A 44,672-nucleotide genomic window follows, 5' to 3' on the forward strand; every position below is an offset into this window, starting at 1 on the left:
CGATTGGCTTTGACACCTCCTCTCCTACTCGCGTCCGTGCCTGCACCCCTTCAGCAACACGCACCCCAAACGCAACATCCGCACCTATCCGTGCAACCTCTAAGCCACTCGACGGGGCTGAACCGGCCACTCGACGGGGCTGAACCGGCCACTCGACGTGCGCGATGGGGGGCGGGGTGCAGCTAGGGGCTAGCGGGGCGGCGCCGAGGGCCTGGAGGAAGAGGGCGAGGGTCAGGGCGGTGCGCTCGAGCTCGCCGGGGTCGACGCTTTCGTCACTCGCGTGGATGCGGCTGGCCGGCTCTTCGACTCCGAGCAGCAAGATTTCCGCGTCCGGGTGCAACTCCTGCAGGGCCACCGTGAGCGGGATCGACCCGCCCTGGCCGGCGGTCACCGCGTCCACGCCGAAGGCTGCGCGCATGGCCTCGCGCATCAGCCCGTAGGCCGTCCCATCCGTCCGCGCTTCGAAGCCACGCCCCAGCGTGAGCGGTGTGACCTCCACCAGGCCGTACGCCGTGCGCGCACGCAAGTGGTCCATCAGAAGTCGTTGTGCCACAGCAGGATCCATCGTTGCCGGCACGCGCAGGTTGACGATGGCCGCCGCCTCGCCTTGGACGGCCGCGGTGACCCGAGCCGTCGACGGTGCGTCGATCGCGAGCACTGTCGCAGCCGGACGGGCCCAAAGTAGGTCGCCGATCGCGCCAGCTCCTCGGGGGTAGCTGATCGCGCCCCCGCCGTGTGGGTCGCCGATCTCGCCGGCTTCAGGCGGGGCGCCAATCCCGTTGACCCCCAAGGGATCCACGCCGTCCAGGAGCGCGGCGTCCTTGCGGAAACGCTCCGGGTCGTACGCCGCACCACCCCAGGAGCCCGTCGCGTCGAGCCCGTCGATCGTCGTCTCGCCGGACGGGGAGCGGAGGCTCGCCAGGGTCGTCAGGAGCGCCTGAAGTGCGTCGGGCGCCGCCCCGCCGTACATCCCCGAATGCGCGGCGTGCGCCATCGTTCGCACGGTGATCCGCACCGAGCCCGTGCCGCGCAGAGAGGTTGTCAGCGTCGGCCGGCCGAGCTCGATATTGCCGGTGTCCGCCATCACGATGACGTCGGCCGCGACCAAATCGGGGTGCGCGCGGGCGAGCCGCTCCATGCCGCCGGCGGACTGCTCTTCGGACCCCTCGACCAGCACGGTGACGTCAACCGGCCACTCGCCCAACACTTCTCGGGCCGCTCGAAGCGCGGTCAGTATCGCCACGATATTGCCTTTGCAGTCCGCCGACCCCCGCCCAAACCAGCGGCCTTCGCGCTCGGTCAGGGTCCACGGATCGCTGGACCACGACGCCGGATCACCAACCGGGACCACGTCATGGTGAGCATACAGCAGCACGTGGGGGCGCACCACGTCTCCGGTGGCCTCGCGAGGCTCGATGCCACTGGGCGGACTGACTGCCTCGTCACGGCGAGGCCTGACCGCGGCCCGCCCGAGGACCGCGACGGAGCTGTCTGGTGTTTCGCGTTCCTCGACGTTCAGGCCCACCCTGACCGCGGCCCGCCCGAAGACCGCGACGGAGCTGTCTGGTGTTTCGCGTTCCTCGACGTTCAGGCCCACCTCGCGCAACAACTGAGCGACCAGCGTCACGGTGGCTGCACATTCCTCAGGCGGCTCGATGGCCGCGTCGAAGACCGAACGGCACGCGACAAGCGCGGCCAGATCGGCGCGGGCACGCGGCATACAGGCTCGGACTGCAGCCCGCAAGCGATCCGAGACCGACTCTCTCCCAATGTCTTCCGCCACGACGCTCTCACTCATAGACATACTTCTGCGGTCCGGGATAGAGCCAGGACAGGGCCGACTGCATCCGGTCGCGCCAGTTGTCCCAGTTGTGGCCGTCGCGATCCTCCTCGTAGCGCACTGTCATGCCGGCCTCGCGGAAGACCGAGACCATTGAGCGGTTCGGGGTGATCAGCGGCTCATAGATCCCGCAGGACATATACATCCGCCGCACCGGCGCCGTCGGCCGGGCGCGGTACTTGTTGACGAACTTCACCACGGGGTCGAAGGCCGGCCCACCGCCGTGATCCTGGCCGATGTCGGTGAAGACCAGCGACGCCGACTGAATCAGCAACGACCCGAAGATCCCTGGATAGCGCACGGCCGTCGACAGGGACGCGATCCCGCCAAAGCTCGACCCCATCAGACACCGCCCCGCTGGCGCGTCGAGCAGCGGAAGCCACTCGGTCAGCGTCGGAACAAGTTCTCGCGCAATGAATCGCGCGTGCGGCGCATAGTTGGGATATTCCCTTAGCCGGTCGTGGGGCGGCACAAAGGCCACGACCATGGGTGCCACGTCGAGATGATGGATGAGGTTGTCCAGCACCGTCTTCATCGCCGCGAACTGCAGATAGTCGCCACCGTCGTGCACCACCATCAGCGGGTAGCTGAGCACCGGGTTGAAACGCGCGGGCCGATAAACCCAGAAGTGCTGTTCCCGGCGCAACGCGCGGCTGCGCATGCGCTCCTCGGTCAGCTCACCGGGCCGCGAGTCGGGCTGATGCTGCGCCCACCACGGCACCTCATACCCCTCGCCCGCGCACACCGAACTCGACCCCATCGGCGAGTGCGCCAGCCGCGGATTCAGCGGGTCGTTGAAGCGCTCATAGTGATCGCCGCGACGCGTCTCCAACTGATACTCGACCCGGGACCCGGGCGGCAAATCGCTTGTGGCCGCCCACAGATCCGTCCCGGCGATCCGCTTCATCGGCAGCGGATCGGGCAGCCCGACCACGCGGTGCCGGACAAAGACCTCGTCGGCTTCCCCCCGGAACAGGAAGGTCGCATGCGCGCCCTCGATAATCGGCGAACCGTGCTTGCCCACAAAGGACGAGACGAGTTCCGGCCCCAGAGAAGGGTCTTCGCGCAAACGGTTGATCTGCAGCTTCCGCCTCACAGCGCATCACCCGTATGCACGATTCCATCCGTCCCGATGATGCGCGCGCTCGCGGGACGCACCCCGTCGCGCACATCGAGCAATGTCCCGTCGTCGAGCACTACGCATTCCGCGTCGTGGAAGCGCTGGGCGAGGATCGAGAGCCGGTTCGGGTCGTCCATCCGCAAGCGGCGACGCGCGTGCGGAAAGACGACGACCCCCTTGATCCGGCCCAGGCCGAAGTCGAACAACTCGGTCTCGCGCGCCGCCGTCGACCCGAAGTCGTGGAAAAGCACAATCCGGTCAGTCAGCGCCATGGCTCCCGCCGACCAGGCCACGACCGGCATCTCCGCGGGAATATCCACCTGGAAGAGCCGGATGGCACTCATCAGCGAGCGAATGTTTCCGCCTGGCAAAACCATTGCGGCACAACCGATTAACGCAGCCTGGATCTCACCGCGATGCCAGCCGATCACCCCAGTTGCCTCGGTGCGACCCTCCTCGGCCAGCGCGGCATACAGCAACCCCAGCTCCCGCAGATACCAATCGTCGGTGCGCCGGACGTTCTCGACCGCATCGAGCAGGCCGCGATACGCCGCCGAATGATGCACTCCGGCCGGATGGATCGGGACGAGTGCCGAGACGGCATAGACCTCCTCCTTCACGTGATCGAGGCGGGTGCGATAGAGGCCGGTCAGCTCGTCGTGGCGGACACGAAACCGCGATGCGGCCGCCGCGAAGGTCGCGTCCTTGAGCAGCACATCGCCGAGTCGGTGAAAGAGGCGCAGATTGCGGGCGCGGCCGTCGAGCGCCGCGTCCAACTCGGCAGTATCGTCCTCGCGTTCTTCCCACCCGGCGTTGATGACGGCGACCGGACCTTCGGTCTCTAAGGACCGCAGAGCCGTCGTGGCCTTGACCGTAAACCGTTGTGGCCCAAGGAGTATCGTGCGCACGTCAGCGGGTCGCGCCTCAGCCGGCGTAAACGTGGATGGTGCGGCCGACGTCGTCCAGCATCCCGCGCAAGACGTCGTAGTCGGGGTGGCGCAGGCGCACATAGGCGTTGGCCATATAGCCGGCCTCGACGCCCTGGGTCAGATGCCCGACGGGCGGGAAGTGGCCGTCGATGATCCAGTCGCCATAGCGGTCCTGGATCTCCTCGATCCCGCTGTAACCCTTGATGACCCCGTCGTGATCCGGCCGGAGCGCGATGATCCCCGCGGAGTAGTGACGGTTCATCGGCTGCTCCCGCACGCCATACGTCTGGATGTGCGCCCACTCGCGATAGACGTCGACATTGTTGGCTGCGGAGTAGAGATCCCAGCAACCCACTCCCGGCGGACGCGCGCCGATCTCACTGAAGCGCAAGCCTTTTGGCCCGTAGAACCACTCCATGTGCGTCGCTGACGTGCCGATGTCGAAGGCCTCGATCACCTGACGCCCGAGCTCGGCCACCTCGCCGTAGAAGGACGAGTCGGCCTGCCGGTTGGTCGTGATGAACTGCGGGCTGATCCACCGAGTGCGCATCGCCTCGAGCACATTGGGGAAGTAGTGCGTCGTCCAGTCGTGCACGATCGCGTTGTTGACACAGATGGTGTCGTAAAAACCTTCGTGCCCCTCGTTAAACTCCTCCACCGCGATCGACGTCGCTCCGTGCGCACCGAAAACGGTCATGGCGTGCGCGAGTTCGGTGTCGTTCGAGACCTTGATGGTGTCTTGGGCGCCGGCGCCGGCTCGTGGCTTGAGGATCAGCGGGTAACCGACCTTGGCGGCGAAGTCCCAGATCTCGTCCGCCGAGTCTGCCGCTGTCGACTGCGCCGTCGGGATGCCGACCTTGCGCAGTGCCTCCTTCATCGACGGCTTGTCGCGGCACAGCCACGTCGCGTGCACCGACGTGCCCGGTATGCCGGTGGCCTCGCGCACCTGCGCCGCCGCCATCGTGTGCGCCTCGACTGTGGCTTCGAGCTTGTCGACGTAGACCTGGGACTGGATGTAGCGCACGGCTTCCGTCATCTCGTGGACGTTGGTGACATTGCCGACCTTGTAATAGCCGGTCATCGCATCGCGCAGCTCGTCCCCGAGCGCCCAGTCGTCGGACTCGCCGATCCCGATGACATTCGCCCCGACCGACGCAAGCGCGTGCACAAAGCGCCGCTGGTTGTTGGGGAAGCTCGGCTCGACGAAGACGATATTCATACCCCCGGACCCTAGCGCCCGGCTCAGGGTGGCGTGGGCGGCCGGGGTCTGCCGAGAGCGTGCGCTGCATCATGCCGCATACTGCCCGCTCGGCCTTCGCCTCGCGCGCGCGGGACTCTGGGCGGGCACCGTTGGCCACTCGACGACCCTGAACCGGCCACTCGACGACCCTGAACCGGCCACTCGACGGGGGGCGGGGCGGGGGGATGTATCAGCGGGGGCCCCGACGTGCTCCTCACTGATAGCTCGCCCGATCGGGCGGAGGAGCGGCAAGGAGGACGCGCCATGGCGCTGCGCGGAACGCTCAGCGAGCCGGGTCAACTGGCTCGGGCCGTGCTCGTCCACCAACTACGCCGCAGCGCTGCTCGCTCGGTCCCCGCGGCCGGGCTGGCGCTGCCCGTATTGATGGTGGGTCATCCTCGCGCGGGAGACTGGTGGATCGCCGCCTTGCCCGCGGCATGGGCGTTCTTCCACGCCGGCATGACCCTCGACCACGTCCGTCGGCTGCCCGACCGGCTTCGGCCACTCGGTCAGGATGGCGCGGGTGGGGGGTGGGCGACATACGGGAAGGCAGCAGCGGCAGCGATCGGCGCCGGGATCCTGGCCGCGATGCTGCTTCCGTGGCTGGTCGAGCAGTGGGTCGGCTTCCCTCTGCCACGACGGCTTCCGCCGCAGCCCCGCGGCTGGCTGGTGCTGCTGGTCGCTTCGACCATTGCCGTCAGTGCCGGTGCGGTGACCTTGAGCCGGGCCATCCCAGTCGCGCTCGACGGGCGGCGAGCACCCTCAGGCCGCACGAGCGGACTGGTGCCAGCGGAACTGACGGCTCGGACGCACGCCGGCGTCGCGATTGCCTGTTCCGGCGGTGGCATCCGCTCCGCAGCCTTTTGTCTCGGCGGACTACAACGCCTGATGGACGCTGGGATCTATGCCAAGGCCGATCGCGTCTACGGGGTGTCCGGCGGTGGCTACACCGCGACCGCCATGCATCTCGCGCGGCGCAACTGCGTTGTCGCACAGGGTGAACCGGAGCTCTTTGCGTCCGACTCACCGGAGATGGACTGGTTGCGCCGCCGCTCCGCGTTCCTCGTCCCGAGCGCCGCGGCGTGGGGTCGCGCACTGCTCGCCATGGCCAACGGCATCGTGGCCAATGTCGGCATGCTCGTGATGACGATGTGGCTCGCCACGGTGTATGGCGTGTGGTTCCTCGACCGGATGCCGCACCAGGGCGTGGCCCGCCTCGATCGGGTGACTGCGCAGTTCACCGTCAGCACGCCGCTGCGCACGCTCATCGTCGGCCTGGCGTTGAGTGCTTTCGCCTGGTTCGTCATCGCTATCGTGCGTCTGAAGTACCGGCGTGATCGGGTGCCCACCTTGACACCGGCTTATGTACCCCTGGCCCTAGCCGCCGCCGTCGGCGCCGCGTTGATCGCGATCCCGCAGTTCGTCGTCCTCAGCCACAATGCCGCAGTGAGCAGTCAGCCCACTGCGCTGATCGCCAGCGGCATCCGGGCCGCCGGCTTGGTTGATGCGCCAGTGTGTCGAAGGGCGTTGCGCGAGAGCTTCGTTCGCGAAGCGCGAATCGCCTGGCGGCGCACCGCAAACGCAACGAGCGCTACCGACATCCCCTTCGACTTCGGCGCGTGCGGCACGAGCGGCACGGACAACGCGGCCCTGTGGCCGACAGTTGCCGCGCCCGGCGCCGGCCGCCACACCGGGCCCGATGTCGCGGTCACAATGAACGCTCAAGCGCTCCTGGACTATCGGTGCCCTGGCCCCGACGAGAATCCGCCGAAGGGCCCGCTGCCCGCCTTCTGCTCCGACTCCGGGGATCGAACGGGTGGGTGGGCGAACCGCTGGACCGGTCTGGCCGCAATAGTCACTGCGCTGCTGACCTTGGGGAAGTCGGTGCGCGGCAACGGCGATTCCGACACGAAGGCCGGCAGGCTTTCGACCCTGGTCACGCGTGTCGTCCTGCCGTGGGCCGCGCTCATCGGCGTCATGGCCCTCATCGGCATCATCGGAATGAACATGGGGCGCGCCTTGACGATGGACCCCGCCCGCCTCGATCGCCCCTGGACGTATGCCGTGCCACTCGCCTTCCTCGCGTGCGTCCGGGTCCTCAACGATGCGACGACCAGCTCGCTGCACCCCTTCTATCGCGAGCGCCTGGAGTCGACCTTTTTGGTCAAGCGCACCGGCCCGACCGCGCGCGTGGCTGATCCGGCCGGACCGGTCACCCGGCTCGGCGCGGCTCTCGTTGCCCCGCTGGACCCCCTGACGGAGGCCACAGCCGATATGCCCCGCGGGCCGCAGCGCCCTCGGCACGAGGCGGCACGCCCGCAGCTGAGCATTCTGTGCGCGGCAAACTTCAACGACCACGACTACATCCCGGAGGAGCGCGGCTGCACGACCTTCCGATTCGAGACCGCCTCGGATGCGGCCGCCGGGCGCGCCTATATCGGCATCACCGACAGCCGTCTCCCCTTGCGAGACAACGGGACTCGGGGCCTCGACGAGGCGAGCAGGCCGCTGGGGGTGAGCCCCACGGCATACGGGCTCGTCGCGGATCCGCTCGGTGCGGACACCACGCTGGCGGTCGCGATGGCCGCGAGCGGTGCGGCGTTCTCACCCATCGTCGGGCGCCAGCAGGCGATCGTCCGGCCCTACCGGATTCTGATGACGCTCGGAAATGCCCGCTTGGGAGTGTGGTTGCCGAACCCCTACTACGCACTCGCCGTCAGCGCGGACCGCGACCTCGCAGCGCCCAGCCCCGCGCCGGCCGCGGGATACACGCTGTGGAAGCGGCTCTATAACAAGCCCGGGCCCTATCGCGTCTTCAAAGAGGCCCTGGGCCAGCAATCGGTCACCGACTCACGCATCTATGTCAGCGACGGCGGCCACTTCGACAACACGGGCATCGTCGAGGCGCTGCGCGACCGGCCAGCGGTGCTCTTCGCGCTTGATGCGTCCGCAGATCCGGCGGGCTCACTCGATGCGCTCAGTGACGCCATCACCACGGCGAGAATGGATCTCGGGCTGCTGATCACCCCGGCCATCGGACAGACCCTCGACCGGCTGCGCCCGGGGGTGGGCGACGCACGGGCGAGCCGCGGATGGGTGGTGCTCAACGCGGCATACGAAAGTGCGCCGGAGGCGGTCGTGTGCCGCATCTATTTCGTCAAGAACGTCCTGTCCACGGTGACCGATGCCGAACTGGACGGCTATGCGCGACGCAACCCCGAGTTCCCGCTCACAAGCACGGTGAATCAGTACTACGGTGAGTACGACTTCGAGGCCTATCGCCAGCTCGGGCGGCTGAACACAAACGAACTTCTCGCCAACACGGCCGCCTCCTCAGCGGTCGCCACGCAGGGCTGACCGTTCGCCGATCTTGGGATGCGGTTTCGCCGGTCACGTGCTTGGCTTTGGCTATGACCAACGTCATCGAGACGCGGGGGCTGGTCAAGAGGTATGGGGACCTCACCGCCGTCGACCACGTCGATATCACTGTGCCGCAAGGGACTTTCTTCGGCCTGCTCGGCCCCAACGGGGCAGGCAAGACAACAACCCTCGAGATGATCGAGGGCATCCGCGAGCCAGACGAGGGCGAGGCGCGCATCTTCGGCGAGCCCGTATGGCCGCGCAACCGCGCCCTGCTTCCCCGCATCGGGGTGCAGCTTCAGGCGTCGGCCTTCTTCGAACGTCTGACGGTCGATGAGCAGCTGCGTTGCTTCGCCGAGCTCTATGGGATGCCGCGCTCCCGCATCGACACCATGATCGAGTTGGTCGGGCTCCAGGAGAAGCGCAAGGTGCGCACCGAGGACCTCTCCGGCGGGCAGAAGCAGCGCCTGTCGATCGCCTGCTCGCTCATTCACGACCCCGAGATCGTCTTCCTCGACGAGCCGACCGCGGCGCTCGACCCGCAGGCCCGGCGCAATCTGTGGGACGTCCTGCGCGCGATCAACGCCGAGGGGCGCACCGTCGTGCTGACGACGCACTATATGGACGAAGCCGAGATCCTCTGCGACCAGATCGCGATCATCGACCATGGCACGATCCTGACCACCGACACACCGCGCAATCTGATCACCGGGCTGGGCGCGGCATACCGGATCTTGCTCAGCGAGGGGGCGGTCGCGGAGGCGGACGCCCGGCAGCTGCCGGGCGTCGAGAGCACGACCATCGACAACGGAACTCTCGCCCTCACCACGCACGATCCATCGCCGGTGCTCACTGCGCTCGCGGAACGTGATGCGCTGCAAGGACTTCAGGTGACCAGCGCCACGCTGGAGGACGTCTTCCTCACCTTGACCGGACGGGAGTACCGCGCATGAATGGCTTCGTCGCGCTCGCCCGGGCCCAGTGGAAGGGCTTTTGGCGGGACAAGCAGAACTGGTTCTGGCTGATGGCCTTCCCGCTGATGTTCCTCGTGCTCTTCGGCTTCCTCTTCCGCGACGCGGGGGTGAGCAAGTCGACGCTGACCGAGATCGGCTCGGTGGCGGTGATCGATCAGTTGCCCGCCGAGGCAAGGAACCAGTTCGACAACCTTTTCGAGGTCACCAAGACCACTGACTCGGCGAAGGCGTTGGAAGAGGTGCGCAAGGGGGATGTCGACGCAGCCGTCGAGCAGCGCGGCAATGAGGTCATCCTCCACTACAGCCAGGCCGATCAGGTCAAGGCGGCCACCGTACGCGGCACCCTGGGCGCTTTCGTCGACGGGGCCAATGTCGCGGCCTCGGGCAAGCCACCAGCCTTCACCCTGAACGCGACCGCGGTCGAGGACGAATCGCTCAAGCCGATCCAGTTCATCGCGCCCGGGCTGCTGGGCTGGGCCGTGGCAATGGGCGCGGTCTTCAACGCGGCGATGCCCTTTGTCAACTGGCGAACCAACAAGCTGTTGCGACGCATCCGGCTCGCGCCCGTGCGGACCGAGGCGCTGGTGGCCTCCCGGCTGCTCGTCTCGATTGCGGTGGCCTTCGTCCAGATGGGGGTCTTCCTGGCGGTCGGTGTCGGGCTGTTCGACCTGAGGCTGACCGGGTCGTGGTGGATGGCCGTGCCGCTGCTGCTCTGCGCGACGCTGGCCTTCATGGCGATCGGCCTGATCGCCGGGGCGATCTCCAAGACGGCCGAGGCGGCGTCGGGCATCGCGAACGTCATCATCATGCCGATGGCCTTCCTGTCGGGGTCGTTCATCCCGCTCGACCAGGCGCCAGGGTGGCTGCAGACGGTCTCGAAGTTCCTGCCGCTCGGCCAGTTGAACCAGGGTCTGCTGGACACCATGGTCCGCGGCGACGGGCCGGGCGCGGCGTTGGTGCCGATGGCGGCCCTGCTGGGCTTTGCGCTGGTGTTCGGGCTGATCGCGGCGCGCTTGTTCCGCTGGGAGGACTGACGCTCGCCGCTGACCCGGGAGTGCCGACCGGTGCGGCGCGGGCACTGCACGCAGGGCGAGCGGCCGGCATACGGGCGCAAAGGCGGTCACGGGCCTGTCGAATTGCGGGAGCGTCGCGCGACATCATGGTGACGGCGCCCGCCGTCGACGACCCGAAGGAGCAAGTCATGAAGTATTTGGTGTTGCTGGTCGGTGACGGCGAGGAAGCGCCGTGGAGCAGCCTGAGCGCGGACGAGCAGGCGGCGCTGATGCAGAAGTTCGGCGAGTTCGGCGCGGCGTGCACGGCGCGGGAGGGCGTCGCGATCCTCGGCGGCGAAGCGCTCGGTGGACCCGAGGACGCGACGGTCATGCGCACGCGGGCCGGGTCGGTGACCCTCACCGAGGGCCCCTATGCCGAGGCGCTCGAGGGCCTGGGCGGCTTCTATCTCGTGGAGTCCCCCGATCTCGACACGCTCGTGGAGTTGCTGCAGGCGCTGCCGCGCTACGACATGCAGATCTCCCCGGTCCTGGACATGGCCTGACGGGCGCCGCCCGAGGACGTATGCCGTGTCCCCCGCCGAGCAGGACGCTCACCTCGTCCTCGCGGACGTCTACCGCGCGGACTGGGGGCGCCTTCTCGGCGGACTGATCCGGCGGCACGGTCGACCAGACCTGGCCGAGGACGCGCTGGCCGACGCCGTCGCCTCGGCGAGCGCGTCCTGGCCGGCCGACGGCGTGCCGGCGAACCCACCCGGTTGGCTGGCTCATGTCGCGTCGCGCCGGGTGCTGGATGCGCTGCGGCACGAGTCGACGGCGCGGGCGAAGGCGCCGCTACTCGCCGTGGCGGAGGCCGTGTTGGCTGACGACGACGGGTTCCCCCGGGCGGACCTGCTGCGCGGTGTCGCTGGGCAGCCGACCAGCCCGGCGGCCGGCCGGCTTCCCGGAGTCGATGTCGACGACCGGCTCCCCCTGCTCTTCATGGCGACCCACCCGGCCCTGGCGCCGGAAGTCCGTCCGGCGTTGGCCCTGCGCTTCGTGCTCGGTGTGCCGACAGCGGACATCGCCGCGCTTTTCCTCGTGCCGACGGCAACCATGGCGGCGCGGCTGACCCGGGCCAAGGGGCGTCTGCGGGCGATCGGAGTCGGCTTCACGATGCCCGATCCGCAGGTATGGCCCGAGCGGGTAGATGACGTGGCGCGCGCGATCTATCTGGCCTTCACCGCGGGCTATGCCCCGCGGGAGGGCGAGCAGGTCGTGCGGGTGGCCGTCGCCGGCGAGGCGGTGCGCTTGGCTGCGCTCGCCGCTCACCTGCTACCGGGGCAGCCGGTGCTGGACGCGCTGACTGCGCTGCTCGTGCTGCAGCACGCTCGCCGGGACGCCCGCGCCGGCCCCGATGGTGATTTGGTGCGGCTGGCCGACCAAGACAGATCGACGTGGCACGCAGGCGAGATCGCCGTAGGACTGGCGACATTGACCAGGCTCACCCCGGGCACCGGATATGCCGAAGAACTCCGACTCCAGGCGTTGGTCGCTGCCTTCCACGACACCGCGCCCACGAGCGGCGCGACGGACTGGGCGGCCATCGCGCGGACGTATGCCCGCCTGGAGGACCTGACCGGATCGCCGATCGTCCGGCTCAACCGGGCCGTCGCGGTGGCCGAAATCGCCGGCCCGATGGCCGGCCTAGCCGTCCTGCAAGCCGCCGCCGACCAACTGCCGGGCCACCATCGAATCGCCGTCGTGCGAGCCGAACTGCTTCGACGCGACGGTGACCGCGAGGGGGCACGAACGGCATACGGGCAGGCGGTCGCCACGTGCCCGGACGGGCCTGAGCGGCGCCACCTGCTTCGCCGACTCGCGAGTCTGTGAGCACCTGGCCGGAACAGAGGCAGACAGGTAGACAAGGCAAGGCCCTTGTTCGCCAGGGAAGGCTTCTTCCGCGAACAAGGGGTATGTGGCCCGGGCGGGAAGCCTGGGACTACTTCCCCATGCCCTCGGTCAGACCGCGCAGAAACTGGCGCTGACCGATCAGGAAGAGCACGATCATGGGCAGAGCGGCCATGGTCAGGCCGGCGAATTGCACCGGCCATTCGGTCAGCAGACGCGACTGCATGTCCATCAAGCCAACGGGGAGCGTCTTGCGGTCGCTGTCAGAGATGAACACCAGCGCGAAGGCAAATTCGTTCCACGCAAAGAGCGCCTGCAGCAACGCGGCCGAGACCAGGATCGGCCGGCATACCGGCAGCACCAGCCTCCAGAAGATTTGCGTCCGCGTGGCCCCGTCGACGTAGGCCGCCTCGTCCATCTCGCGCGGCATATCGATCAGATAGGCCCGGATCAAGAAGGTCGTGAACGGGATCCGGAAAGCGGTGTAGAGCACGAGCAGCGCCCACAGGCTGTCGTAGATGTGGAGCCGCTGCAGTAAACCGAAAAGCGGCACAAGCGCGACGGTCGGGGCGACCATCAGCCCGCCGAGCAGGATGCCTGTGATCGCGTTCGAGAACGGCACCTTCACCCGCACCAGCCCGTAGGCCGCCCACGCCGAGATCAGCGTCGTCGTCACAATCGAGCCCGCCGTCACCAACGTGCTGTTGACGAAGAAGCGCACGACACCCGCGTTCCAGGCGCGTTCGAAGTTGCCCCAGCGCATTTCTCCGGGCAGCGACCACGGGTTAGCGAAGAGCTCGGAGTTGTTCTTGAAGCTGGAGAAGACCATCCACAGCAGCGGATAGACCACAGCCAGCACGAGCGCCAGCAGCCCGATGCCGATGAGGACCTGCACGACGGTCCGCCCGATCCAGCCGTCGGCGCGGGTCGCCCGATTGGGCGCGACCGCCATGGGCGAAGTTGTCGAAGACGTCATCACATCTCCACCCGGCGCCGGCGGCCGATCATGATCTGCAGGATCGCGAAGCCGAAGGTCAGCACGAAGATCACCGTCGCAATCGCCGACGCATAGCCCATGTCGTCTGCCAGAAAAGCGTTGCGGTAGAGCCAGGTTCCCAGCACCTGACTGGAGTCGGACGGCCCGCCGGCCGTCATGACCATCACTTCGTTGAAGACGAGGAAAGCCCCCGCGACGGTCAGGATGATCAGCAGTGTGGTCATCTCCCGCACCATCGGGATGGTCACCGAGAAGAACTGCCGGACCGCGCCGGCACCATCCACACGGGCCGCCTCATACAACTCGCGGGGGATCCGCTGGATGGCGACGACGAAGAGCACGGCGGTGTAACCGATCGACTGCCACTGGCTCATTCCGATGATGCTCCAGATCGCGGTGCTCCGCTCGCCCAGCCAGGAGTGCTGCCACTGCTCCAGCCCAACCGCCCCGAGCAGGCGATTCAACAGCCCGAACTGCGGGTTGTAGATGAAGGAGAACAGGATGCCCGCGACGGTGATCGAGATCACCGCTGGGATGAAGTAGATGACCCGCAGGATGCCCCGCAGCCGCTGGTGGACGAACTCTTCCAACACCGCCGCCAGGCACAGAGAGCAACCGACCTGGAAGACCAGGGACACCACGGCATACGCGATGTTGTTGCGCAGCGAACGCCAGAAGATCGGGTCGCTCGCCGCAGTCGCATAGTTGTCGAACCCGACGAAGACCGGCTTGGGCGAGAAGGCATTCCAGCTGTAGAAGCTCAGCCGGACGTTCTCGACGATGGGGTAATAGACGAACACCCCCAGCAGCACCAACGCGGGCAGCAGCCAGATCAGCCCGCGGATGCGTGTCATGCGCGACGCCATTGTTCCCTCCCTCACGCCAGCCGGGCGCACGGTTCGATCCGGGAGCGGCAGGACGTATGCCGGCCGCCCCCGGATTTCCGGTCAGCTCACTGACTTCTTGGCCTTTGCCGCAGCGTCCTGCACGGACTTCATGACATCGGCCGGGCTCTGCGACCCGTCCAGGATCCCTTGCCCGCCGGAGAGGTAGGCGTTCGCGACGTCGGCATTGGTGACCGTGTCCAGCCAGATCGCGAAGCTGTTGGCAGAGCTGATGTCCTTCAGCGCGGCCTCGAGCTGGGGGAAGGAGTTCTCGGCGGTGGCCGTGCCCTGGACAGAACTGAGCCAGCCGATGCTCTTGGTCATCTCGGCGCCATTGGCCTTGCTGGTCATGAACTTCAGGAAGTCCACCGCAAGCGCAGCATTCTTGCTGCCAGAGTTGACCATGAAGCCGTCGGGCGCACCGGTCAAGGCGCCCTTGTCACCCGCTGCGGACGCGGTCGGCGGCAGCCGGAAAAAGTCCCAGTTGTCGGCGAGTTCGGCCGGAGCGCCGCCCTTGGCGGTCAGCACCGAGAACTCCACGGACTCCAGGAAGTGCATGGCAGCCTTGCCGGCGAGGAAGTTCGCCTGCGCGGTCTCGTGGGAGAGGCCGTTAGAGCCGGAATCGAAGCAGGCCTCGCTGATCTGCTTGAACTGATCCAGGGCCGCGGCGTAGCCGGCGTCGGTGAAGGCGCCGGTCGCCGGGTTGTAATCCGCGTCGCGAGTGGCCTGCGGGACGTCCATGGCGTTGAGTTGGGTGATGTAGTGGATCGCAGGCCACCCGTACTGGTTGCCGAAGGCGATCGGGGTGTAGCCCGCGCTCTTGAGCTTGCCGCACGCGGCGATCAGGTCTTCCAGGTTCGCCGGCTTCGCCACGCCCACCTTCGAGAAGATCGCGGTGTTATAGGCCATGTACTTCGCGTCGAGGTTGATCGGAACGCCGTAGGACTTCCCGTCGTACTCGAAGGCTTTCAGGGCGGCTGGCGAGAAGCTCTTGCCCCACTCGGTGTCCGGGCCCATGACCGAGGTCAAGTCGGCGGCCAGCCCGGCGCGCACGAACTTATTGGCGAAGTCACCAGCCCAGGAGAAGTAGATGTCGGGCAGTTGCTTCGAGGCGGACAGCACGCGGATCTTGTCCTTGTAGGGCTGATCCCCTACTTGCTGCAGGTCGACCTTCACGCCCGAGTTGGCGCTCTCGTAGTCGGCGGCGACCTTCTCGAAGTACGGGGCGTACTTCGGATCGGCGAACTTGGTGACGATGGTCAAGGTACCCGACTTCGTCGCGGCCGACGAGGTCAGGTTGGCGGACGCCGTGGTTTTCGCGGCCGTGCCCGGCGCGCCGCACGCGGCGAGGGCGCCGGCAGCGCTGACGGCGATGAGGGCGGTGATGCGGGATCGGGTCGACATGGTGTCCTCCGTCAGGAGCGGGGTGGGGTAGCGGCTCGCCTCGGCTGCTCGAGGTCCGGGGCGAGGGTCGTGATTGGAGCGCCGGGATGGCCGAATGCCCCATAGGTCGCGCATGCTGCGCTGGCGTATGCCGTTGCCGCGGTGAGCGCGTCCCCCGGCTGCTCCGCGCGGAGCAGTCCCGCGAGCAGCCGTGCGATGAAGGCGTCACCGGCGCCGAGGGTGTCGACGATCGGGCCGGTGCCTGCAGGGGCCCAGCTCGTCGACTCCTCGGTCAGCAGCCAGGCGCCGCTGGCGCCGCCGGTCACGGCAACCGTGCTCGGCCCGAGATCACGCACCCGTCGGCCAAAGGCGAGGGCGCCCGACTCAGCGCCCGAGGGCAGCGAGACGATCGCAATGTCGACATGTTGGGCGAGCCCCTCGACATACGGCCAGGGCTGCTCGGAGAAGTCGAAGGATAGGCGCCGAGCCGCCACCGCGAGCTGCGGGAGTTGCGACTCGACCCCCGAGCAATCGCCGGTGTGCACCAGGTCGAAACCGGCGGCATCGGTCAATTGCGCCTCGTCCAGGACGAAACGAGAGATTCCGGGATCGCCGTGCCCGAAGACGCGGTTGCCGTCGACGACGCGCACATCGGCATACGCCGTCATCCCGGGGACGATCTCGACCCGGGAGGCCTCGACGCCCTCCGCTGCGAGCGCGGACCGCACGAGTTCGCCTGCGGCGTCGGCGCCGGTGACGCCGAGATAGGCGGTCTCGATGCCGAGGCGACGCGCGTGTACGGCGACATTGAGGGCGTTGCCGCCCGGATACATCACCCCGTCGTCGACATAGCGGTCGACGACATTGTCGCCGAGGCACAGGAGCCGCGCGCTCATCTCAGTACGCCATTCGCCGGTAGTAGCGCCGCGTGGTGAGCGGGTGGTCGCGCAGCACCTCCAGGTGGGCGCTGACGCGCTCCAGCAGCGCGGCCACGACGACGGGTGTGAGCACGGCCGAGACCTCCCCGGGCAGCTCACCGAGGTCGGCATCCGCGGCGTCGATCACCAGCACGTGGTCGGTGACCGTGCGACTGAAGTCGATGACGCGATCGGTGAGCGGGCGCGTCTCGTCCCGTCCGGCGATCACGACCAGGGGCACGCCCGGCTCCATGAGTTCGAGGGTGCCGTGGAAGAAGTGCGCGGCATGGACGGGGCGCGTCCGGATCCACTGCATCTCCTCCAGGATGCACATGGCGTAGTAGTGCGCCGCCGGCCAGGCATAGCCGGCCGCGGTGACGACGTAATAGTCGCGGGCAGCGAGGAAGGCGGCCGCATCCGCGGCCTGATTCTCGTATGCCGTTTTGACCGCCACCAGACGCTCCGGCAGGTTAGCGAGGCGGTCGGCCAGGGAGGCCGCTGGCCCCCAGTCGTCACTCTGCGCGGCAAGACCCGCGATCCCCAGCAACGACTGAAGATAGAAGGACTCGCTCGAGCTGTCGTCGGCCGCCTCCTCGTTCACCAGCGTGAGGTCAGCCGCCGTGGCCAGTGGTGAGTCGGCGTGCGCAGTCAGGACCGCGATCCAGGCGCCCTGTGCCTTGGCCTGCTGCAGGACCGCGATGCTCTCCTTGGTCGTGCCGGACAGCGATGGGATGACGACTGCGCTGCCAGGCCCGAACGCTGCCTGGCCGACGACCTCCTCGGCGGGATGCCGAAGCTGGACGGGCAGGCTGAGGTGTCGATCGGCCAGCCGCAGGGCCGGCTCCATGAGGATGCCCGCACCGCCGGTGCCGAGAAAGACCACCTCCTCGAGACTGCCCGCCCGTTGCCTCTGAGCGAGCGCGTCCCCCAGCTCGCGGCCGCGGGCGATGGCCGCGGACTGGATGCGCAGATAGCGCTCCTGATCGAAGTTCAACAAGCCCTCGGCCCGCTCGGTGCTGGTCGTCATCGCCGCATTCGCCTCAGTACTCGACCTTGAACATGTAGTGGCGGTTCTCCAGCGAGTGGTTGCGTACGTGCTCGTAACGCTGGGCGAGGCGATTGGCGAGTGCGCCGACCACGAGCGGGGAGACGATCGGGCGGACGGCCGCGGGGACGCCGGGGAGTTCGAGGTCGGCAACGTCGATGGTCCGGGCGCGGCCGGCATAGGTGTCGAGGAAGGCCAGAGCACGCTCTCCCATCGGACGAGAGGCGTCCTCACCCAGCCACAGGATCACCGCCGAGTCGTTGTCGATCACCTCGAAGGCCCCCTGGAAGAACTCGCCGCTGTTGAAGCCTGCTGCGTGCTTCCACTGCATCTCCTGCAGGAAGCACATCGCCATGCCATACGCCCAGCCGTAGCTCGGACCGGAGCCGAGCACGTAGGTGACGTCATCGTCCTTGAAGTCATCGGCGATGGACGCGAGGGTGGGATCGGCCTCCTCGACGGCGTGCCGGACGGCGGCGGGGAGGGCGCTCAGGCCCTGGTCGATGTCGTCCCAGGGCAGGTCGTTGCCGGTTGCCTCCAGGACGGCAAGTGCGACGAGAAGTTCGAAGATGTCGCTCTTGCCAGAGAAGGCGATGCCCACGGCTTCGGCGAGCGGGCTGCCCGCCTTGGCGGCGGCGATGACGGTGGCCCCGGTGGCGGTCGCTGTCTTTGCGGCTTCCACGGTCTCCTTGGTGGTGCCCGTGTAGGAGGCGAGGACGACGAGCGATCCCTTGCCCATGAGCTTGGGCTGGCTGCAGTTGAGCTCGTCGCTCTGCAATTGAAAGGTCGGCACGGTGCCGTGCCGCTGGAGGAGGTAGTGGGCCGGGTAGCTGCAGATCAACGAGCCGCCCGCACCGACGAACCAGATATTCGTCAGAGCACTGGACACAACCTCGCGGATCACCGTGCGGATGTGGTCGCGCTCGGCGATGGCGCTTTCGAGCTTGGCCTCGGTGTCGGCGTCGATGGGCTTGAGGTCTAGCACCTGGGTCATATCGCTTGTCATTCCTTCGGCTTCTTGCTGGAGTCTTCGGCTGGTTTCGACGGCCTGGAGCAGATTGAGAACGTTCTCACTAGCGGATATGAGAACGTTCTCAAACTAGCGGTGAAGCTGTCAAGAGCTGTCGCGGAAAAGCTTCCTGACGCGCCCAGTCGCTGGCCGCGGAGCCGGTCTTTCGGCCGGCGGTCGAGGCGCAGCACGACGTCGTCCCGACCACTACGCTCGGCGGCAGTATCCGAAAGGTTAGGAGCGACCGGACATGAGCGGGGAGGGCCGCGTGCACGTCACGGTCGGTGATGTTGCGCGGGAGGCCGGCGTCTCCGTGGCGACAGCCGCTCGCGCGTTGGGTGACTACGGTTCTGTGAGCGCCAAGAGCCGGGCGCGGGTCGAGCAGGCCGCGGCCAGCCTTGGTTACAGCCCCAACATGGTGGCCCGCAGCATGATCACCGGATCGACCAAGACCATCGGCGTGATCGTCGCCGACATCGAGAACCAGTTCTTCCAGCGGGTTCTGCGCGGCATCACCCACATCACTTCGGAGCGGGGCTACGACCTCGTGCTGGCCAACACCGACGAGAGCCTCGACCGCGAACGGCGGGCGCTGCGTGTGATGACCTCGCGGCGCGTCGACGGGATCATCCTGTCGCCGACGGAGGTGGCCGACACGCAGGAGATCCGTGCGGTGGCCGAGTCGGGAGTGCCAATCGTGCTTATCGACCGCCGACTACGGGGTGTCAATGTCGACAGTGTCGGCATTCGCAACCGCGGTGCGACGTATGACGCGACAAACCGGTTGATCTCCCTGGGACACAAGCACATTGCCGTCATTACCGGTGGTACCGCAGAATCGGCGCCGGTCCTGAAGAACGCCACGGTGGCGACCTTACGACGCTTGTCTGCCACCACCCTGGGTACGCGGACGGCGGGTTACCGCGAGGCGCTAGAGGCGGCCGGGCTGGCATACCGGAGCGACTTCGTCGCCGCCAACGGCTTCCGACAGGAGGATGCGCGAGCCGCGACTGTCGCCTTCTTCGCGTTGCCTGATCCGCCGACGGCGATCATCGCCTTCGACAGCCTGCTTTCCCTTGGGGTGCTGCAGGGCCTGCGCGACGTGGGCGCCCGCTCCCCGGACGATGTCTCCCTGATCGGTTTCGATGATGCCCCCTGGGCAGAGGTCGTCGATCCACCCCTGACGGTGATCGGCCAGCCGACCCTCGAGATCGGCGTGCAGGCGGCGACGCTCCTCCTCGACCGTCTCGCCGGGCGCGGGCGGGCGCACGTCCACCACCGTCTCGAAACGACCCTGATCGAGCGCGGCTCCGTCGGACTGCCCCGCCTCAACGGCGTGCCGACAGGCCCTCGGGCCGGACTGTAGGCATGGCAAACCCCTTGTTAGCCAAGGAAGACTTCGGGTGCCGACAAGGGGTTTGGGGCAGCGGGCGGGAAAGCTGGACATAGGCGTGACGGATGGGACCGCACACCCGGGGGCGGTTACGCTGTAACACTGCATGTGAAGGAGGTGGCCGATGGGGCGGTTGCAGCGCATCGAGAACAAGCTGGAGCGCGCCATCAATGGTGCCTTCGCCAAGGCGTTCCGGGCCGAAGTCCAGCCCGTCGAGATCGCCAGCGCGGTCCGGCGCGCCATGGACGACGGGGCGACCGCGCTGGCCAAGGGCCGCACCTATGTCCCGACCAGCTACCGCGTCGAGTTGTCCGAGAGCGACTATGAGCGCCTGCACACCTACGAGGCCGACCTCGAGGAGGAGTTGCTCGCGGCCGCCGAAGAGCACGCCGAGAGCCAGCGCTACCTGACCAAGTCCGGCTTCGACGTCACCTTCAGCCGGGATGCCGAGCTCGAGACCGGTCTTTTCCGCGTCACCGCCGACGATTGCCGTATGCCGGCCCGCACCCCCTCCCGGGATCCCGAACGTAACGCGTCGCGGCCCGGCCACGCCGGCGAGCAGCGTTCGCGACGCGAGTCTCGGGCCACGGACGAGCCACGGCCCGCGGCCCCGGTCGCCGACGCCCCCCGCGGGCGTGGGTCGCGCGGCCAGGAGCCGGCCGCGGACGGCGCCGGCCGCGACAACCCGGCCAGTTACGACGACGACCCGCTGGACTTCCCCCCCACTCGCCCCACCCCGCCGGCCCGCCCGGCGACGCCGGCCCATCGCCCCCTGACCGCGGCCGACCGGCCCTGGCTCGACCTCGAGGGCGACCGCTATCCGCTGCTCGGGGCAATGACCGTGCTCGGCCGCGACACCGACTGCGCAATCGTCGTCGAGGACGTCAACGCCAGCCGGCGGCACAGCGAGATCCGGGTGACCGTCGACGGCCCGCGCCTGGTCGCGACCGTCAAAGACCTCGGCTCGACCAATGGCACCTGGGTCAACGGCGAACGGGTCACCTCCCAGCGGCTGACCAATGGCGATCGCCTCACGGTCGGCCGGACGAGTTTTGTCTATCGCTCCGGTCGGCGGTGACGAGGGCCACCCATGAGCGAGCTGACGCTGACCATCCTCAAGCTCGGGCTCCTGGTGCTGCTCTGGCTGTTCGTCTTCAGTCTGGCGACCGTGCTACGCGGTGACCTCTACGGCACCCGCGTCGTCAACCGGGTGACGACGCGCCGCTCGGGCGCGGCCGTCGCCGCGGGCTCTCCCGAGCCGGCACCGAGAGGCCGCCGCCGCAATGGCGCCCCCAACCTCGTCGTGACCTCCGGCCCGCTCGCCGGCACGCGAATCCCCATGGGCGAGAACGACATTCTTATCGGCCGCAACCCTGAGTGCCATCTCGTCCTCGACGACGACTTCGCCTCAGGCCGGCACGCTCGGATCTTCCCGGCCGAGGGTGGCTGGGGCGTCGAGGATCTCTCCTCGACCAATGGCACCTTCGTCAACAACCACCGCATCGACGAAGCCGTCGCCTTCGAGGCCGGCAGCCAGATCCGCATCGGCCGGACCATCATCGAGTTGCAGAAGTAGCCGTGCCGCTCGCCTTCGATTTCGCCGCGCGCTCCGACGTCGGGTTGGTGCGCTCGGACAACCAGGACTCCGGGTATGCCGGCCCCCACCTGCTCGTCGTCGCCGACGGTATGGGCGGCCACGCCGGCGGCGATATCGCCAGCTCGACGGCGATCGGCTATCTCGTCGAACTCGACGACGAGTCCCACGGCAGCGGCGAGGCCGGCGACGAGCTGGACCAGGCCATCGCCACCGCGAATATCGAGATCGGCCGGATCGCCAGCGAACGCTCCGAGCTCAAGGGGATGGGCACCACCGTCACCGCGTTGCTGCGCTCGCGCAACAAACTGGCGATCGCCCACATCGGCGACTCGCGGGCCTACGTCCTGCGCGACGGCAACCTCGGGCAGATGACGACCGACCACTCGTTCGTCCAGACCCTGATCGACCAGGGGCGGCTGACGCCGGAGGAAGCCGGCTCCCACCCGCAGCGCTCGCTCGTCACGCGCGTGCTGACCGGCGCCCCCGGCGACCGGCCCGACCTCGGGGCCCGCGAGGCGCACCTCGGCGAGCGCTATCTGCTCTGCTCCGACGGCCTGTCCGGCTTCGTCGGCACCGAGACGATCGCCGAGATCCTGGGCGAGCGCCGCACCCCCGCCGAGACCGCCGACCGGCTCGTCGAACTGGCGCTGCGGGCGGGCGCCCCCGACAATGTCACCGTCATCGTCGCCGATGTCGTGGACTACACGACCGGGCGTCCGCCCTCCGTCACCCCGCAGATCGTCGGAGCCGCGCGGCTGAGCCCGGCTGGCTCCAAGGCCCTCCGCGAGACCCCCGCCGCGAAGGCCGCTGCCCTGCGCCCCACGCTCGGCTTGGACGAAGAGACCGAGCAGGTCGAGCGCCTCGCCCTCGCCGAGGAGGGCGCGACCACGCGGCGCAAGCGGCTGATCCGCCTGTTCGGGGCGATCGCAGCGGCGCTGATCGTGCTCGCCGGGGGTCGTATGCGGCATACGGCTGGAGTCAGCGGCAGTACTATCTCGGCCCCAAGGACGGGGAGGTCGTCCTCTATCAGGGGCTCGCCTACGAACTCGGACCGATCTCCCTCTCCACCCCCCTGGAACAGACCGGCGTCGCTCTCGACGACCTGTCGGCCGACTACCGGGCGACGGTCGATGAGCAGACACGCTATGCCAGCCGCGCCGAAGTCGACCAGGCGATCGGCAATCTGCGCCGGGTCGCCGCCGCGTGCGCCGCGAGCAAGGCCCGCGGGCAGACGTGCGGACTGGACGTCGCGACGCCGACCGCATCGACATCGACCACCGGCACGCCCACGGGAACCTCGTCATCGTCGACGAGCGCGAGCACCTCGACACCCTCTCGATCCCCCGCCAAGACCACCACGAGCAGCTCATCGGCCCGGAGCACGCCATGAGCGTGATCACCTCGCTGCGCCCGCGCCGGGGCCGCAATGTCGAACTCTTCCTGTTGATCTTTGCCGTCGGCATCGTCGTCCTCTCCTATGTCGCCGTCGAGGTGGCCACCCACGACGCCATCCCGGCGAATCTCGCCACCCAGGGCGGCGGGCTGCTCGCCATCGCCCTCGCCGTCCACCTGGTTCTGCGCTTCACCGCGTCGTATGCCGATCCCCTCCTACTACCCATCGCCACCCTGCTCAACGGGCTGGGTCTGGTGATGATCCACCGCATCGACATCGCCCACGGCGACAGCCTGGGCGAGGGCAGCGCCCTCCGGCAGTTGACGTGGAGCGCTCTGGGCGTCGCCATCGCCATCGCGATGATCCTCTGGCTGCGCGATCACCGGACCCTGCGCCGCTATACCTTCCTCGCCGGCGTCGCCGGCGTGGTGTTGCTGCTCCTGCCGCTCGTTCCCGTCCTAGGCCACGAGGTCTACGGTGCGCGGATCTGGATCAAGCTGGGCCCCTTCACCTTTCAGCCCGGTGAGGTTGCCAAGATCGCGCTTGCCGTGTTCTTTGCCGGCTACCTCGTGCGCACCCGCGATGTGCTCTCGATCTCCGGGCGCCGGGTGCTCGGGCTGACCCTGCCGCGCGGACGCGACCTGGGGCCGATCGGTGCCATGTGGCTGCTGAGCCTGGCGGTGCTGTTTTTCCAGAAGGACCTCGGCTCGGCGCTGCTCTTCTTCGGCCTCTTCGTCGCCATGCTCTACGTCGCGACCGAGCGGATCGGGTGGATCGCCATCGGCCTGACGCTGGCCGCGGCCGGAGCGGTGCTCGCCTATCAACTCTTCGCCCACCTGCAGGTCCGCGTCCTGTTGTGGCTGCACCCGTTCAGCGCCCAGGCCGCGGAGGTCTCCGACCAACTGGCCCGAGGGCTGATGGGCATGGCGGCCGGCGGCATGCTCGGCACCGGCCTCGGACGCGGCCGGCCCGATATCACTTACTTCGCCGAGTCCGACTTCATCATCGCCAGCTTCGGCGAGGAACTGGGCATGGTCGGCCTCTTCGCCATCCTCTTCCTTTACATCCTGCTGGTCGAGCGCGGACTGCGGACCGCCATCGGCGTACGCGACGGCTTCGGCAAACTGCTGGCCGCCGGGCTCTCCTTCTCGGTCGCGCTGCAGTGCTTCGTCGTCGTCGGCGGCGTGACCCGGGTGATCCCGCTGACCGGGCTGACGATGCCCTTCCTGTCCGCGGGCGGTTCCAGCCTGCTGGCGAACTGGACCCTCGTCGCACTGCTGCTGCGCATCAGCGATCAGGCGCGTCAGCCGATCGCCGATGCCGTCGTCCAGGATCGGGTGGACGCCCGGTGAACGCCCCGATCCGGCGCCTGTCCACCCTCGTCGCGGTCCTCTTCGCGACCCTGCTCTTCGCCGTCACCTGGATCCAGTTCGTCTCGGCCCGCGCGATCAACGACCTGCCCGGCAACACCCGCTCGCTGCTCGCGTCCTACAACCGCGAGCGCGGGTCGATCCTCGTCGCCGGCGAGGCGATCGCCCGGTCGACGCCGGCCAAGGACGAGCTGAAGTGGAATCGGGTCTATCCGATGCCCACCCGCTATGCCCATGTGACCGGCTACTACTCCTTCGTCTACGGGCCGGGCGGCGGGGTCGAGGGCGCCGAGAACTCCCTTCTGTCCGGCACCAGCGACACCCTCTTCTACCGCCGGGTCTCGGACCTGCTCACCGGGCACGACCCGGTCGGCGCCAGCCTGGAACTGACGATCAACCCGGCCGCCCAGGCGGCCGCCGACAAGGCGCTGGGCAATCAGCGCGGCGCGGTCGTCGCCCTCGACCCGAGCACCGGCGCGATCCTCGCCATGGTCAGCCACCCGTCATACGACCCCAGCGAACTGTCCGCGCACTCCAGCTCCGCCGTCGAGAAGGCATGGACGCGGCTGCTCCGCGACGACGGCGACCCGCTGATCAACCGGGCGATCGCCGGTGACCTCTACCCGCCCGGCTCGACCTTCAAGCTCATCACGGCAGCCGCGGCGCTGGAGTCGGGGAAATACACCCAGGACAGCGTCCTACCGGGGCCTGCCGCACTGAAGTTGCCCGGGGTGACCACGCCGCTGCCCAATCACGACGGTCAGCCCTGCGGGCCCAATGACAAGACCACGATGCTGCACGCCTTGGTAATCTCGTGCAACACGGCGTTCGCCGACCTGGGCATGACCCTCGGCCCGGAGACCCTGCGCGACCAGGCGGCCAAGTTCGGCTTCGGCCAGCCTCTGAAGGTCCCCATGTCCGTCACGCCGAGCGTGGTGCCGGCCGGGATGAACGAGCCCAACACCGCCCAGGCGGCGATCGGGCAGTTCAGCGTCCGCGCCACCCCGCTGCAAATGGCCATGGTCGCCGCTGCCATCGGCAACGACGGGGTGGTGATGACGCCCTATCTCGTGCGCCGGGTGCTGACCTCCTCGCTCAAGACCATCGACGAGACCTCGCCGCAGACCCTCTCCGAGGCGATCTCGACGGCGACCGCCCGGCAGCTGACGACGATGATGAAAGCCGTCGTCGCCGAAGGCACCGGCCGCCCGGCGCAGATCGCCGGCGTCGAGGTCGCCGGCAAGACCGGCACCGCCGAACACGCCCCGGGGGCGGCACCGCACGCCTGGTTCACCGCCTTCGCCCCCGCCGACAAACCCAAGGTCGCCGTTGCCGTCGTCGTCGAGGACGGCGGCACGATGGGGAGCGAGGCCGCCGGCGGTCTGGTGGCCGGCCCGATCGCCAAGGCCGTCATCGAGGCGGTGCTCGGATCGTGACACCACTGTCCACCGTGATTGAGGAGAAGTCGTGAGTACGCCCGTTCCCAAGCTCCTGGGCGGTCGCTACGAAGTCGGCGACCTGATCGGTCGCGGCGGTATGGCCGAGGTGCACCGCGGCTACGACACCCGCCTCGGGCGGTCGGTCGCCATCAAGATCCTGCGCAGCGACCACGTCCGTGACCCGCACTTCCTCTCCCGGTTCCGCCGGGAGGCCCACTCCGTGGCCGGCCTCAACCACCGCTCGATCGTCGCGGTCTATGACTCCGGGGAGGATCAGCTCATCGAGTCCGGCGGGGCCAAGATCGCCGTCCCCTATATCGTCATGGAGTTCGTCGACGGCCACACGCTGCGCGAGATTCTCAACGCGCGAGGCGCGCTGGACCCCCACGAGGCGTCCCGGATCACCGAAGGCGTCCTCGATGCCCTCGCCTACAGCCACCACGCCGGGATGGTGCACCGCGACATCAAGCCGGCCAATGTCATGGTCGCCCAGGACGGGTCGGTCAAGGTCATGGACTTCGGCATCGCCCGGGCGGTCGCCGACACCCAGGCGACGATGACCCAGACGTCCTCGGTGATGGGCACCGCGCAGTACATCTCGCCCGAACAAGCCGAGGGCCAGCCGGTCGACGCGCGCTCCGACCTCTACTCCACCGGGTGCCTGCTCTTCGAACTGCTCACGGGTCGCACGCCCTTCGTCGGCGAGCCGGTGTCATTGACCTATCAGCACGTGACCAAGGCGCCGCCGCTGCCGTCGGAGTTGAACTCGGCCGTGCCCGAAGCGCTGGACGCGATCGTGGCGCTCGCCCTGACCAAGGACCGCGACCGGCGCTATCAGAACGCCGGGGACTTCCGCGACGACCTGCGCTCCTATCGCCTCGGCCGCGCGATCAGCCCGCCGGCCCGGGCAGCCCTGATCGCGGACCTGCCGACCCAAGCGGTGCCGCAGACGCCGGCAGCGGATGCGGTCATCGCCCCGGTGGCGCCGCCACCGCGCCCGCCGGAACCGGAGACCGCGAGCCTGCCCACGGCATACGACAAGAAGCGCGGGCGCGGTGGGGCGATCGCCCTCGTGCTCTCGCTCATCGCGGCGCTCGCCGTGCTCGGCATCGCCGGGAAGATGTATCTCGACTCGCGGCCGGTGATGATCGAAGTGCCCAATGTCGTGGGCGCTCCGGTCGAGACAGCGAAGGCGCGGATCCTCGCCGCCGACCTGCAGGTGACGGTCGAATATCAGCCGTCGCGCGACGTCGCCAAGGACCACGTGATCAAGCAGGACCCGAAGGAGTATTCGGAGCAACTGGCCCGGGCGCTGATCACGTTGACCGTCTCTGGTGGGCCGGCGGCGACGCGGGTGCCACCATTGGTGGGCATGGAGCAATCGGTGGCCGAGCAGGCGATCAAGGACGCCGGGCTGACCGTCGGCACGATCACCAAACTCGACTCCCCCGAGCAGCCGAAGAACCACGTCGTCAGCAGCACCCCCGAGCCGTATGCCGATGCCGCCGAGGGCGATTCGGTCTCCTTGGTCATCGCGACCGGGAAGGTCACGGTGCCAGACCTCAAGGGGAAGACCGAGGACGAGGCGCGGGCGATCTTGTCGGACCTGCGCCTGCCGGTGGTCACCGAGACGCGGGAGAGCAGCGAGCCCGAAGGCACCGTTCTGGAGCAGAGCCCCAAGGCGGGCAAGGTCAATGTCGGCACGGAGATCACCCTGGTGCTCGCCAAGGCCCGTCCGGTGACCCAGACGTTCACGATTACCCAGACCCCGTCGTCGAGCTCGACGACCACGACGACGACAGACCAGCCCTCGACGCCACCCACGAGCGAGAGTTCGACGCCGCCGCCGATCACGCAGACCTCCCCCGGCACCGCCCGCTCGACCACGACCACGACGACGGCCCCCACGTCCCCGGCCCACCTCCCCCGCCCATAGGTCGAAAGGCCGGTTCAGCCCCGTCGAGAGGCCGGTTCAGCCCCGTCGAGAGGCCGGTTCAGGGTCGTCGCGGTCACCACGCTCTAGGTCGGCGAGTCCGGTCCGGACGTGCCAGCGCCGTGAAGAGGTTCGCACGGGTCCGGCATACGGTTAGTTGGTCGCGACCATCCGGGCGATACCCGCACCGTCGCGCACCAGCGGGCTGAGGCCAGCGGACGCGGCGATGGCGTCACTCGCGCCGCACATCGCCAGCCAGTTCGCGAGCAGCCGGTGGCCGCCCTCGGTGAGCACGCTCTCTGGATGGAATTGCACCCCATGCAGCGGCAGATCTCGATGGCGCACAGCCATGATGATGCCCGAGGCCGTATGCCCGTTCGCCACCAGCTCGTCGGGCAGCGTCGGCGGGTCTATGGCCAGCGAGTGATAGCGCGTCGCGGTGAAAGGCGAGGCCAGCGAGTCGAGCACACCCGTGCCGTCGTGGATGACGCGCGAGGTCTTGCCGTGCAACAACTCCGGCGCCCGGCCGACCGTCGCACCGGTGACCACACCGAGGGCTTGGTGGCCCAGACATACGCCTAGCATCGGTTGAGCGCGCTCGCCGCAGGCTTCGATCATCGCCATGGAGACGCCGGCGTCTTCGGGGGTACCGGGTCCGGGCGAGATGAGCACTCCGTCGAAATCGGCTCCGTCGGCGGGCGCGATCTCGTCATTGCGCACGACCTCGGTATCCGCGCCGAGTTGCTGTAGATAGCCGACGATCGTGAAGACGAAACTGTCGTAGTTGTCGACGACGAGGATCCGGGTCACCAGCTCAGCCTAAGGCTGCACGAGACTCAGGCGGGGCCGAATCGGCCCCTCGACGGGGCTGAACCGGCCTCTCGACGCGGAGCGGGGGGGTCAGCGGACGGCGCGGGCGTAGGTGTTGTCCAGGGTCGCGGCATACCCCGGGAAGGTCTTCTCGCCGGTGCGCTCGACGGCATAACCGAGGCCGAGGGCGGCGACATACTCCTGATATCGCTGGATCTGCGGGTCGCCGGCAAGCGCCGCTTCGAGCGCATCCGGATCGCCGATCGCGCTGATCACGAAGGGCGGAGAGTAGACCCGGCCGCGCAGGATCAGGGTGTTGCCGACGCACCGCACCGCACTGGTGGCGATCACCCGCTGATCCATGATCGTCATCGCCTCGGCGCCGCCGCGCCACAGGGCATTGACGACGGCCTGGACGTCTTGCTGGTGGACGACGATGTCGTTGACATTGGCCCAGTCGGGCAACTCCTCGCTGGTCAGCGCCGAGTCGTTGAGGGCCACGGTGACTGTCGGGCCGTGGACCGGGACCGTGCCCACGTCCTCGCCGAGCCGCTCGACCGTGGCGGTCAGCCCGGTGAGCTCCGCATTGGCCGGCGCGGCCGCCGCAGCCGCCGCGTCCACTTGCGCCTGCAGTCCTTCGATCTGGGCGATGCGCCGGGCATTAGCTAGTTGCCGCTCCCGGATCAGCTCGGGCAGCCCGGTCGCGTCGCCGCGCAGATCGGTGCCCCGGGCGGCCACACTGCTGACGGTGAGCATGACCCCGGCGAGCACCCCGACAAGCGGCACGAGCACCGACCAGCGGGTCGGGCGCCGCGTCAGCACGAGCGCGCGATTGCGGCGAGCAGGGCTGATCGGGGTCGGCATGATGCCTCAACGATAAGTGCGCGGCTAGCCCGGCGGGCGCCGCGACCAGCTCGGTGGCCCGGGATAGGTCGATTACCCTAGGCGCCAAAGCCGTTCATAGGGAGTTGATCTTCGTGCCAGAGTCCAAGGGCCGCGACAAGGCGTCGTACACCCCGCCCCCGGAGGCGCGCACCACCAAGGTCGCCCCGTCATCGCCGCCCTGGTTCGCCCCCGTGATGCTGACACTGATGGTCGTCGGCCTGCTCTGGGTCGTCGTCTTCTATGTCACGCAACAGAAGTACCCGGTCCCGTCGATTGGCCGCTGGAATCTCGCGGCCGGATTCGGGCTGATGATGGCGGGCTTCATGATGACCACGCGCTGGAAATAGTCCCCCGTTATCCCCAGGGTTATCCACGATTGGGGGTTGTCCACCGGGTTCTCCACACCTGGGGACGAACTACACGACTGTGATTCGGCAGATGTGCTAGGCCTCGGCTTACCCGATGAGATAGCGGGCAGCACCGGCGAGGGCGACGGCGGCGGTGACGCCGGCCGCACCGGCATACGTCAGGGTCGCCTTGCCCTGGCTGCGCGCGAACACCCAGGCAAGGAGCATGCCCGTCACGAAGCCGCCCACGTGGGCCTGCCAGGCAATATTGGGATAGAGGATCGGCAAAAGGGCGTTGATCGCCAGGTTGATCCAGATGCCCTGAGTGCCCCGCCCGAGCGAACGGTTGAGCACGATCACCGCACCGAAGAGGCCGAAAACCGCACCCGAGGCGCCGACGACCCCGACACGCGAATCCAGCGGCGTCATCAGCACATACGCGACCCCGCCGCCGAGGGCGCTGATCAGATAGAGCAGAGCGAATCGCAGACGCCCGAGCATGGGTTCGAGATAGCCGCCGAGCATCCACAGGGCGAACATATTGAACAGGATGTGCATCAGCGGCCCGTGAAGGAAGGCCGAGGTAACAAAGCGCCACGGCTCCCGTTCGCCGATCGCCGGCGCCAGCGCGAAGGTCTGGAAGAGCCATGAACTGCGGCTCAGATATTCGGCGACCCACACCCCCACGCAGATCGCGACGATGACCATCGTGACCAGCGGCCGGTCGCGGCCTGTCGGCGCGCCAAGCACGGTGCGGGTGCGCGGATGCTCGCGCGCACTCTGCGCGACGCAGGAGACGCATTGGACGCCGACGGCCGCCGGCCGTTGGCATTCGGGGCAGGTGGGCTGCCCGCACCGCTGGCACCGGACATAGCTGATCCGGTCGGGATGACGCGGGCATACCGGCGGTGCGTCCGCCCGATTGCCGTATGACGCGAACTCGCTCACCGCGGGCCGCCCACCTGCTCCTGAACTCGCCTGATCAGTCGATCGTCACGCTCTCGATGACGACCGGTTCGACGGGCTTGTCCCCCGCGCCGGTCCGAACGGCGGCGATGGCATCGACGACGCGGCGGCTGGCCTCGTCGGCGACCTCGCCGAAAATCGTGTGCTTGCCCTGCAGCCAGGGGGTGGGCTCGACGGTGATGAAGAACTGCGAGCCATTGGTGCCGCGGCCCATGCGCTTGCCCGCGTTGGCCATGGCCAGCAGGTAGGGCTTGCCGAAGGTGAGCTCGGGGTGAATCTCGTCATCGAAGCTGTAGCCGGGGCCGCCGATCCCCTGACCGAGGGGGCAGCCGCCCTGGATCATGAAGCCGGGAATGATCCGGTGGAAGCCCAGGCCGTCGAAGTAGGGCGTCGGGTTGGTGCGCCCGGCGTCGTCCTTGTACTCCTTGGTGCCGGTGGCCAGACCGGTGAAGTTGGCCACCGTCTTGGGGGCTTGGTTGTCGAAGAGGTCGATCACGATATCGCCGTGATTGGTGTGCAGGGTTGCCTTCATGCGCGCCATTCAAACATGTTTGGCAGGGACCTCCCTGCGCCCCCGGAGCGAAAACACGGCAGGATGGAGGCCGGAAATCCCTCAAGGAGGACACATGCTTTGCAGTAAGCCCAAGTCGAAGGCCGAGGTGGCCAAGGACGCCGTCACCGAGCGCGTGAGCGCCGTCGCCGAGCGCGCGGCAGATGTGCGTGACCGAGCGGCCGAGGCGCGCGACCACGCGGCCGGCGCGGCGAGTGACCGGGCGGCCCTGGTCGCCGAGCAGGCGGCCGACGCGCGCGTCCACGCCGCCGAAGCCCGCGCCCAGGCCGCCGAACGAGCCGCCGAGTTGCGCGAGCGGGCCGCGAGCTATGGCTCCGCGGCGGCCAGCACCGCGGCCGAGCGGGCGGGCGCCCTGCGCGAGAAGGCCGCCCCCGCCGTGGACGCGGCCAAGGGGAGCGCCACGCATCTGCGCGAGGCGGCTGCGCACCGGGTCGAGGTCGCGGCCCCGCATGTCGAGAATGCCAAGTCGACGCTGATCGACGAGGTGCTGCCCAAGGTTGCCGGCGCCCTCGCCTCGGTGGCTGCCGGAGCGCTCGCGGCCAAGGACCAGGCCGCCGAGACCGCCCACCGCGCGCCCGATGCCTTCGCCGTGCTCAAGGGTGAGGCCAATGCCAAGCCCAAGCGCAAGGTCGGCCCGTGGATCCTGGTGGCCGCCCTCGCGGGCGCCGCCGCCGCGGTGCTCGTCGGCCGCAGGCGTTCCGTCGCTCCGGACCCGTGGGCAATCCCCGTCGATGACCCGTATGCCGCTCCCTCCGCTGGTGCGTCCGGCACGGGTGCGTCCTTCACGGACAAGGCCGCGGCTGCCGCCGGGGCCGCGAAGGACAAGGCGAGCGAGGTGAAGGACGCGGCGGCGGACAAGGCCGCCGACGTCAAGGACGCGGTCGCCGACAAGGCCGCCGACGTCAAGGACGCCGTGGCCGACAAGGTCGCCGGGGCGAAGGACACCGCCGCGGACGCTGCCGACGGCGCCTCGGACGCGGTCCGCGACGCGGCCGACACCGCCGAGGGCCAACTATCCGACGCCGCGGACGCCGCCGGTGACGCGCTCGACCACGCCGCCGACGCCACCGCCGACTCGATCGACGAGGCCAAGGACCGCCTCGACGGCTGACCCCTTACGTCGAGAGGCCGATTCAGACCCGTCGAGTGGACAAGCTTGCGCCGGCCACTCGACGGGTCTGAATCGGCCTCTCGACGGTTTTGTGGTCAGACGTTGCGGCGGTACTGCCCGCCCACCTCGAAGAACGCGTCGCTGATCTGGCCGAGGCTGGCCACGCGCACCGCGTCCATCAGAGCTGCAAACACATTGCCCCCTGAGGTCGCCGCCGCCTTGAGCCGCTCCAACGCCGCCGGCGCCTCGTCCCGGTGAGCCTCGTGGAAGGCTCGCAGCCGGGTCAGCTGCGATTGCTTCTCCTCCTCGGTCCCGCGCGCCAGCTCCACGCTCTGGGTGTCGTGGCTGTGGTCGTCGGTCAGGAAGGTGTTGACGCCGACGATCGGGAGCGACCCGTCGTGCTTCCGGTGCTCATAGAGCATGGACTCGTCCTGGATCTTGCCGCGCTGATAGCCGGTCTCCATCGCCCCGAGCACGCCACCGCGGTCGGCGATCCGCTCGAACTCGGCGAGCACGGCCTCCTCGACCAGGTCGGTGAGTTCCTCGATGATGAACGAGCCCTGCAGCGGGTTCTCGTTCATCGACAGGCCCCACTCCTGGTCGATGATCAGTTGGATCGCGAGCGCCCGTCGCACCGAATGCGCAGTCGGGGTGGTGATCGCCTCGTCATACGCGTTCGTATGCAGTGAGTTGGCGTTGTCGTAGAGCGCGCACAGCGCCTGCAGAGTCGTGCGGATGTCGTTGAAGTCCATCTCCTGTGCGTGCAGCGAGCGTCCCGAGGTCTGCACGTGGTACTTCAGCTTCTGGGCGCGCTCGCCCGCGCCATACAGCTCCTTCATCGCGACCGCCCAGATGCGGCGGGCGACCCGGCCGATCACGCTGTATTCGGCGTCCATCCCGTTGGAGAAGAAGAAGGAGAGGTTCGGCGCGAACTCATCGATCGTCATGCCGCGGGCGAGGTAGGCCTCGACATAGGTGAAGCCGTTGGCGAGCGTGAAGGCGAGCTGACTGATCGGGTTCGCCCCCGCCTCGGCAATGTGATAGCCGCTGATCGAGACCGAATAGAAGTTGCGCACCCGATGGGCGATGAACCACTCCTGGATGTCCGCCATCGCCCGCAGCGCGAACTCGGTGGAGAAGATGCAGGTGTTCTGGCCCTGGTCCTCTTTGAGGATGTCGGCCTGCACCGTCCCGCGGACCGTCGAGAGCTCGCGCGCCCGAATCTCTTCTGCCTCAGCGGCATCCGGCTCGCGGCCCTCCTCCTCGCGGAAGCGGTCGAGCTGCTGGTCGATCGCGGTGTTGAGGAACATGGCGAGGATCGTCGGCGCGGGCCCGTTGATCGTCATCGACACCGAGGTCGTCGGCGAGCACAGGTCGAAGCCGCCGTAGAGCACCTTCATGTCATCGAGGGTCGCCACCGAGACGCCGGACGTGCCGACCTTGCCGTAGACATCGGGCCGGGGGTCAGGGTTGCGCCCATAGAGCGTGACCGAGTCGAAAGCCGTCGAGAGGCGGGTCGCCGGGTTGCCGGCCGAGAGCAGCTTGAAGCGCCGGTTGGTCCGCGCCGGGTCGCCCTCGCCGGCGAACATCCGCGCTGGCGCCTCGCCCGCGCGCTTGAACGGGAAGACCCCCGCGGTGAACGGGAAATAGCCGGGCAGGTTTTCGCTGCGCAGGAAGCGCAACAACTCCCCATGGTCGGTATGCCGTGGCAAGGCCACCCGCTTCACGTGCGTCCCGGAGAGGGTCACCTTGGTCAACGGGGTGCGAATCTCCTTCCCGCGCACCACATACACCTGCTCGGTGCCGTCATACGACGCGACCGTGGCCGGCCACTGGGCGAGGGCGGCACGAGCGTCCGCACTCACGCCGGACTCGACATCGGCGATGAGGGCGTCGACGTCGGTGGTGTCTTTGGCGGCGTGGGCGAGCAGGGACTGGGTGGCGTTGAGCTGCTGGACGGTCCGGGCGGCCTTGGCCTGGGCGGCCGTTGTGCGGTGATAGCCGCGGATGGTGTCGGCGATCTCGGCGAGATAGCGCTCGCGGCCCTTGGGCAGCACCGAGGTCAGGCCGCTGGAGATCTTCGTCGCGGGGCTCGGCAAGGTGCCCTCGAACTCCGGCAGGCCCTTGGCGGTGAGCAGCGACTTCAGGTGCTGATAGAGCGCGGTGACTCCGTCGTCGTCGAAGCGTGCGGCGCTGGTGCCGAAGACCGGCATGTCCTCCCACGAGGTGCCGAAGACCTGCCGGTTGCGGACCAGTTGGCGGGCGACATCGCGACGGGCATCGTCAGCGCCGCGGCGCTCGAACTTGTTGATGGCGACGACATCGGCGAAGTCGAGCATGTCGATCTTTTCGAGCTGGCTCGCGGCGCCGTATTCGGGCGTCATGACGTAGAGCGCGACGTCGACGTGGTCGGTGATGGCCGCGTCGCCCTGGCCGATGCCGGGGGTCTCGACGATCACCAGGTCGAAGCCCGCGCACTTGGTGGCGGCGATCATCTCATCGAGTGCCGGCGGGACCACGGCGCCGGCCTGGCGAGTAGCGAGCGAGCGGAAGTAGACGACACCGGGTTCGATGGAGTTCATCCGGATCCGGTCGCCGAGCAGGGCACCGCCGCCCTTGCGCCGGGTCGGGTCGACGGCGAGCACGGCCACCCGGATCTTGTCCTGGGCGTCGCGGCGCAGGCGGCGGACGAGTTCGTCGGTGAGCGAAGACTTGCCCGAGCCGCCGGTGCCGGTGATGCCGAGGACCGGGACGGTGCGGCGGCCACCTTCGGCGCGTACGGTGTCGGCGAGGGCGGCATCGTGACCGGCCTCGAGGACGGTGAGCACGCGGGCTAGGGCGCGCTCCTCGCCGGTGAGCAGGGCCTCGACGTCACCGCCGGACTCGGCGAGGTCGGTATCGCACTCGGCGATCAGCTCGTTGATCATCCCGGGCAGGCCGAGCCGCTGGCCGTCCTGCGGGCTGAAAATGTGCGCCCCGACGGACGCGAGTTGCTCGATCTCGGACGGGACGATCACGCCACCCCCGCCGCCATACAGCTTGATGTGGCCGGCGCCCCGGGCCTTGAGTTCCTCGGCGAGATAGGTGAAGTACTCGACGTGGCCGCCCTGATAGGAGCTGATCGCCACGCCCTGGACGTCTTCTTGGATGGCCGCGGTGACGACTTCGGCGACGCTGCGGTCGTGGCCGAGGTGGACGACCTCGGCGCCCTGGCTCTGCAGCAGCCGACGCATGATGTTGATGGCTGCGTCGTGACCGTCGAAAAGGCTTGCCGCAGTGACGAATCGCACCGGGTTGGTCGGGACGTGCAGGGCGGGCTTGTCACTCATCGACGGCTCCATCGCGGTCCGTGGCGCCTCGGCCGGCGCTCTATGTACGTCCGATACTAGGACGTCCATGCATTTTTCGCCAGCTGTCTGTCATAGGCGAGGATGCATGGACTTCCATGCATCTCCGCTACCCTCGGCGTATGCCCGAGCCGCGCCCCCTCGACACCATCGCCGAAGCCCGGCGCAAGTGGGTCGAGCACGGGTGGGCGGACAGCGCCGACGGGATGGCGGCGGTGACCTCCTTGATGCGCGCGCAAGCGATCATGTCGATGCGGGTCGAGAACGCCCTGCGGCCAGTGGGCATCACCTTCGCCCGCTACGAGGTGCTGATGCTGCTCGTCTTCTCTGAGCGCGGCTCGCTGCCGATGTCGCTGATCGGGCAGCGTCTGCAGGTCCACCAGACCAGCGTGACCAATGCCGTCGACCGGCTGGAGGGCGCGGCATACGTCCGTCGGCTGCCGCATCCGAGCGACCGGCGCGCGACGATCGTCGAACTGACGCCGGGCGGGCGCGAGATCGCCGCAAAGGCGACCGAGGTCCTCAACCGCGACGTCTTCACCGACCCCGGGCTCGGCGAACGCGACCTGGGTCAGTTGGTCCGGGTGCTCGGACGGTTGCGCCGCGACGCCGGCGACTTCTGAGGCACGCCAACGAGTTTCACCGACCCGGGGCCTGGGGCCCAGCGCATCTCCGCGGGGGTCGTACCAAACCGCGAGACAAGAATCATCCGGCACAACCTTCGCGTTGGTCTCGGCGCCTGGGCGGGTGGAGTGTCGCCCGGGTGCGGCACTCGCATGCCGTCCACTCGCAGGGGAGAAGTGATGTCCGGTCGTCGTCCCGTCCTCGCCGCACTCGTTGCCGCACCCATCGCCATCGTCGGCGGGCCGGCACTCGCGGTCACCCAGATCGCACGCGCCGGCGGCAGCGCCACTGCCGGGGCAGCCGTCATTGGCGATTCCCCAATCGGCACAGTTGATGACAGCGGTCAGGTCGGGCGCACCTATGTCTTTCCCGCGTCGGTGGCCGCGACGATGCCGCCGGCACCCGTGCCGGCGGCGAGCAGGCATTTCAGCAAGGACAACGGCCGATTTCGTTCACTATGTGAGATTTTCGTCTCACTGGGTGGCTGACCTGTGCGTTCGCGATCTCACAGATTGAGATGTCCGGTCTTGCCGTCGTGAGTCACCGGGGTGACCATGGGGCATGGGGACTTATGACGTCGAGATCCGCGATCTGCGCGGGCACATGCTGTTCACCCGCAGAGGCATCCAGGCTGCGGACGAGGCCGGTGCGCGAGATCACGTCCGCAAGATCTGGGGTCCGCGGCGCCGCGAGGATTGCGTGATGACGACCTACCGGCAGCGCCGGGCTCGTGGGCGGGTGCTGGTCGGGTCTGACTACCTGCCCGGCAGCGGGGACGGCGGGGGCGATGACGGCGCTGCTGGCGTGCGCGAACCCCGGCGCCCCCTGCCCGGGCCCGGCCACCTGTCTGCCGAAGCCCCCCTCCCCGAGCCCCGCTGATCCCCCGCGCTCGCGGTCGCCTCAGCTTTCCCGCCCGATGCCGGAACCCCTCGTCAGACCGCGAACCAGGGGGTCATGACCGCGCCCGAGACGAAGACGGCGATCATCCGCACGCTGCCCGCGGGCACTTGCGTGATGCGCTCCCCGAACCGGTCCGGGGGCACCTGGACGGTCTGCCCGTCGGGGAACTGCACGCTGATCTCCTCGGCCGCGGACGCTGCCTCCTCATCGTGCGCGACGAGCACCAGCCGCCGGCGGCGATAGCCGGCAGGCTCGACCTCGGCCCGCAGCCGCAGCGGCCCGAAGGCGAAGGAGTAGGACGCGCCGTCCCCCCGCGTCAGGACGGCATCCTCGGTCAACTCGGCCAGGCGGGCATCGACGCCGACCCAGTCGTGGAGGGCCTTGGCGGCGTCCGCAACGGTCTGCGGCATCGCGTCCTCGTCGCGGGTCAACTCAGCGAGCAGGGCGATCAGTTGGCGGTCGCCCTCGCCGAGCACGAGGTCATCGGGTGACATCGACGGCCTCCTCGAGGTGTCGTTTCAGGATAGCGAGACATCGGATCCGGGTGGGCCCGATGGAGCCGATCGGCATCTGTAGATCGGCCGAAATCTGTTGGTAGCTCTCGGATTCCACCACGAGTCGGCGCAGCAACTCGCGGCAGCGCTCGGTCAGCAGGGCGAACGCGCCGGCGACCTCCAGGATGGTCTCCTGCCGGGTCACCTGATCGACCGGACCAGCCCCGGTGTCGACGATCTGCATCTCGGTCACGTCAACCGGTTCGTAGCGGGCCCGCGCCCGGATCAGCGCGAGGCACTCGCGCTTGGTCGTCGTGACCAGCCACGCACCGACCCGCGACGGCTCGTGCAGGCGGCCGAGATTCTCGGCGAGCCGCAGCCATACGGTCTGGGAGACGTCCGCAGCGTCGGTGCTGCTGAGGCGGCAGCGGATGGCAACGGCATACACCAATCGCGCGTAGCGATCGACAAGGGCACTCCACGCGGCCTCGTCCCCCTCGCGGGCCGCGAGGACAAGGTCGGTGACATCGTCGAGGGTCGGGTCGCTCACGACAGGTCCAACAGATAGCCGTATGCCGAGCTCGGCGGCCGCGGTGACGTCGCGAAGAGGTGCTCCAAGGCGTCGTCCGGGGCCAGCTGCTGGCCGAGCAGGGTCGCGAGCTCGCCGGTGACCTTCGGGGCGGCGAAGGAGGTGCCATACCACGTGCCCCACGGGTTGACGTCGCCACCCGGGTCGGCGGGGTCGACGACATAGATGCTGGTCACGGGGTCGGCGATGGTCGAGCAATCGACCCACGGGCCGCGGTTGGACCAGACCAGCGGGTCGAGGTCCGTCTCGGTGCCACCCACGCCGACGGTCGCCTTGTGGGCGGCGGGAAGCATGGGCGTCGTCGTCCCGCTGTTGCCCGCGGCCGCGACGATCAGCACGTCGGTGTCCTGGCGGATGCGGTGCAGGGCGGCTGATAAGGCAGGGTTGCCGACCAGGTGGGGGTCCTCGAAACCGAGTGAGCAGTTGAGGATCTGGCAGCCGTCGTCGACCGCCTGCATCAAACAATCCATCAGCCGCCACGAACTGCCGAAGCCGTGGGAGTCGACGGCGCGATACTGGCGGATCTCGGCGTCGGGCGCGTGGCGCAGGAGAACACCAGTGACGAAGGTCCCGTGTCCCGCGCCCGGGTCGAGCACGCCGGGGGCGGCCTGGGTCAGCGAGGAGTAACCGTCGGTGACCGTCGTGACATTGTCGAGCCAGCCGTCCGTCCTTTTGGGGGCGTCCGCTGGCTCGAAGCCGCCGTCGATGACACCGACGGTGATGCCTTTGCCCCGGCCGGTCCCCGTGGGGCGTGGCCCGAGACTCTCCGCCCGGCCGGCCTGACCGCCGCCGGCGAGCGGGCGCACGGGGGGCGCCGGTTTGAGGACGATGTTCTCGTAGGTCACATCGTCCAGGCTCATGGCCAACGGCTCGCTGCCCGGCGTGGGATTTTCCGACTCGTTCACGATCGCGGTGTAGAGAGCTTGCGGGTCGCTCCCCGCCAGACCGAGCAGGCTCACGCCGAGTCCCCACCGGTCGTCCTCCTGGGTCTCGATCGAGATGCCTTGGTCGGCCAGCCAGGACTTGATCCGGTCATACTGGCTGGTCTGGATGATCAGCCGGCCGTCGACGGCGAGGCGAGAGAGCTCTCGGGGCCGGATCGTGACGACCAGGCCGCGCGGGCCGCTGGGGTCCTGGAGCGGGCTGAGTCCGAAGTCGGAATCGGTCTGCTGGAACTCGGCATACGTCTGCAGCGCCGCACGCGTGTCGCGTTCGGTGAACGGGTCGTCGCCGCCGTCCTTCGGCTGCTGGTCGAACACGTCCCGAAGGCGGCCGACCAAACGACCACCGATCTGGTCGCGCCAGGGCACGCGCGTGACCTTGATGAACTCGTCGTGCGACATGATCTCTCCAAGCGGTCGAGGACGGAGGCGATGTGAGCGGGTCGTACACGTCGAAAGAGGGCGCAACCGGGGCCGTGATACATGCCAGGACTTTTCGTGATGCGATTATCGACCAGAACGACCCCGAGGCGCCAGGGGTAGGAGCGGCCATCGAACGTGCGACGGCCGAGGGCGAAAACCTGGTGTTGGCCATCCTGCGCAATGCGATCGCCATGGCCTATCGCGAGACCGGGCGCGCGGGGCCCGCGGTGGACGCAGCCGATCAGGCCCTGAGCGCGGCGCAGCTCGCCCAAGTGGACGACCTCGCAGACGCCGCCCGGCTCGCGGAAGCGGTCGATGAAGAAGTGCGCGCCCACACCACCTTGGCCATGGCTCGATTGGAGTTGGGGGACTTCCCGCGGGCCCGAGCCGATCTGGAGCGCGCCCGGACCGCCGGGCCCCTCGACCCGCTCCTCGCCGTCGCCGGTGCGGCGCTCGCGCGTCACGCCGGCGAGGTCCGGCTCGCGGTGACCCTGCTCGAAGGCGTCGTCGCCGACCAGAGCGTCGGCGGGGTGACGCGGATCAAGGCGCTGAACAATCTCGCGGACGTCGTCATGGCAAGCCGGCCGGCGCTGGCGCTTGCGTTACTGGAGCAGGCCGAGCCCCTGGCGGCCTCGGTCAATCCGGTCTACGGGCCGGTGATCCGAGCCAATCGCGGCATCGCCCGGGCGTATGCCGGCGACCTCCCCGCCGCCCTCGCCGACCTGCGGGCGGCAGAAGGCGCCATGGCACACCTGCACACCGGTGTGCTCGGTGCCGAGTTGGAGGGCGAATTCGCTCGGGTGCTGGGCCAACTCCGGCTGCTGTCCGAGGCCCGAGCGTCCGCCGACCGGTCCCTGGCGGGCCTGACCGGCGCGGGCACCGAACTGGTGCGCGCGGACGCGTTGATGGGAGCGGGCCGGCTCGCGGCGGCCGACGGGGATCGGGAGGCGGCGCGCGGACTGTTGACGCAGGCATACGAGATGTATGCGGAGCAGGGCCGGCCGGCCGGGATGGCGATCGCCAGCATCGAGGCGCTCGCCCTGGGCGACGAGTTGGACGCGGCGTCGGTCGCGGGACACGCGGCCGCCTTGGCGGGCTTGGGGCTCGAGCGCGATGCTGCGCGCGGCCTGCTGACCGCGGGCGAGTTGGCCGACCGGGCGGGCGATCTCGAGCTCGCGGAGGCGTGTTGGGCGCGCGCCGCGAGCCTGAGCGGCGCCGATCCGGTGATGATTTCCGAGGCTCGGGCCCGATCAGCGATCGCGGAGGGCGCGGACGCCCGCGCGGACATCGACGCCGCGCTCGCGCTGATCGATGAGCGCGCGGCGATCGCGACGGCGCCCGATCTGCGGCACCGCATCGGCGCCGACCGGGTGCGTTTCGAGTTGCTGGCCCGGGTGGACCGGGACGCCGCTGCCGACGAGGAACTCGATGCCGTGCTGCGTGGGCGCCCAGCGGCGAGTGTGGGCCTAGCGCGCGCGGAGGCCGCGATCGATGGTGAGGAGCTGCGGCTGCAATGGCGCGAGCTGGCCCGCCGGGTGGACTCGGCAGACGAGGATCCGGCGCGCCTGATCGCCCTCGGCGCGCAGCTGGCCGACACCGAGCGTGCGCTGCGGGCGACTGCCTGGGCCGGCGGCACCGGCGGCGGCACGGGGCGCCGCCCCATGGGACTCGCCGCGCTTCCTTCCGGTATGCCGATCCTCGCCATCGCCCGCGTCGGCGACGACGCCGTGGCCTGGGCGCGCGACGCGGCGACCGGAACGCACGACGGGCGGGCCAGGTGGCAGGCCGACCCCGCGGGCGGCGGCGACGACACGCTGGCCGGAATGACCGGCGCGGCCCGGCCGGGTGCCGCAGGCGCGCCCCGGGTGCGCCGGGTTGTCCTCGGCCCGTGGCGCCGGGTGGTGGACGATCTCGACCAGCTCGGGCGAGTGCTAACGCGGATCGCCGCCGGCTCGGGGAACCCGCCGCTGGTCAGCGGCGCCCGCGAGCTGGCTGCCGACCTCGACGACGCCGTGGCCGGCTTGCTGCCCAGCGCACCATCCGGCACGGAGGCCGCGGCCAACCCCGAGTTGCTCCTCATTCTCGACCGGGGGCTCGAGGCCGCTCCATGGGTGGCCCTGCCCAGCCTGTGGGGACGACCGGTCACCGTGACCTCGCTGGCGGTGACACGTGCTGAGCCGGGCTCCGGCCACCGCGCCCAGGAGTCGGGCGTCACCATCGCCACCGGACCGCGTCTGACCCACGGACACGCCGAAGCCGAGGAGGTCGCGGCCGTCTGGGGCAGCGCGCGCCGGGTGGTGAGCGCGCCCAGCCTGCTCGCCGCCCTGGCCACGGATACCGTCGTCCACATCGCCGCCCACGCCACCTTCCGGTGGGACAACGCACTCCAATCGGTCGTCCACCTAGCCGACGGGCCGCTGGCGCTGGGCGAGGTGGTCGACGTCGCTCGCGCTCGTTCGGCTGCCGGCGATCCCATCCGGCTGGTCTGCTTCGCCGCCTGTTCGCTGGCGAGCGCGCCCGTCGATCTTGCGCTGCCTGGTGCGGTCACCACGCTCACCGAGCACGGCGTGGCGTCGGTCATCGCGTCGTCAATCCCGTTGCCGGACGCGCAGAGCCGATGGATCGCGCCTACCGTCCACGCCGCCGTATGCCGCGGCGACACCCCCGCCGCCGGCCTCGCTCAGGCGCGGGCGCAGGTGGATCCGGGCGATCCTGACCAGGCCGTCGCGTGGGCCGCGCTCGCCTGCCTGAGCGCACATACGGCCCTGCCCTGAGCCATCGCTATGGGGGTGGTCAGCGGGCGATGCGCGTGAGGAACTCGGCCACCAAAGGCGCGGCGACGCGTCCGCCGCTGGTGCCGTCGGCGACGAAGGCCGCGACGGCGAAGTCACCGTGGATCGCGATGACCCAGGCCCGGGTGCGCGGCGGGTCGTCGGTGCCGTATTCGGCGGTGCCGGTCTTGGCGAGCACGGGTTCGCCGGGCACGCCAGCCAGCCCGGTCCCGGAGCCAGCGGTCACCACCTGACGCATCATCGCCCGCAAGGCCTCCGCTTCACTGCCCGTGAGCGGCGCGTCGACCGCTCTCGAGGACTTGGCTCGGTCGAGCACCAGCACCGGCGAGACGGCCGCACCCTTGGCGATGCTCGCGGCTGCCGTGGCCATCGCGAGCGGCGAGGCCAGGACCGTCCCCTGTCCGATCATGGCCGCAGCCCGGTCCACGCCCGCCGGCGGCGAGGGCACCGTCGCCATCGTGGCCGGTATGCCGAGGTTCGGCTCCGTGGTCATCCCCAGGGCCGCGGCGGCCGACGCGAGTGCGCCCTCCGAGAGCCGCGACTGCTCGCCGACGAAGGCGGTATTGCACGACTGTGCGAGCGCCTCGCGCAGGGGAATCTGCCCGAGCGAGGTTGCCGGATAGTCGGCGTAGTCGTGGAAGAGCCGCCCGTCGACGCTGATGCTCGCCGCGCAGTCGACCGACGATTCTGGCGAGACGCCCGCACGCATCAACGCCAGAGCAGAGACGGTCTTGAAGGTCGAACCCGGCGCATACTCGCCCAGCGTGGCAGTCGAATAGCCTTCTCCCCCAGGGCCGCTCGCGATTGCTAACAGGTGTCCGTCGGACGGTCGGATCGCCACCAGCGCGCTCGCCGGCTCGACATGGGCCAGCACCGCATCGGCGGCCGCCTGTATCTCCTCGTTCAAGGTCACGCGGACGGGAGCCCCCGTCACTGGCTGAACCTTGAACAACTGCCGGGTCTTCCAGGTGGTCTGGTCGACGGCCTCGACCACGAAGCCCGACCGGCCAAACAACTGCTCGTCGTAGGCCGCCTGCAGACCACTCAGCCCCACCACATCGCCGACTCGAACCCGACCGCCGGACTTCTCGATCACCTCGGCGGTGGCCTGCCCGGCGACCCCGAGCACTGGTCTCGCGAAGCTCGCCGACGGCGCGAGCGGGAGGGTGTCCGCGACCAGCCGCAGTCCGGGCACCCGCTCAGCCGCCTGCGAGATGGCGATCGCCTCGGGCGACTGCGCGCGGTAGACGATCGCCTCCACGAAGGCCTGCGGACCGGCGGCACGCACCCGACCGGCATACGTCCCGGGGTTGACGTCAACCAGCGCGGCGAGCGTGCGGGCGGCGCTGTCGGCGATCCCGTCGTCCGTCAGGCGCGACCGGTCCAGCCCGACGCGCACGACCGGCCGCTCCATCACCAAAGGCTTGCCACTGTCGCCGAGGATCTCGCCGCGTTCGGCAGTCAGCCGGGCTGCCCGCAGCCCCTCGCTCGTGCGCAGACCGGGAGCCACCACCTCGTCCGACCACTGCGCAACCCACCCCGTGCCCGTATGCCGTGCCCGAACCTGCGTCGCATACGTCCAGGCGGGCTGCCCCGCGTGGAACGTCCAGGTCTGCTCCAGCCGGGCCGTCCCGCTCTCGCCGTCGGCGTCGAGCCGGACGTCGCGCACGGTCACGGCCGGGCGCACCTCGCCCATGCCGCGATAGATCACCGCGAGCCGCTTCTCGGCGCCCGCCCGGTCCGTGACGTCGATGGCGTCCGGCAATGTGCCCGTATGCAGTCCACTCGCCACCTGCTGCGCGATCCGTTCGACCCCGGCCAGCGCCTGGCGTCGCTCGTGCGCCTGCCAGCCGAACCACCCCGCTAAGCCGCCGGCGATCAGCAGCGCGCTGAGCGCCGCCACCAGCCTCGCGGCCCTGCGCTTCGTGATCCCCACGGAGCCATCCCCTCCCGACTCGCGCGGGTGCCCCGGCTGGGCATCCGGCGGTGACTTAGCGCAGGTTGGGTGACGTCGAGCAGGGTCTACCCTGCTGGAGGTCACCTAATCGCTGCTAGTGGTCCGTCGCTGAAACATGTTTACGTTTCCGGTCGATGGAGGCGAGGATTTCGTCGGCGGGTTTGGTCCAGGTGAAGGGGTGTGACCGGTCGT

37 protein-coding genes and 1 pseudogene are annotated in these 44,672 nt (G+C 69.0%); 18 read left to right on the forward strand and 20 right to left on the reverse strand.

The genetic code is table 11. The features are described 5' to 3' along the window. From ABD209_RS11680 to ABD209_RS11695, 4 genes are all read right to left on the reverse strand, one after another. A partial coding sequence (locus tag ABD209_RS11680) for a M20/M25/M40 family metallo-hydrolase (protein WP_344066418.1) occupies nucleotides 1–1,720 on the reverse strand: 1,720 nt, incomplete at its 3' end. Between the two features lie 70 nt (nucleotides 1,721–1,790). Next, on the reverse strand, nucleotides 1,791–2,909 hold the full coding sequence (locus ABD209_RS11685) for an alpha/beta hydrolase-fold protein (RefSeq protein WP_344066421.1): 1,119 nt from the start codon (nucleotides 2,907–2,909) through the stop codon (nucleotides 1,791–1,793). Nucleotides 2,910–2,932: 23 nt separating this feature from the next. Continuing rightward, nucleotides 2,933–3,868, reverse strand: coding sequence for a type 1 glutamine amidotransferase family protein (locus tag ABD209_RS11690; protein WP_344066424.1), 936 nt, complete (start codon nucleotides 3,866–3,868; stop codon nucleotides 2,933–2,935). 16 nt (nucleotides 3,869–3,884) lie between these two features. Further along, on the reverse strand, nucleotides 3,885–5,108 hold the full coding sequence (locus ABD209_RS11695; RefSeq protein ID WP_344066427.1) for an ATP-grasp domain-containing protein: 1,224 nt from the start codon (nucleotides 5,106–5,108) through the stop codon (nucleotides 3,885–3,887). A gap of 285 nt (nucleotides 5,109–5,393) precedes the next feature. Between ABD209_RS11695 and ABD209_RS11700 the strand changes: the two genes are divergently transcribed. The 5 genes from ABD209_RS11700 to ABD209_RS11720 all read left to right on the forward strand — a co-directional run bounded on the left by ABD209_RS11700 (nucleotide 5,394) and on the right by ABD209_RS11720 (nucleotide 12,345). After that, nucleotides 5,394–8,486 (forward strand): patatin-like phospholipase domain-containing protein, encoded by a 3,093-nt coding sequence (locus ABD209_RS11700; protein WP_344066430.1) that lies wholly within the window; start codon nucleotides 5,394–5,396, stop codon nucleotides 8,484–8,486. A gap of 53 nt (nucleotides 8,487–8,539) precedes the next feature. Next, nucleotides 8,540–9,442 carry an ABC transporter ATP-binding protein gene (locus ABD209_RS11705; protein ID WP_344066433.1) on the forward strand — a complete coding sequence of 301 codons (903 nt, stop codon included), beginning with the start codon at nucleotides 8,540–8,542 and terminating at the stop codon, nucleotides 9,440–9,442. Beyond that, nucleotides 9,439–10,497, forward strand: a complete 1,059-nt coding sequence (locus ABD209_RS11710) for an ABC transporter permease (protein ID WP_344066436.1) — start codon at nucleotides 9,439–9,441, stop codon at nucleotides 10,495–10,497. Before ABD209_RS11705 ends, ABD209_RS11710 begins: the two co-directional genes overlap by 4 nt. 167 nt (nucleotides 10,498–10,664) lie before the next feature. Then, a complete protein-coding gene (locus tag ABD209_RS11715; RefSeq protein WP_324387885.1) occupies nucleotides 10,665–11,018 on the forward strand; it encodes a YciI family protein in 354 nt (117 codons plus the stop codon). A gap of 25 nt (nucleotides 11,019–11,043) precedes the next feature. Next, the gene (locus tag ABD209_RS11720) at nucleotides 11,044–12,345 is read left to right on the forward strand and encodes an RNA polymerase sigma factor (RefSeq protein WP_344066440.1); all 1,302 of its coding nucleotides are present in this window, start codon (nucleotides 11,044–11,046) and stop codon (nucleotides 12,343–12,345) included. Between the two features lie 109 nt (nucleotides 12,346–12,454). Here the strand turns inward: ABD209_RS11720 and ABD209_RS11725 are convergent, their stop codons facing one another. The 6 genes from ABD209_RS11725 to ABD209_RS11750 form a co-directional block, all read right to left on the reverse strand. Continuing rightward, on the reverse strand, nucleotides 12,455–13,315 hold the full coding sequence (locus ABD209_RS11725; protein WP_344066443.1) for a carbohydrate ABC transporter permease: 861 nt from the start codon (nucleotides 13,313–13,315) through the stop codon (nucleotides 12,455–12,457). A gap of 23 nt (nucleotides 13,316–13,338) precedes the next feature. Continuing rightward, nucleotides 13,339–14,214: a carbohydrate ABC transporter permease gene (locus tag ABD209_RS11730; RefSeq protein ID WP_324387259.1), complete on the reverse strand. Its 876-nt coding sequence runs from the start codon at nucleotides 14,212–14,214 to the stop codon at nucleotides 13,339–13,341. Between the two features lie 93 nt (nucleotides 14,215–14,307). Then, nucleotides 14,308–15,648, reverse strand: a complete 1,341-nt coding sequence (locus ABD209_RS11735; RefSeq protein WP_344066446.1) for an ABC transporter substrate-binding protein — start codon at nucleotides 15,646–15,648, stop codon at nucleotides 14,308–14,310. An 11-nt stretch (nucleotides 15,649–15,659) separates the two neighbouring features. Next, nucleotides 15,660–16,523, reverse strand: coding sequence for a PfkB family carbohydrate kinase (locus ABD209_RS11740; RefSeq protein WP_344066449.1), 864 nt, complete (start codon nucleotides 16,521–16,523; stop codon nucleotides 15,660–15,662). Between the two features lies 1 nt (nucleotide 16,524). Next, complete coding sequence (locus ABD209_RS11745) at nucleotides 16,525–17,571, reverse strand: SIS domain-containing protein (RefSeq protein ID WP_344066452.1); 1,047 nt, start codon at nucleotides 17,569–17,571, stop codon at nucleotides 16,525–16,527. 13 nt (nucleotides 17,572–17,584) lie between these two features. Continuing rightward, on the reverse strand, nucleotides 17,585–18,583 hold the full coding sequence (locus ABD209_RS11750; RefSeq protein WP_344066455.1) for an SIS domain-containing protein: 999 nt from the start codon (nucleotides 18,581–18,583) through the stop codon (nucleotides 17,585–17,587). 265 nt (nucleotides 18,584–18,848) lie between these two features. Here ABD209_RS11750 and ABD209_RS11755 point away from each other — a divergent pair, with 265 nt between their 5' ends. The 4 genes and pseudogenes from ABD209_RS11755 to ABD209_RS11770 all read left to right on the forward strand — a co-directional run. Further along, on the forward strand, nucleotides 18,849–19,964 hold the full coding sequence (locus ABD209_RS11755; RefSeq protein WP_344066458.1) for a LacI family DNA-binding transcriptional regulator: 1,116 nt from the start codon (nucleotides 18,849–18,851) through the stop codon (nucleotides 19,962–19,964). Nucleotides 19,965–20,115: 151 nt separating this feature from the next. Next, nucleotides 20,116–21,069 (forward strand): FHA domain-containing protein, encoded by a 954-nt coding sequence (locus ABD209_RS11760; RefSeq protein ID WP_344066461.1) that lies wholly within the window; start codon nucleotides 20,116–20,118, stop codon nucleotides 21,067–21,069. Between the two features lie 12 nt (nucleotides 21,070–21,081). Further along, a complete protein-coding gene (locus tag ABD209_RS11765; protein WP_344066464.1) occupies nucleotides 21,082–21,567 on the forward strand; it encodes an FHA domain-containing protein FhaB/FipA in 486 nt (161 codons plus the stop codon). A 110-nt stretch (nucleotides 21,568–21,677) separates the two neighbouring features. After that, nucleotides 21,678–22,133 (forward strand): annotated as a pseudogene (locus tag ABD209_RS11770) (PP2C family protein-serine/threonine phosphatase); the annotation flags it as partial. Nucleotides 22,134–22,731: 598 nt separating this feature from the next. On the opposite strand, the gene ABD209_RS11775 reads toward ABD209_RS11770, so the two are convergent. Beyond that, the gene (locus ABD209_RS11775; protein WP_344066466.1) at nucleotides 22,732–22,971 is read right to left on the reverse strand and encodes a hypothetical protein; all 240 of its coding nucleotides are present in this window, start codon (nucleotides 22,969–22,971) and stop codon (nucleotides 22,732–22,734) included. 3 nt (nucleotides 22,972–22,974) lie between these two features. On the opposite strand from ABD209_RS11775, the gene ABD209_RS11780 reads away from it, so the two are divergent. Genes ABD209_RS11780 through pknB form a run of 3 tightly spaced genes read left to right on the forward strand, consistent with a single transcriptional unit; the run spans nucleotide 22,975 to nucleotide 27,726 of the window. Beyond that, nucleotides 22,975–24,333: an FtsW/RodA/SpoVE family cell cycle protein gene (locus ABD209_RS11780; RefSeq protein WP_344066469.1), complete on the forward strand. Its 1,359-nt coding sequence runs from the start codon at nucleotides 22,975–22,977 to the stop codon at nucleotides 24,331–24,333. Beyond that, nucleotides 24,330–25,787 carry a peptidoglycan D,D-transpeptidase FtsI family protein gene (locus ABD209_RS11785; protein WP_344066472.1) on the forward strand — a complete coding sequence of 486 codons (1,458 nt, stop codon included), beginning with the start codon at nucleotides 24,330–24,332 and terminating at the stop codon, nucleotides 25,785–25,787. The genes ABD209_RS11780 and ABD209_RS11785 overlap by 4 nt, the downstream gene beginning before the upstream one ends. Before the next feature lie 31 nt (nucleotides 25,788–25,818). Beyond that, nucleotides 25,819–27,726 (forward strand): Stk1 family PASTA domain-containing Ser/Thr kinase, encoded by a 1,908-nt coding sequence (pknB, locus tag ABD209_RS11790; protein WP_344066475.1) that lies wholly within the window; start codon nucleotides 25,819–25,821, stop codon nucleotides 27,724–27,726. A gap of 150 nt (nucleotides 27,727–27,876) precedes the next feature. Here pknB and ABD209_RS11795 read toward each other — a convergent pair whose 3' ends face one another. Further along, nucleotides 27,877–28,533 (reverse strand): aminodeoxychorismate/anthranilate synthase component II, encoded by a 657-nt coding sequence (locus ABD209_RS11795; protein WP_344066478.1) that lies wholly within the window; start codon nucleotides 28,531–28,533, stop codon nucleotides 27,877–27,879. Nucleotides 28,534–28,623: 90 nt separating this feature from the next. Continuing rightward, entirely contained in the window at nucleotides 28,624–29,397 is a 774-nt protein-coding gene (locus ABD209_RS11800) for a DUF881 domain-containing protein (protein ID WP_344066481.1), read from the reverse strand. Between the two features lie 113 nt (nucleotides 29,398–29,510). Between ABD209_RS11800 and crgA the strand changes: the two genes are divergently transcribed. Next, nucleotides 29,511–29,765: a cell division protein CrgA gene (crgA, locus tag ABD209_RS11805; RefSeq protein WP_344066484.1), complete on the forward strand. Its 255-nt coding sequence runs from the start codon at nucleotides 29,511–29,513 to the stop codon at nucleotides 29,763–29,765. Between the two features lie 108 nt (nucleotides 29,766–29,873). On the opposite strand, the gene ABD209_RS11810 is transcribed toward crgA, so the two are convergent. Together ABD209_RS11810 and ABD209_RS11815 are read right to left on the reverse strand one after the other, a co-directional pair. Continuing rightward, nucleotides 29,874–30,713, reverse strand: a complete 840-nt coding sequence (locus ABD209_RS11810; protein WP_344066487.1) for a rhomboid family intramembrane serine protease — start codon at nucleotides 30,711–30,713, stop codon at nucleotides 29,874–29,876. Between the two features lie 34 nt (nucleotides 30,714–30,747). After that, a complete protein-coding gene (locus tag ABD209_RS11815) occupies nucleotides 30,748–31,263 on the reverse strand; it encodes a peptidylprolyl isomerase (RefSeq protein ID WP_344066490.1) in 516 nt (171 codons plus the stop codon). Between the two features lie 94 nt (nucleotides 31,264–31,357). On the opposite strand from ABD209_RS11815, the gene ABD209_RS11820 reads away from it, so the two are divergent. Further along, a complete protein-coding gene (locus ABD209_RS11820) occupies nucleotides 31,358–32,413 on the forward strand; it encodes a hypothetical protein (RefSeq protein ID WP_344066493.1) in 1,056 nt (351 codons plus the stop codon). Between the two features lie 95 nt (nucleotides 32,414–32,508). On the opposite strand, the gene icmF is transcribed toward ABD209_RS11820, so the two are convergent. Further along, nucleotides 32,509–35,742, reverse strand: coding sequence for a fused isobutyryl-CoA mutase/GTPase IcmF (icmF, locus tag ABD209_RS11825; protein WP_344066496.1), 3,234 nt, complete (start codon nucleotides 35,740–35,742; stop codon nucleotides 32,509–32,511). A gap of 140 nt (nucleotides 35,743–35,882) precedes the next feature. Here icmF and ABD209_RS11830 point away from each other — a divergent pair, with 140 nt between their 5' ends. From ABD209_RS11830 to ABD209_RS11840, 3 genes are all read left to right on the forward strand, one after another. Beyond that, nucleotides 35,883–36,383, forward strand: a complete 501-nt coding sequence (locus tag ABD209_RS11830; RefSeq protein ID WP_324387529.1) for a MarR family winged helix-turn-helix transcriptional regulator — start codon at nucleotides 35,883–35,885, stop codon at nucleotides 36,381–36,383. Nucleotides 36,384–36,563: 180 nt separating this feature from the next. After that, nucleotides 36,564–36,872 carry a hypothetical protein gene (locus ABD209_RS11835; protein WP_344066500.1) on the forward strand — a complete coding sequence of 103 codons (309 nt, stop codon included), beginning with the start codon at nucleotides 36,564–36,566 and terminating at the stop codon, nucleotides 36,870–36,872. A gap of 73 nt (nucleotides 36,873–36,945) precedes the next feature. Next, nucleotides 36,946–37,263 (forward strand): hypothetical protein, encoded by a 318-nt coding sequence (locus ABD209_RS11840; protein WP_324387528.1) that lies wholly within the window; start codon nucleotides 36,946–36,948, stop codon nucleotides 37,261–37,263. 53 nt (nucleotides 37,264–37,316) lie between these two features. Here the strand turns inward: ABD209_RS11840 and ABD209_RS11845 are convergent, their stop codons facing one another. From ABD209_RS11845 to ABD209_RS11855, 3 genes are read right to left on the reverse strand one after another with little or no spacing between them, the layout of a single operon-like run. Continuing rightward, complete coding sequence (locus ABD209_RS11845; protein ID WP_344066503.1) at nucleotides 37,317–37,778, reverse strand: hypothetical protein; 462 nt, start codon at nucleotides 37,776–37,778, stop codon at nucleotides 37,317–37,319. After that, nucleotides 37,765–38,328 carry an RNA polymerase sigma factor gene (locus ABD209_RS11850; protein WP_324387525.1) on the reverse strand — a complete coding sequence of 188 codons (564 nt, stop codon included), beginning with the start codon at nucleotides 38,326–38,328 and terminating at the stop codon, nucleotides 37,765–37,767. The genes ABD209_RS11845 and ABD209_RS11850 overlap by 14 nt, the downstream gene beginning before the upstream one ends. Then, nucleotides 38,325–39,710, reverse strand: a complete 1,386-nt coding sequence (locus ABD209_RS11855) for a S8 family peptidase (protein WP_344066506.1) — start codon at nucleotides 39,708–39,710, stop codon at nucleotides 38,325–38,327. Before ABD209_RS11855 ends, ABD209_RS11850 begins: the two co-directional genes overlap by 4 nt. A gap of 32 nt (nucleotides 39,711–39,742) precedes the next feature. Between ABD209_RS11855 and ABD209_RS11860 the strand changes: the two genes are divergently transcribed. Continuing rightward, on the forward strand, nucleotides 39,743–42,505 hold the full coding sequence (locus ABD209_RS11860; RefSeq protein ID WP_344066509.1) for a CHAT domain-containing protein: 2,763 nt from the start codon (nucleotides 39,743–39,745) through the stop codon (nucleotides 42,503–42,505). Nucleotides 42,506–42,524: 19 nt separating this feature from the next. Here ABD209_RS11860 and ABD209_RS11865 read toward each other — a convergent pair whose 3' ends face one another. Then, nucleotides 42,525–44,459 carry a penicillin-binding transpeptidase domain-containing protein gene (locus ABD209_RS11865; RefSeq protein ID WP_344066511.1) on the reverse strand — a complete coding sequence of 645 codons (1,935 nt, stop codon included), beginning with the start codon at nucleotides 44,457–44,459 and terminating at the stop codon, nucleotides 42,525–42,527. Nucleotides 44,460–44,672: the final 213 nt, after the last annotated feature.

The organism is Nostocoides vanveenii (genome assembly GCF_039531165.1).
GTDB classification, from domain to species: Bacteria; Actinomycetota; Actinomycetes; order Actinomycetales; family Dermatophilaceae; genus Nostocoides_A; species Nostocoides_A vanveenii.

Bases quoted from the DNA above. Each gene is read 5' to 3' on its own strand.
- ABD209_RS11840 (WP_324387528.1), top strand. From the start codon at position 36,946: ATGGGGACTTATGACGTCGAGATCCGCGATCTGCGCGGGCACATGCTG.
- ABD209_RS11820 (WP_344066493.1), top strand. From the start codon at position 31,358: ATGCTTTGCAGTAAGCCCAAGTCGAAGGCCGAGGTGGCCAAGGACGCC.
- ABD209_RS11700 (WP_344066430.1), top strand. From the start codon at position 5,394: ATGGCGCTGCGCGGAACGCTCAGCGAGCCGGGTCAACTGGCTCGGGCC.
- ABD209_RS11780 (WP_344066469.1), top strand. From the start codon at position 22,975: ATGAGCGTGATCACCTCGCTGCGCCCGCGCCGGGGCCGCAATGTCGAA.
- ABD209_RS11760 (WP_344066461.1), top strand. From the start codon at position 20,116: ATGGGGCGGTTGCAGCGCATCGAGAACAAGCTGGAGCGCGCCATCAAT.
- ABD209_RS11765 (WP_344066464.1), top strand. From the start codon at position 21,082: ATGAGCGAGCTGACGCTGACCATCCTCAAGCTCGGGCTCCTGGTGCTG.
- ABD209_RS11750 (WP_344066455.1), bottom strand. From the start codon at position 18,583: ATGACCCAGGTGCTAGACCTCAAGCCCATCGACGCCGACACCGAGGCC.
- ABD209_RS11815 (WP_344066490.1), bottom strand. From the start codon at position 31,263: ATGAAGGCAACCCTGCACACCAATCACGGCGATATCGTGATCGACCTC.
- ABD209_RS11855 (WP_344066506.1), bottom strand. From the start codon at position 39,710: ATGTCGCACGACGAGTTCATCAAGGTCACGCGCGTGCCCTGGCGCGAC.
- ABD209_RS11740 (WP_344066449.1), bottom strand. From the start codon at position 16,523: ATGAGCGCGCGGCTCCTGTGCCTCGGCGACAATGTCGTCGACCGCTAT.
- ABD209_RS11705 (WP_344066433.1), top strand. From the start codon at position 8,540: ATGACCAACGTCATCGAGACGCGGGGGCTGGTCAAGAGGTATGGGGAC.
- ABD209_RS11830 (WP_324387529.1), top strand. From the start codon at position 35,883: ATGCCCGAGCCGCGCCCCCTCGACACCATCGCCGAAGCCCGGCGCAAG.
- ABD209_RS11755 (WP_344066458.1), top strand. From the start codon at position 18,849: ATGAGCGGGGAGGGCCGCGTGCACGTCACGGTCGGTGATGTTGCGCGG.
- ABD209_RS11710 (WP_344066436.1), top strand. From the start codon at position 9,439: ATGAATGGCTTCGTCGCGCTCGCCCGGGCCCAGTGGAAGGGCTTTTGG.
- ABD209_RS11845 (WP_344066503.1), bottom strand. From the start codon at position 37,778: ATGTCACCCGATGACCTCGTGCTCGGCGAGGGCGACCGCCAACTGATC.
- icmF (WP_344066496.1), bottom strand. From the start codon at position 35,742: ATGAGTGACAAGCCCGCCCTGCACGTCCCGACCAACCCGGTGCGATTC.
- ABD209_RS11800 (WP_344066481.1), bottom strand. From the start codon at position 29,397: ATGCCGACCCCGATCAGCCCTGCTCGCCGCAATCGCGCGCTCGTGCTG.
- ABD209_RS11730 (WP_324387259.1), bottom strand. From the start codon at position 14,214: ATGACACGCATCCGCGGGCTGATCTGGCTGCTGCCCGCGTTGGTGCTG.
- ABD209_RS11715 (WP_324387885.1), top strand. From the start codon at position 10,665: ATGAAGTATTTGGTGTTGCTGGTCGGTGACGGCGAGGAAGCGCCGTGG.
- ABD209_RS11695 (WP_344066427.1), bottom strand. From the start codon at position 5,108: ATGAATATCGTCTTCGTCGAGCCGAGCTTCCCCAACAACCAGCGGCGC.
- ABD209_RS11735 (WP_344066446.1), bottom strand. From the start codon at position 15,648: ATGTCGACCCGATCCCGCATCACCGCCCTCATCGCCGTCAGCGCTGCC.
- ABD209_RS11745 (WP_344066452.1), bottom strand. From the start codon at position 17,571: ATGACGACCAGCACCGAGCGGGCCGAGGGCTTGTTGAACTTCGATCAG.
- ABD209_RS11835 (WP_344066500.1), top strand. From the start codon at position 36,564: ATGTCCGGTCGTCGTCCCGTCCTCGCCGCACTCGTTGCCGCACCCATC.
- ABD209_RS11725 (WP_344066443.1), bottom strand. From the start codon at position 13,315: ATGGCGGTCGCGCCCAATCGGGCGACCCGCGCCGACGGCTGGATCGGG.